This window comes from Streptomyces sp. NPDC051662 (genome assembly GCF_040681655.1).
Lineage (GTDB): Bacteria > Actinomycetota > Actinomycetes > Streptomycetales > Streptomycetaceae > Streptomyces.
In genome coordinates, this window is sequence record NZ_JBFAZD010000026.1 from 57672 (window position 1) to 115342 (window position 57671).

Annotated in this window: 48 protein-coding genes and 1 pseudogene (1 of these 49 only partly in view); 18 read left to right on the plus strand and 31 right to left on the minus strand. The window is 70.6% G+C overall.

From position 1 onward, the window contains the following. Window positions 1-111: 111 nt before the first annotated feature. From AB0M67_RS32455 to AB0M67_RS32475, 5 genes are all read right to left on the minus strand, one after another. Window positions 112-2082, minus strand: coding sequence for an ATP-dependent DNA helicase (locus AB0M67_RS32455; RefSeq protein ID WP_365751139.1), 1971 nt, complete (start codon window positions 2080-2082; stop codon window positions 112-114). 38 nt (window positions 2083-2120) lie between these two features. Then, window positions 2121-3977: an IucA/IucC family siderophore biosynthesis protein gene (locus tag AB0M67_RS32460; RefSeq protein WP_365751181.1), complete on the minus strand. Its 1857-nt coding sequence runs from the start codon at window positions 3975-3977 to the stop codon at window positions 2121-2123. A gap of 143 nt (window positions 3978-4120) precedes the next feature. Further along, entirely contained in the window at window positions 4121-4858 is a 738-nt protein-coding gene (locus AB0M67_RS32465; protein WP_365751140.1) for a GNAT family N-acetyltransferase, read from the minus strand. Between the two features lie 41 nt (window positions 4859-4899). After that, window positions 4900-6813, minus strand: coding sequence for an IucA/IucC family protein (locus AB0M67_RS32470; protein ID WP_365751141.1), 1914 nt, complete (start codon window positions 6811-6813; stop codon window positions 4900-4902). Between the two features lie 37 nt (window positions 6814-6850). After that, entirely contained in the window at window positions 6851-8209 is a 1359-nt protein-coding gene (locus AB0M67_RS32475; protein ID WP_365751142.1) for a diaminobutyrate--2-oxoglutarate transaminase family protein, read from the minus strand. A 380-nt stretch (window positions 8210-8589) separates the two neighbouring features. Between AB0M67_RS32475 and AB0M67_RS32480 the strand changes: the two genes are divergently transcribed. Next, window positions 8590-9816 carry a hypothetical protein gene (locus AB0M67_RS32480; RefSeq protein ID WP_365751143.1) on the plus strand — a complete coding sequence of 409 codons (1227 nt, stop codon included), beginning with the start codon at window positions 8590-8592 and terminating at the stop codon, window positions 9814-9816. A 120-nt stretch (window positions 9817-9936) separates the two neighbouring features. Here the strand turns inward: AB0M67_RS32480 and hflX are convergent, their stop codons facing one another. The 6 genes from hflX to miaA all read right to left on the minus strand — a co-directional run bounded on the left by hflX (window position 9937) and on the right by miaA (window position 17966). Beyond that, window positions 9937-11427 carry a GTPase HflX gene (hflX, locus tag AB0M67_RS32485; RefSeq protein ID WP_365751144.1) on the minus strand — a complete coding sequence of 497 codons (1491 nt, stop codon included), beginning with the start codon at window positions 11425-11427 and terminating at the stop codon, window positions 9937-9939. A gap of 112 nt (window positions 11428-11539) precedes the next feature. After that, window positions 11540-13075: a M1 family metallopeptidase gene (locus tag AB0M67_RS32490; RefSeq protein WP_365751145.1), complete on the minus strand. Its 1536-nt coding sequence runs from the start codon at window positions 13073-13075 to the stop codon at window positions 11540-11542. Window positions 13076-13210: 135 nt separating this feature from the next. Beyond that, window positions 13211-15361 carry an HD domain-containing protein gene (locus tag AB0M67_RS32495; RefSeq protein WP_365751146.1) on the minus strand — a complete coding sequence of 717 codons (2151 nt, stop codon included), beginning with the start codon at window positions 15359-15361 and terminating at the stop codon, window positions 13211-13213. 136 nt (window positions 15362-15497) lie between these two features. After that, window positions 15498-16430, minus strand: a complete 933-nt coding sequence (gene dapF / locus AB0M67_RS32500; protein WP_365751147.1) for a diaminopimelate epimerase — start codon at window positions 16428-16430, stop codon at window positions 15498-15500. A 34-nt stretch (window positions 16431-16464) separates the two neighbouring features. Next, window positions 16465-16902 (minus strand): hypothetical protein, encoded by a 438-nt coding sequence (locus AB0M67_RS32505; RefSeq protein WP_249953114.1) that lies wholly within the window; start codon window positions 16900-16902, stop codon window positions 16465-16467. Window positions 16903-17027: 125 nt separating this feature from the next. Beyond that, window positions 17028-17966 (minus strand): tRNA (adenosine(37)-N6)-dimethylallyltransferase MiaA, encoded by a 939-nt coding sequence (miaA, locus tag AB0M67_RS32510; RefSeq protein WP_365751148.1) that lies wholly within the window; start codon window positions 17964-17966, stop codon window positions 17028-17030. Between the two features lie 263 nt (window positions 17967-18229). Here miaA and AB0M67_RS32515 point away from each other — a divergent pair, with 263 nt between their 5' ends. Both AB0M67_RS32515 and AB0M67_RS32520 read left to right on the plus strand, forming a co-directional pair. Next, complete coding sequence (locus AB0M67_RS32515) at window positions 18230-18421, plus strand: gliding motility protein (RefSeq protein ID WP_365751149.1); 192 nt, start codon at window positions 18230-18232, stop codon at window positions 18419-18421. Window positions 18422-18462: 41 nt separating this feature from the next. Beyond that, a complete protein-coding gene (locus tag AB0M67_RS32520) occupies window positions 18463-18708 on the plus strand; it encodes an antitoxin (RefSeq protein ID WP_365751150.1) in 246 nt (81 codons plus the stop codon). A gap of 117 nt (window positions 18709-18825) precedes the next feature. Here AB0M67_RS32520 and AB0M67_RS32525 read toward each other — a convergent pair whose 3' ends face one another. Then, window positions 18826-19560: a class III extradiol dioxygenase subunit B-like domain-containing protein gene (locus AB0M67_RS32525; protein ID WP_365751151.1), complete on the minus strand. Its 735-nt coding sequence runs from the start codon at window positions 19558-19560 to the stop codon at window positions 18826-18828. A 75-nt stretch (window positions 19561-19635) separates the two neighbouring features. Continuing rightward, window positions 19636-21123, minus strand: a complete 1488-nt coding sequence (miaB, locus tag AB0M67_RS32530; protein WP_365751152.1) for a tRNA (N6-isopentenyl adenosine(37)-C2)-methylthiotransferase MiaB — start codon at window positions 21121-21123, stop codon at window positions 19636-19638. A gap of 181 nt (window positions 21124-21304) precedes the next feature. Here miaB and AB0M67_RS32535 point away from each other — a divergent pair, with 181 nt between their 5' ends. Next, window positions 21305-22306, plus strand: a complete 1002-nt coding sequence (locus tag AB0M67_RS32535; protein ID WP_365751153.1) for a TAXI family TRAP transporter solute-binding subunit — start codon at window positions 21305-21307, stop codon at window positions 22304-22306. A 36-nt stretch (window positions 22307-22342) separates the two neighbouring features. Here AB0M67_RS32535 and AB0M67_RS32540 read toward each other — a convergent pair whose 3' ends face one another. Next, window positions 22343-23734, minus strand: a complete 1392-nt coding sequence (locus AB0M67_RS32540; RefSeq protein WP_365751154.1) for a HAMP domain-containing sensor histidine kinase — start codon at window positions 23732-23734, stop codon at window positions 22343-22345. A 6-nt stretch (window positions 23735-23740) separates the two neighbouring features. Then, window positions 23741-24454, minus strand: a complete 714-nt coding sequence (locus tag AB0M67_RS32545) for a response regulator transcription factor (RefSeq protein WP_365751155.1) — start codon at window positions 24452-24454, stop codon at window positions 23741-23743. Window positions 24455-24758: 304 nt separating this feature from the next. Between AB0M67_RS32545 and AB0M67_RS32550 the strand changes: the two genes are divergently transcribed. The 8 genes from AB0M67_RS32550 (at window position 24759) to AB0M67_RS32585 (ending at window position 31189) form a co-directional block, all read left to right on the plus strand. Further along, window positions 24759-25544 carry an amino acid ABC transporter ATP-binding protein gene (locus AB0M67_RS32550; RefSeq protein WP_365751156.1) on the plus strand — a complete coding sequence of 262 codons (786 nt, stop codon included), beginning with the start codon at window positions 24759-24761 and terminating at the stop codon, window positions 25542-25544. Between the two features lie 135 nt (window positions 25545-25679). Further along, the gene (locus tag AB0M67_RS32555; RefSeq protein WP_365751157.1) at window positions 25680-26516 is read left to right on the plus strand and encodes a glutamate ABC transporter substrate-binding protein; all 837 of its coding nucleotides are present in this window, start codon (window positions 25680-25682) and stop codon (window positions 26514-26516) included. A 75-nt stretch (window positions 26517-26591) separates the two neighbouring features. Beyond that, on the plus strand, window positions 26592-27266 hold the full coding sequence (locus AB0M67_RS32560) for an amino acid ABC transporter permease (protein WP_365751158.1): 675 nt from the start codon (window positions 26592-26594) through the stop codon (window positions 27264-27266). Further along, window positions 27263-28174 (plus strand): amino acid ABC transporter permease, encoded by a 912-nt coding sequence (locus tag AB0M67_RS32565; RefSeq protein WP_365751159.1) that lies wholly within the window; start codon window positions 27263-27265, stop codon window positions 28172-28174. The genes AB0M67_RS32560 and AB0M67_RS32565 overlap by 4 nt, the downstream gene beginning before the upstream one ends. Window positions 28175-28348: 174 nt before the next feature. Next, window positions 28349-29941 (plus strand): FAD-dependent monooxygenase, encoded by a 1593-nt coding sequence (locus AB0M67_RS32570; RefSeq protein WP_365751160.1) that lies wholly within the window; start codon window positions 28349-28351, stop codon window positions 29939-29941. Between the two features lie 69 nt (window positions 29942-30010). Beyond that, window positions 30011-30082: a putative leader peptide gene (locus tag AB0M67_RS32575; protein ID WP_310851512.1), complete on the plus strand. Its 72-nt coding sequence runs from the start codon at window positions 30011-30013 to the stop codon at window positions 30080-30082. Between the two features lie 76 nt (window positions 30083-30158). Continuing rightward, on the plus strand, window positions 30159-30728 hold the full coding sequence (locus tag AB0M67_RS32580) for a cysteine dioxygenase (RefSeq protein ID WP_365751161.1): 570 nt from the start codon (window positions 30159-30161) through the stop codon (window positions 30726-30728). Then, window positions 30725-31189 (plus strand): rhodanese-like domain-containing protein, encoded by a 465-nt coding sequence (locus tag AB0M67_RS32585; RefSeq protein WP_365751162.1) that lies wholly within the window; start codon window positions 30725-30727, stop codon window positions 31187-31189. The genes AB0M67_RS32580 and AB0M67_RS32585 overlap by 4 nt, the downstream gene beginning before the upstream one ends. A 14-nt stretch (window positions 31190-31203) precedes the next feature. Here AB0M67_RS32585 and recX read toward each other — a convergent pair. Together recX and recA are read right to left on the minus strand one after the other, a co-directional pair. Next, window positions 31204-31887: pseudogene (gene recX / locus AB0M67_RS32590) on the minus strand (recombination regulator RecX); the annotation flags it as partial. Continuing rightward, window positions 31794-32921 carry a recombinase RecA gene (gene recA / locus AB0M67_RS32595; RefSeq protein WP_365751163.1) on the minus strand — a complete coding sequence of 376 codons (1128 nt, stop codon included), beginning with the start codon at window positions 32919-32921 and terminating at the stop codon, window positions 31794-31796. The gene recA and the pseudogene recX, both read right to left, overlap by 94 nt. A 597-nt stretch (window positions 32922-33518) precedes the next feature. On the opposite strand from recA, the gene AB0M67_RS32600 reads away from it, so the two are divergent. The 3 genes from AB0M67_RS32600 (at window position 33519) to AB0M67_RS32610 (ending at window position 36335) form a co-directional block, all read left to right on the plus strand. After that, on the plus strand, window positions 33519-35309 hold the full coding sequence (locus AB0M67_RS32600; protein WP_365751164.1) for a VCBS repeat-containing protein: 1791 nt from the start codon (window positions 33519-33521) through the stop codon (window positions 35307-35309). A 223-nt stretch (window positions 35310-35532) separates the two neighbouring features. Next, entirely contained in the window at window positions 35533-35715 is a 183-nt protein-coding gene (locus AB0M67_RS32605; RefSeq protein WP_365751165.1) for a cytochrome ubiquinol oxidase subunit I, read from the plus strand. Continuing rightward, window positions 35712-36335 carry a cytochrome ubiquinol oxidase subunit I gene (locus AB0M67_RS32610; protein ID WP_365751166.1) on the plus strand — a complete coding sequence of 208 codons (624 nt, stop codon included), beginning with the start codon at window positions 35712-35714 and terminating at the stop codon, window positions 36333-36335. The genes AB0M67_RS32605 and AB0M67_RS32610 overlap by 4 nt, the downstream gene beginning before the upstream one ends. Window positions 36336-36443: 108 nt before the next feature. On the opposite strand, the gene AB0M67_RS32615 is transcribed toward AB0M67_RS32610, so the two are convergent. Both AB0M67_RS32615 and AB0M67_RS32620 read right to left on the minus strand, forming a co-directional pair. After that, entirely contained in the window at window positions 36444-37646 is a 1203-nt protein-coding gene (locus tag AB0M67_RS32615) for an AI-2E family transporter (RefSeq protein ID WP_365751167.1), read from the minus strand. Between the two features lie 375 nt (window positions 37647-38021). Beyond that, window positions 38022-38216 carry a DUF3046 domain-containing protein gene (locus AB0M67_RS32620; RefSeq protein WP_030350089.1) on the minus strand — a complete coding sequence of 65 codons (195 nt, stop codon included), beginning with the start codon at window positions 38214-38216 and terminating at the stop codon, window positions 38022-38024. A 79-nt stretch (window positions 38217-38295) separates the two neighbouring features. Between AB0M67_RS32620 and AB0M67_RS32625 the strand changes: the two genes are divergently transcribed. Further along, entirely contained in the window at window positions 38296-39291 is a 996-nt protein-coding gene (locus tag AB0M67_RS32625; RefSeq protein WP_365751168.1) for a hypothetical protein, read from the plus strand. A 77-nt stretch (window positions 39292-39368) separates the two neighbouring features. Here AB0M67_RS32625 and AB0M67_RS32630 read toward each other — a convergent pair whose 3' ends face one another. From AB0M67_RS32630 to AB0M67_RS32640, 3 genes are all read right to left on the minus strand, one after another. Next, window positions 39369-39677: an AzlD domain-containing protein gene (locus tag AB0M67_RS32630; protein WP_365751169.1), complete on the minus strand. Its 309-nt coding sequence runs from the start codon at window positions 39675-39677 to the stop codon at window positions 39369-39371. Continuing rightward, entirely contained in the window at window positions 39674-40333 is a 660-nt protein-coding gene (locus AB0M67_RS32635; protein ID WP_365751182.1) for an AzlC family ABC transporter permease, read from the minus strand. The genes AB0M67_RS32630 and AB0M67_RS32635 overlap by 4 nt, the downstream gene beginning before the upstream one ends. Before the next feature lie 296 nt (window positions 40334-40629). Beyond that, entirely contained in the window at window positions 40630-41463 is an 834-nt protein-coding gene (locus tag AB0M67_RS32640; RefSeq protein ID WP_365751170.1) for an AraC family transcriptional regulator, read from the minus strand. A gap of 121 nt (window positions 41464-41584) precedes the next feature. Between AB0M67_RS32640 and AB0M67_RS32645 the strand changes: the two genes are divergently transcribed. Continuing rightward, window positions 41585-46231, plus strand: coding sequence for an ATP-dependent helicase (locus AB0M67_RS32645; protein ID WP_365751171.1), 4647 nt, complete (start codon window positions 41585-41587; stop codon window positions 46229-46231). Window positions 46232-46249: 18 nt separating this feature from the next. After that, window positions 46250-47008 carry a DNA-formamidopyrimidine glycosylase family protein gene (locus AB0M67_RS32650; RefSeq protein ID WP_365751172.1) on the plus strand — a complete coding sequence of 253 codons (759 nt, stop codon included), beginning with the start codon at window positions 46250-46252 and terminating at the stop codon, window positions 47006-47008. A gap of 136 nt (window positions 47009-47144) precedes the next feature. On the opposite strand, the gene AB0M67_RS32655 is transcribed toward AB0M67_RS32650, so the two are convergent. From AB0M67_RS32655 to AB0M67_RS32695, 9 genes are all read right to left on the minus strand, one after another. After that, window positions 47145-47333, minus strand: coding sequence for a hypothetical protein (locus AB0M67_RS32655; protein WP_365751173.1), 189 nt, complete (start codon window positions 47331-47333; stop codon window positions 47145-47147). A gap of 353 nt (window positions 47334-47686) precedes the next feature. Beyond that, a complete protein-coding gene (locus AB0M67_RS32660; protein ID WP_030350081.1) occupies window positions 47687-48070 on the minus strand; it encodes a helix-turn-helix transcriptional regulator in 384 nt (127 codons plus the stop codon). Window positions 48071-48179: 109 nt separating this feature from the next. Beyond that, window positions 48180-48671 (minus strand): nicotinamide-nucleotide amidohydrolase family protein, encoded by a 492-nt coding sequence (locus AB0M67_RS32665; protein WP_365751183.1) that lies wholly within the window; start codon window positions 48669-48671, stop codon window positions 48180-48182. A gap of 89 nt (window positions 48672-48760) precedes the next feature. Further along, window positions 48761-49453 (minus strand): CDP-diacylglycerol--glycerol-3-phosphate 3-phosphatidyltransferase, encoded by a 693-nt coding sequence (pgsA, locus tag AB0M67_RS32670; protein ID WP_365751174.1) that lies wholly within the window; start codon window positions 49451-49453, stop codon window positions 48761-48763. Further along, entirely contained in the window at window positions 49450-50967 is a 1518-nt protein-coding gene (gene rimO / locus AB0M67_RS32675) for a 30S ribosomal protein S12 methylthiotransferase RimO (protein ID WP_365751175.1), read from the minus strand. Before rimO ends, pgsA begins: the two co-directional genes overlap by 4 nt. A 49-nt stretch (window positions 50968-51016) precedes the next feature. Then, window positions 51017-51853 (minus strand): helix-turn-helix domain-containing protein, encoded by an 837-nt coding sequence (locus AB0M67_RS32680; RefSeq protein WP_365751184.1) that lies wholly within the window; start codon window positions 51851-51853, stop codon window positions 51017-51019. Between the two features lie 275 nt (window positions 51854-52128). Further along, window positions 52129-54969, minus strand: a complete 2841-nt coding sequence (locus AB0M67_RS32685; protein ID WP_365751176.1) for a DNA translocase FtsK — start codon at window positions 54967-54969, stop codon at window positions 52129-52131. A gap of 243 nt (window positions 54970-55212) precedes the next feature. Next, the gene (locus AB0M67_RS32690) at window positions 55213-55881 is read right to left on the minus strand and encodes a response regulator (protein WP_030350075.1); all 669 of its coding nucleotides are present in this window, start codon (window positions 55879-55881) and stop codon (window positions 55213-55215) included. A 277-nt stretch (window positions 55882-56158) separates the two neighbouring features. Continuing rightward, window positions 56159-57671 carry the 3' end of a HAMP domain-containing protein gene (locus tag AB0M67_RS32695; RefSeq protein WP_365751177.1) on the minus strand. Its footprint extends 4034 nt past the window's final position, so only the last 1513 of its 5547 coding nucleotides appear in the window; its start codon lies off the right edge, out of view; the stop codon is at window positions 56159-56161.

A 57671-nucleotide genomic window follows, 5' to 3' on the forward strand; every position in this document is an offset into this window, starting at 1 on the left:
CCGGGCCCCGGAACCCCTGCGCCGGTTCCGGGGCCCTGCTTTATGCCTGCTCAAGGGCCTGCCCCCAGGGCGTGCCTCCAGTGCCTGTCTCCGAGCGCTACGGGACAGCTCTCAGCGTCCATCGGCCTGGGCGACCGCGTCGATCGCCGCGAGGGAGCGCCGTACCTGATTACGGTCCGTGGTGTACCAGAAGTCGGGCAGTGACGCACGGAGAAAACTGCCGTACCGGGCGTTGGCCAGCCTCGGGTCCAGTACGGCCACGACGCCGCGGTCCCCGCTCGCCCGCACCAGACGTCCGGCACCCTGGGCCATCAGCAGGGCGGCATGCGTCGCCGCCACGGCCATGAACCCATTGCCGCCGGCCTCCTCGACCGCCTTCTGGCGCGCGCTCATCAGTGGATCGTCGGGGCGGGGGAAGGGAATTCGGTCCATCACCACGAGCTGGGAGCTGGGGCCCGGCACATCGACGCCCTGCCACAGCGAGAGCGTGCCGAACAGGCAGGTCTTCGGGTCGGCGGCGAACGCCTTGATCAGCTCGCCGAGCGTCTCCTCGCCCTGGAGCAGGATCGGAACGTCGAGCCTGCCCCGCAGCTCCTCGGCGGCCGCCTGGGCGGCCCGCATCGAGGAGAAGAGCCCGAGCGTCCGGCCGCCCGCCGCCTCCACCAGCTCCGCCAGCTCATCCATCATGTCGCCGCGCGAGCCCTCCCGGCCCGGTGTGGCCAGATGGCGCGCGACATAGAGGATGCCCTGCTTGGGGTAGTCGAAGGGCGAGCCGACATCGATGCCCTTCCACTGCGGGACCTCATCACCCTCGGTGCCTTCCGGTGCCAGGCCCAGCGAGGCGCCCACACCGTTGAAGTCGCCGCCGAGCTTCAGTGTCGCGGAGGTGAGCACGACCGAGCGGTCGGTGAACAGCTTCTCCCGCAGCAGTCCCGACACGGAGAGCGGGGCGACGCGGAGGGACGCGCCGAACCGGTCGTGCCGTTCGTACCAGACGACATCCCACTCGGAACCGTTGGCGATCCGCTCGGCCACGCTGTGGACGGACTCGACGGAGGCGAGCGCCTGCTTCCGTACGACATCCTCGTCCTGGACGGACTTGTCGCGGGTCGAGCCGAGCGCAGAGATGACCGTACGGGCGGCGTCGCGCAGCGCCATCAGGGCGTAGCCGAGGTCCTCGGGGATCTCTTCGAGCCGCCCGGGGAGGGCCAGCTCCATCAGCCGCTCGAAGGTCTCGGCCGCCGTCTGGAGGGCGTCCGCGGCCTTCTCGTTCACCAGCTTCGCCGAGCGGCGCACGGCGCGGTGGACCTGCCCCGGGGTCAGCTCGCCGGTGGCGACTCCGGTGACCCGGGACACCAGCTCATGGGCCTCGTCGACGATCAGCACCTCGTGCTGCGGAAGCACCGGGGCGCCCTCGATCGCGTCGATCGCCAGGAGCGCGTGGTTGGTGACGACGACCTCGGCGAGCTTGGCGCGCTCCCGCGCCAGCTCGGCGAAGCACTCCGCGCCATAGGCGCACTTCGTCGCGCCCAGGCACTCCCGCGACGAGACGGAGACCTGGGACCAGGCGCGGTCGGAGACACCGGGCGTCAGATCGTCGCGGTCACCCGTCTCCGTATCGTCCGCCCAGTCCCGCATCCGCAGCAGGTCCTGGCCCAGCTTGCTGGTGGGCGCTGCCGCCTCGAACTGGTCGAAGAGGCCGTCCTCCTCGTCCTGCGGCATCCCCTCGTGCAGCCGGTGCAGACAGAGATAGTTGGAGCGGCCCTTGAGCATGGCGAACTCGGGCCGCCGCCGCAGCAGGGGATGCAGCGCGTCGACCGTACGCGGCAGGTCCCGCTCCACGAGCTGGCGCTGCAATGCCAGGGTGGCCGTGGCCACCACGACCCGCTCCCCGTGGGCCAGGGCCGGCACCAGATAACCCAGTGATTTACCGGTGCCGGTGCCCGCCTGGACGAGCAGATGGGACGTGGTGTCGATGGCTTCGGCGACGGCCTCGGCCATGGTGACCTGGCCTGGCCGTTCCACGCCGCCGACGGAGCTGACGGCGGCGTGGAGGAGCTCGGGGAGTGATGGCTTCGTCATAGCCCGACCACCCTACGGGGCGCCGCTGACAACGGAGGTCACTCGCCCGGCGGCCGGACGGCGAGCGGGTTGGGAACCGTACCGTGCACGGCGGCGTGCGGCCGGTGGGAGCGGTCCCGGTAGCCGTCGAGATGCAGCCGGTTCCGGTTGAGGCAGAGACGCTCGATACGGGGCGTGAGCAGGTCGAATATCTCGAACCGCTCCTTCAGCTCCGGGAACCGGCCCTGGTAGCGCAGGATCTCCGCCCGTACGAGGGACCAGAACTCGTCCTCGGACACGCCCAGTTGGTCCTGGCACAGCGGCGCGAGAAAGCGGAACACACCGACGAAGAGCCCTGAATGGATGAACTGGGTGAGGAAGGAGGGCTCTTCCGTCAGAAGAACGCTCTTCACGTCCTCGGACATCGACTCATGTTCGGGCAACGGCCGCGCGCTGATGTTCACATCGTCGACGAAGTCCTTGATCGCGAGCCGTACCGGCACGTCCTGGGTGTCGAAGACGACGATGGCGTTCTCGCCGTGCGGGGAGAAGACCGTCCCGTAGCGGTAGAGGAAGTGCAGCAGGGGTGGAAGCAGCGCGGCGAAGAGCCGCTGGAGCCAGTCGGCGGGCGTGAGTCCCGAACGCGCGACGAGTTCGGCGGTGAACGCTCGGCCGTGCGGATCCGTATGGATGAGCGAGGCGAGCGTACGGGCACGCTCACCGGGTGTCAGACGGGCCTGGAGGGGCTCGCGCCAGATCGCGCCGAGCAGCTCCTTGTACTGGTAAGGAACCTCGGGAAGATGGTCGTAGAGGGGGTGTTCAACCGTTACGGAGGCGACTTCACCGAGCAGGATGACCCCGCAGTCGTCGCGGAGGAAGGCGTCCGCGTCGCGCACCCCGTGCATCCACGCGGTGACGGCGGGGGCGGCGAGCGTGCGTTCCGTGGGAAGACCGCGCCAGACAAGGGTGTTGAGGATGGACAGCGGCAGTTTGACCGTGTGCCGCTCGGGCCGGCCGAGATTGAGGAAGGTACGGATGGACTGTTGCGGCAGCCGGAGGTCCCCGTCGGTGGGGAGCGGCACGATCGCCCCCTTGGCTATGGCGGGGGCGTAGAGCTGGAGCAGCACTTCGTCCCACTGCCAGGGGTGCACGGGGAGGTAGAGATAGCCGGCGGGGTCGAGTCCGCGGTCGCGGAGTACGGAGTCGAAGCGCTCGCGGACGGTGTCGTCGAGTTCGCCGGCGTAGAGCAGATCGGGCGTTTCCAGCGAGCCGACTCCGCGGTAGGTGGCGAGTGAGGTGCTGGCCGCGATCCAGGGCAGCTCGGTCGGTGTGCGGGCCTCGGGCGCCCAGCGGTCGGCATCGGTGGCGGAGAAGCCGCCCCGGCCCTTGTTGAGGACGATCCAGGGGTGGCCGGTCTGGTGTCCTTCGAGTTCGGCGTAGCCGAGGTCGGCGAGACGTCCCACGCCGAGTGCGGTGTGCTCAAGCTTGGCGTCGGCCGCGATCGTGGTGGTGAGTTCACGCACGAGATGGCCGAGGGTGGCGCCGTCGAGGGCGAGCAGCCGGCGCGCCAGCAGCAGAAAGCGCAGAGGATCGGTGAAGCGCCGGCCGTCAAGGGCGAGGGAGCCCGGATCGACGCGCCAGCTGCCGTAGGCACCGCGGGTGGCGCGGAAGGTGAGCGTCTCCCCCTCGTCGAGGGTAAGGGCGTACGGGAGACCGTCCGCGGCGGTGTGCCGGCCCTCGGCGGCTCCGTCGGCCGACGGAGCGGGCGTGGGCTCGATGATCTCCTCGTACGCGAATTCACCGATCAGCTTGGCGAGAAGACGGGCGGCGGCCCGCTCCCAGGTCAGCGGGTTCAGCTCGGGTGGCGAGAACAGCCCGGCCGGCTCGGTGGAACCGGTGGAGTCGCCGGGGGATATGGAGCCGGTGGGGCCGGTGGGGCCGGCGGAGTCATGGGTCGCAGGGGACGTCGGCACGTGGACTCCTCGGGGAGGGAACCGATGGGATCGAGCGGATCGAGCGGGGGTGGGCATCGCGCGGGGTGGCCAGGGGAGCAGATCATTCACAGCAGGTCGCGCAGAGCGCGTTCGCGGACCATGAGAGCGGCTCGTTTGTCGGGCAGGTCGACTTCCGCGGAGAACCGGAAGCCGGCGCTGAGGAAGGCGGCGACGGAGGGCGTGTTACGGAGGTCGGGCTCGGCGATGACGCGCCCGCAGCGCGGACGGTGGTCGAGGACGAGATCGGAGACCGCTCTGAGGAGGGTCGTGCCGACTCCGCGCCCACGGTTGGCCACGCCGCCCACCAGGAGATGGATCCCGGTGTCGTGCGGGCGCGCGGGGTAGTGGCGCGCGAGCGGGTCGAGGTCCGCTCGGTAGATCTCCCAGTAGCTCATCGGGACTCCGTCGAGCACGCCGAGACAGGGGGCGCTGCGGCCGTCGCCTTCGAGCTGTGGGCGCAGATGGTCGGCGGTGACCTCGTCCGGCCCCGCCAGCTCCCAGAAGGCGGCGACGGCAGGATCGTTCATCCAGCGGCTGATCAGCGCCAGATCGCGGGCGACGCGTACCGGCACGAGCTGGAAGACGCCCGCGGAGGTGGTGACGGGCCCCCATCCGGCGGGGGCGTCGAGCAGATCACCGGCCGGGAGGTCGTCGTGCGAGGGGGTCAGGGCCACCGGATCGCCCTCCCCGAACAGCGCGACCAGTTCGTCGGACAACCGCATGTCGACGGTGTCATCGGGGCCCCCGCCGGTATGCGGGGCGGGGCCGGCATCGGTGTCGGTGCCGGCATCGGTGGGAGGCACAGTGGCGCTCTCCTCTCGGCAGTGCGGACGGTTCGGGTTCTTCAACGGCGAAGGGGGTTGGCGATGGTGACGTAGACGGACTGGGTGTCGACGGGCCCGACCAGCTCGTCGAGGCCGTGCAGCCGGGTGAGGAGGTTCGCCTTGCAGCGGAGGGTGGGGGCATCCAGCAGCAGTTCGGGCAGCGGTGAGCCGAGGCGCGCCGCTCCGGCGAGGAACTGGCGGAAGGCGGCGATCAGGACGCCTTCGTCGGCGAGGCCCTGCGCACCGAACGCCCCGATCAGACCGAGGACGTTGTTGATGCCGAGGTAGTAGGCGAAGCGTTCGTCGGTGACGTCGTCGGAGACGAAGGTGTCGCTGGCGGCGCCGATGCCGGGCAGCCGCTGCTCCAGCGAGGCGCGGTGGGACTCGCGGAAGTAGTAACCCTGGTTGTCGCGGTAGCGTCCGCCGACGGGCCAGCCCGCGGTGTCGAGGAGTACCAGCGTGTTCTGCTGGTGCGCCTCCAGGGCGATGCCCGCCGTACCGTCCAGCCAGAGCACCGGGCGTACGACCTGGTCCAGATAGCGCAGGAACCACTCGGCGGCCACGGCTCCGCCGGGGCGGCCGGTACGGTCGGCGAGCGTGGCGATGAGCTCGGCCAGCCGTGACCGCATGCCGGTACGGCCGGGACGCGGGCGCGCGGCGGTGAGTCCGGCGACGCAGACGGCGTCGTCCCCGGCGGTGAACGGGTTGTGGCGCACCATGACGTCGAGCCCGGTCACGGCTTCGCCGTCCTCGGTGTCCACGGCGAGCCAGGCGGGGTCGCGGACGATGTCGAAGCCGGGGTGGGCGGCCTGCCACTCCTTGGTGAGTCCCGCGCGCAGCAGCCGCTGGACCTCGACACCGCGGTGCAGTTCCTTGCGGAGGTTCTCGCGGCGGGAGTTGGTGATGCGGACCCCGAGGGAGAGCTTGAGCATGGCGGGTGCGCCGGGCCGGTAGACGGTACGGATCGAGGAGGTGGGGTGCCAGGGGGCGCCGTGGGGGCCCAGGTCATGGAGGAGACCGGCGTCGAGGAGGCGGGCCACGGCGGGGCGGTGTCGCACCTCACGTGCCTGCCAGGGGTGGAGGGGCAGGGCGACGGTGTGCTCGGGAAGGGTGACGTCGCCGAGGAGACGTGCCGTGAGCGCCTCGGCGGGCAGGACGCGGCCCTGCTCGGTCCAGGCGGAGTCGGTGGCGAGTACGGACCGGTCGACGGCCATCCAGTGCAGCGGGAACGAGCCGTGTGACTCCGGTGAGTAGAGCCGGGCTTCGGCCTCGGAGAGCCCTTCCCGGCTCTTGGGCGTGGGGTGCAGCGGATGGCCGAGAAGGAGCGACTGCTCGGCGGTGAGGAACAGGTCGGCGTCGGGGGCGGTTTCGGGGCGGCGCCGCCGGTCGGCGAGGAAGTCGGCCGTGTGCAGCAGGGAGTTGGCGACCCTGCCGACCAGCTCGCCGCCCTGGTAGCGGCCCGACTCGCGGCCGAGGAGAGCCGCGACGGTGACGGCCTCGGCGGCCGGGGCGTCCCGGGGGGCGCTCTCCAGGAACGGCATCCCGAAGCGGTGCCAGCCCGTCACCGACCAGTACCGGACGGGGACGAGCAGCGCGGTGCCACTGGCGTGAAGGGGGATCCGGAGGATCTGGCCCTCGGGGCGGGGCAGATCGTTCTCCCTGACCCAGCAGCGCAGCAGGTTCTCGACGGCCGCCGCGTCGGCCGCCTTCAGCGGGTCGGGATGGTCGAGCTGGTCGGCCACCGGGACACCGGCGAACGCGTCGGCACCGGTGGCGGGTTGGCCGTCGAAGCCGCCCGTCGGCTGCCGTGGCACCGTCGTCGGCTCGACGGTACCGGCGGTGTGGGACGCGTCCTGCCCCCGGTCGGGTCCTCCGGGGTGGGCGGTGGGGCGGCCGGTGGCCTCGGGCACATCTGGTGCGGGGGTGGAGTTCACGGCGGGGGCTTCCTTGTGAGGGTGTCCTGGGGCAGTTCTAGGGGCCGGTTTCTTTCCGGCGGAGTGCGGCGCGCTCGGCGGCGGCCAGGGCGTCGGCGAAGCGGTCGAGGACCGCGACGGCCTGCTCGTCGGTGAGCGTGAGCGGCGGAAGCAGCCGTACGACGGAGGCCCGGCGTCCGCCGAGTTCCACAATGAGGCCGCGGTTGAGACACTCCCGCTGGACGGCCGTGGCGAGGGCCGGATCCGACGGCGCCGGTTCGCCGGCTTCCGGGGCGACGAGTTCCACACCGATCATGAGACCACGGCCCCGTACGTCTCCGATACAGGGATGGTTGGCGGCCAGCCCCTGGAGCTGCCCCAGCATGCGCGCGCCGAGGATCGCGGCGCGGTCGGCGAGGTGGTTCTCCCGTACGTAGGCCAGGGTGGCCGCGCCCGCCGCCATCGCGAGCTGGTTGCCGCGGAAGGTGCCCGCGTGGGCGCCGGGCGGCCAGCAGTCGAGATCCGAGTGGTAGACGATCACGGCCAGGGGAAGGGAGCCGCCGATGGCCTTGGACATCACCATCACATCGGGGGTGATCCCGCTGTGTTCCACGGCCCAGAAGGTGCCGGTCCTGCCGACCCCGGTCTGTACCTCGTCGGCGATGAGCGGGATGGAGCGGTCGGTGGTGATCTCGCGCATCCTGCGCAGCCAGTTGTCGGGGGCGGGGATCACCCCGCCCTCGCCCTGCACCGGTTCGAGGATCATTCCGGCGGGGGCGGCCAGGCCGCCCTTGGGGTCGTCGAGGAGGTTCTCGGTCCAGCGCGCGGCGAGTTCGGCGCCGCGCTCCCCGCCGATGCCGAACGGGCAGCGGTACTCGTACGGATAGGGCAGCCGGGTCACCCGTACGTCCTCGGCTCCCCCGGAGGCGGCGAGCGCGCCGGCCGTCATCCCGTGGTACGCGCCGGTGAAGGCGAGGAGCCCGCCGCGGCCCGTGGCGGTACGGACGAGCTTGAGCGCGGCCTCGACGGCGTCGGTGCCCGCGGGGCCGCAGAACTGCACCCGGGCGTTCTCGGCGAACCGCGGTGGCAGCGTGGCGAACAGCTCGGTGGTGAAGGCGTCCTTGACGGGTGTGGCGAGGTCGAGGACATGGAGCGGCGCCCCCGAGTCGAGGACCTTCCTGATCGCTTCGAGAACGACCGGATGGTTGTGTCCCAGAGCCAGCGTGCCCGCGCCGGACAGGCAGTCCAAGTACCGCCGCCCGTCGGCGCCTTCGATGGTCAGTCCCCGTGCGCGCACGGGCACGATGGGCAGGGACCTCGCGTACGTGCGGGCCGCCGATTCCCGTAAGGACTGGCGCCGGAGGATGCCCTCGTGGGCGACGGTCGGTGCCGCTGGAGGGGGTTCGGTCACGGCCACGGCTGTCGGTCCTCCCGTTGTCACACGTCATGTCACAGTCAGTCGTCTGTCAGTACGGCCCTCGGCCGCCGAATGTTCGACGGTGGACGCCGACTTGAGACGGGGTGCCCTTGAGACCGGGCGCCCTTGAGCTTGAGACCGGGCGTCCTTGAGACGGAGCGCCCGCCCCTACGTACAAACGACGGAGAGTGCCCGGGATCACGGGCAGTCGAAAGATCCTTGGCCGCGGAACCGCGGCCCTGCCGCACACCGTCCCCATCGGCACCGGCATAGTGGGGGGCCGTTGTCCCGGCTCCGGCACCGCGCCCGGGCCGCGCCATCCGCTTCACCGTTCCGAATCGTCCTTCCGAATTGTCCGAAGTCCCAGGGGGATACACGCCATGCGACCCATTCGCCCCACGCTCGCCGCACGCCGTGGAAGGAGCACACGGCGCAGAACCTCCCCCGTCCTCGCCGCGGCCGCGATGGCCGCGGCGCTCGCGCTGACGGCCACGGCCTGCGGGCCGGAGGAGGACAACGCCACCGGTCAGGCGAGCGACGCCGCCACCGGCTCGTCCGACGGCAAGATCCGGATACCCGACGAGCTCAAGGACCGGCTCAAGGAGCGCGGGTTCGATCTGGACAAGTGGAAGAACGGCGAGTGGAAGAACTGGGACAAGGACACCTGGCTGCGTGAGGCCAAGGACTACATCAACCCGATCATCGAGGGCCTCTGGGACCCCGACCGGATGCGGGACGCGGAGAAGCCGCCGGAGAAGGCGGTCGAGGATCAGGACATCTCCGGCGACGCGGGCGTGACCGACCCGACTCCGGAGCCGGTCACCGCGCAGGCGGTGAACGCGCCGTACGGCGAGAACGCGGCCGAGGCGGGCAAGTTGTTCTTCGACGGCCCCGAGGGCTCGATGGTCTGCTCCGCGACCGTGGTCGAGGATCCGGCCAACCCCGGCAAGTCCAACCTGCTGTGGACCGCGGGCCACTGCGTGCACGCGGGCAAGACCGGCGGCTGGTACCGCAACCTCGCCTTCGTACCGTCGTACAACAACAGCGGACTCTCGACGGCCGAGCTGGAGACGGCTCCCAAGGAGCAGATCGCTCCGGAGGGCGTGTGGTGGGCCGACTGGGCGCAGACCTCCGACCAGTGGATCTCGCAGGGCGCCTCGACCGGCGGCCAGGGCGCGCCGTACGACTTCGCGGTCGTCCATGTCACCCCGGAGAAGGGCGGCACCGGCACGTCCCTTGAGGAGACGGTCGGTTCGGCGCTGCCCGTGGAGTTCAACGCTCCGGCCACCCCCCAGATCGACGCCATGACGGCGACCGGCTACCCGGCGGCGCCGCCGTTCGACGGCCAGAAGCTCTTCCAGTGCCAGGACAAGCCCGGCCGGCTGTCGATGACGGCCGACGACCCGACGATGTACCGGATCGGCTGCACCATGACCGGTGGTTCGTCCGGTGGCGGCTGGGTAGCGAACGGCGCGGACGGCAGGCCCGCCCTGGTGTCCAACACCTCCATCGGCCCGGTCACGGGCGGCTGGCTCGCCGGACCGCGTCTCGGTGATGTCGCCAAGGCCGTCTACGGCGAGGTCAGCGAGAAGTTCGCCGGTCAGTAACGCGCGGGACGACAGCTACCACCGCCGGCGCGGACGGCTGTCCCACGGCACGAAGGCCCGCCTCCTCCTCGCGGAGGCGGCGGGCCTTCGTCCTGTCCGGACTGCCGGGGCCTTACAAAGTCAGCGGGCCACCGGCACATACGGGCCGAGCGCCGCTGCCAGCTCCTCGTGGACACGCGCCTTGACCACCGTGCCCTCCGGGGTGTGTTCCTCGGAGAGCACCTCGCCCTCGGCGTGGATCCGGGAGACCAGCGCGCCCTCGGTGTACGGGAGAAGCGCCTCGACCTCGACCTCGGGCCGGGGCAGCTCCTCGTCGATGAGCGCGAGCAGCTCGCCGATCCCCTGGCCCGTACGCGCCGAGACGGCGATCGCGTACCGCTCCGCGCGCAGCAGCCGCTGGAGCACCAGCGGATCGGCCGCGTCGGCCTTGTTGATCACCACGATCTCGCGTACGTCCACCGCGCCCACATCGCGGATCACCTCGCGCACGGCGGCCAGCTGCTCCTCCGGCGCAGGGTGCGAACCGTCCACCACATGCACGATCAGATCGGAGTCGCCGACCTCTTCCATCGTGGAGCGGAACGCCTCGACGAGGTGGTGCGGCAGATGCCGGACGAAGCCGACCGTGTCGGCCAGGGTGTAGATCCGGCCGCTCGGGGTCTCGGCCCGGCGCACGGTCGGGTCGAGGGTGGCGAACAGCGCGTTCTCCACCAGCACGCCCGCGCCGGTGAGCCGGTTGAGCAGGGACGACTTGCCCGCGTTGGTGTATCCGGCGATCGCGACCGACGGCACCTTGTTGCGCCGCCGCTCCTGCCGCTTGATCTCGCGGCCGGTCTTCATGTCCGCGATCTCCCGGCGCATCTTCGCCATCTTCTCGCGGATACGCCGCCGGTCCGTCTCGATCTTGGTCTCACCGGGACCGCGGGTGGCCATACCGCCACCGCCGCCGCCACCCATCTGACGGGACAGCGACTGACCCCAGCCGCGCAGCCTCGGCAGCATGTACTGCATCTGCGCCAGCGCGACCTGAGCCTTGCCCTCACGGGACTTGGCGTGCTGGGCGAAGATGTCCAGGATCAGGGCCGTACGGTCGACGACCTTGACCTTGACGACATCTTCGAGATGGATCAGCTGGCCGGGGCTCAGCTCACCGTCGCAGACGACGGTGTCGGCGCCGCTCTCCAGCACGATGTCCCGCAGCTCCTGGGCCTTGCCGGAGCCGATGTACGTGGCCGGATCGGGCTTGTCACGGCGCTGGATCACGCCGTCGAGCACCAGCGCGCCCGCCGTCTCGGCGAGCGCCGCCAGCTCCGCGAGCGAGTTCTCGGCGTCCCGCACGGTCCCCGAGGTCCATACGCCGACCAGCACGACGCGCTCCAGGCGCAGCTGCCGGTACTCGACCTCGGTGACGTCTTCCAGCTCGGTGGAGAGGCCCACCACACGCCGTAGCGCGGCACGCTCGGAGCGGTCGAACTGATCGCCGTCCCGGTCTCCGTCGATCTCGTGGCTCCAGGCGACGTCCTCTTCCATCAGGGCATCGGCCCGAAGGCTTTCGGTGCGGTGGTCCGCGAAGCGCTGCGCGTCCTGGGAAGGAGAGGAAGAGGAGGTCATTGGATCCTTACGTCGAAAGATTTCTGATACGTCGGTCACAACGCGTGACGGCGGGAAATGATTCCCGGCCGCGGTGCCGACATATCGATGGTGGCACGGTTCGGCCCGGCCGTCACTCGGGTTTCACGCTCTGTTCCCGGACGGTGTCCCCGGTGCCGTGGGGCATCCTGTGCGGCGCGGCGTGCCGGTTCCGCGGGGCGTTGTGGTTCCCGGCCGGTGCCTCGGAGCGCCAGTCGGGGTGGCCGGGCATCGGCGGAGTCTTCTGCCGGTACAGCCACGCCTTGAAGAACGCGGAGAGATCACGCCCCGCGGTGGACGACGCCAGCTCGATGAAGTCCGTCGTGGTCGCCGTCCCGTCCCGGTGGATCCGTACCCAGTCCCGCTCCAGGCGCGCGAAGGCCGCCTCGCCGATCTCGTGCCGCAGCGCGTAGAGCACCAGGGCGCTGCCGTCGTACATCACCGGCCGGAACAGGCTGATCGGCTGCCCCTCCACCGGTGGCTTCGGGTCCGCCGGAGGGCCGCCCGCCGCCCGCCAGCCGTTGGACTGCCGGTACGCGTCCCGCATCCGGGTTTCCATCGACTTCCCGGCGTGCTCCTGCGCGTAGCGCATCTCGTACCAGGTGGCGTGCCCCTCGTTGAGCCAGAGGTCGGACCACCTGCGCGGGGAGACGCTGTCGCCGAACCACTGGTGGGCCAGTTCATGGACCATGACCGAGTCGACGTACCACGCCGGGTATCCGGGCTCGGTGAACAGGGCCCGCTCGAAGAGCGAGAGGGTCTGTGTCTCCAGTTCGAAGCCGGTGTCGGCGCTCGCGACCAGCACACCGTAGTTCTCGAAGGGGTACGGCCCGACCTGGCGCTCCATCCAGCCGATCTGGTCCGGTGTCTTCTTGAGCCAGGGCTCCAGCTTCTGGCGGTCCGCGGCCGGCACCACGTCCCGTACGGGCAGTCCGCCGGGACCCTGGCGGCGCACCACGGCCGAGTTGCCGATGGAGACCTGGGCCAGTTCGGTGGCCATGGGGTGGCGGGTGCGGTAGGTCCAGGTGGTGATCGCGCCCGCGCGTGCCCTGCCATCCATTACGCCGTTGGCCACGGCGGTCAGCCGCGCGGGCGCGGTGATCCGGAAGGTGAAGTAGGCCTTGTCGGCGGGGTGGTCGTTGCCGGGGAAGACGCGGTGCGCGGCGTCGGCCTGGTTGGTCATCGCGAGTCCGTCGGTGGTCCGTACCCAGCCGCCGCGGTCGCCCGTCGGATCGCTGGTGTGGCTGACGGTGATCCGCATCCGCGAGCCGTCCTCGATCGCGGCGGCCGGTGTGATCACCAGATCCTCGCCGGCTGTCGCGAAGCGCGCCGGCGCGCCGTTCACCTCGACCGAGCGGACCTTTCCATGGGTGAAGTCGAGGTTGATCCGTTCCAGCCGCTGGGTCGTCTGTGCGTCGATCTTGGTGATGGCGTCCAGCGGTTTGCGGTTGTCGCCGCCATAGGTGAAGTCGAGGTCGTAGCTGAGCACGTCGTAGCCGGGGTTGCCGAGCCGCGGGAAGAGCGGGTCGCCGATGCCGAGCGGCTCGGGGGCGGGCAGGGTCGCGGCGACGAGGGTGACCGAGGCGGCGGCCAGCAGGGCGGCGCGCAGTCGGCGGTTGGTGAGGAGCATGATCCACGGCTACCAGCGCCTCCCCGGCGCACCGCGACGGCGCGCTCCGCACCCACCCGAAAGGGGCAGGTCAGAGCGCGGACACGGGCCGGATGCCAGGCGGCGCGCGGTTGACGAAGCCGCCCGGCGGAGCGATCAGGCCGTCGCCGGATGCTGGGCGCGGCTGACGTCGTACACCCCCGGTACGTCACGCATCGCCCGCATCAGACCGGGCAGGCCCGCCGCGTCGGGCAGCTCCAGCGTGTACGTGTGCCGTACGCGCTGCTCGCTGGGCGGCTCCACCGTGGCCGCGACGATCGCTGCGCCCGCCGTGGCGATGGCTTCCGTGAGATCGGCGAGCAGCCTCGGCCGCCCGAAGGACTCGGCGTACAGCGTGACCCGGCACTCCGGGGCGTCTCCCCAGCTCACCGCGACGGGGGCGCGGTCGAGGGCCCGCATCCGTTCCACCGCCCGGCACTCCTGCCGGTGGACGGTGACCACACCGCCGCGGACCGCGAACCCGGTGACGGCGTCCGGCGGTACGGGCGTACAGCAGCCCGCCAGCCGGACCGTCGCGCCCGGCAGATCCACCACGGCGTTGGCGACGTCCCGCCGGCCCGTGCTGACGGCGAGGGCCGCGCGGGGCGTGGCGGCGGGGAGTCCGACCGTTTCCGGATGCGCCGCGAGCCATCCCGTGATCGCGATCCGCGCGGCGGCGGTACGGGCGTGGCTCAGCCACTCCGGGGAGGGCCCCGAGGCGGCGTCCCTGTCCAGCAGCAGCTGGACCGTGTCGCCGTCGCTCAGGACCGTGCTGAGCGTCGCCAGCCGGCCGTTGACGCGTGCCCCGAGACAGCCGTGCGCGGCCTCGCCGTACTGCGCGTACGCGGCGTCCACGCAGGTCGCCCCCGCCGGCAGTCCGAGCATGCCGCCCTCGGCGCGGAAGACGGTGATCTCCCGGTCCTGAGCGAGGTCCGCGCGGAGGGTCGTCCAGAAGGTGTCCGGGTCGGGCGCCGCCTGCTGCCACTCCAGGAGCCGGGAGAGCCAGCCGGGCCTGGTCGGGTCGGCCCGCTCGGAGTCCCCCGGATCCCCGGCGGACTCCGAGGCGGCACCGGCCGGGGCGGTGGTCCCGGCGGAGGACCCCGTACCGTCGTGCGCTCCCCCGCTCTCGACGGACACGTACGGATTACCGAGCGCGACCACCCCGGCCTCGGCGACCTTGTGCATCTGGTGCGTACGGATGAGGACTTCGGCGACCGCGCCGTCGGGGCCCGCGACCGCGGTGTGCAGGGACTGGTACAGGTTGAACTTGGGTGCGGCGATGAAGTCCTTGAACTCGGAGATGACCGGGGTGAAACAGGTGTGCAGCTCGCCCAGGACGGCGTAGCAGTCGGCGTCCTCACCGACGAGCACCAGCAGCCGGCCGAAGTCCGTGCCGCGCAGTTCGCCGCGTTTCAGCCCGGAGCGGTGTACGGAGACGAAGTGCCGCGGCCGTACGAGGACTTCAGCGGCGATACCCGCCTCGCGCAGCACCCTCCTGACATCCTCGGAGATCGCCGCGAGCGCGTCGCCCGCGGTGGCGTTGTCGGCGATCAGGGCACGGGTGTGCGCGTACTCCTCCGGATGGAGGATCGCGAAGACCAGGTCCTCCAGCTCGGTCTTGAGTGCCTGCACACCGAGGCGTTCGGCGAGCGGGATGAGGACGTCCCGGGTGACCTTGGCGATACGGGCCTGCTTCTCGGGGCGCATCACACCGAGCGTCCGCATGTTGTGCAGCCGGTCCGCGAGCTTGATCGACATCACTCGGACATCGTTGCCAGTGGCCACGAGCATCTTGCGGAAGGTCTCGGGCTCGGCGGCAGCGCCGTAGTCGACCTTCTCCAGTTTGGTGACCCCGTCGACGAGATAGCAGACCTCGTCACCGAACTCCGCGCGCACCTGGTCGAGCGTCACTTCGGTGTCCTCCACGGTGTCGTGGAGGAGAGAGGCCGTCAAGGTCGTGGTCTCCGCGCCCAGTTCGGCGAGGATCAGGGTCACGGCCAGCGGATGCGTGATGTACGGCTCGCCGCTCTTGCGGAACTGCCCGCGATGCGAGGCCTCGGCGAGCACATACGCCTTGTGCAGCACACCGAGGTCGGCGTCCGGATGGTGCGCGCGGTGGGCGTCCGCGACATGGCCCATGGCGTCGGGCAGCCTGTCCCTGGAGGTGGGACCGAGTAACGCGGCCCGGCCGATTCTGCGAAGGTCGATCCGGGGAAGGCCGCGTCTGCGACTCACCTGGGCACCAGGGTTGGTGGCCTCTGCACTCATGGGCACCTCCGGCAGCTTCGACCGGCGGTGAAGAGCAAGGGCGCCCTCCGGGCCGGTGCTTGATGCTATCGAGCCCACCACGTGGAGCAGTCCCGCTCTCGCCCGGCGTGAAACGGATCACCCATTCGAGCGAGCTTCAGAGCGTGCGTGCCGCGAAGGCCGTTTCGAGCCAGGCCGGATCGAGATACCCCTCCGCGACGATGACGGCGGGTCCGGTCATCTCGATCTCGCCGTCCGGGTGTTCCGTGATGACGAGGCGTCCGCCGGGCAGATCCACGGTGTAGGCGACGGGGGATCCGGTCACCGCGGGGTCGACGCCGTCCCTACGGGCCGCGGCGACGGCCACGGCGCAGGCGCCCGTACCGCAGGAGCGGGTCTCGCCCGAGCCGCGTTCATGGACGCGCATGGCGACATGGCGCGGACCGCGGTCGACGACGAATTCGACGTTCACGCCGTCCGGGTAGACGGACGCGGGGCTGACGGGCGGTTCGGAGAACAGATTCCCGGCGTGCGCCAGCTCCTCCACGAACGCGACGGCGTGCGGATTGCCCATGTTGACATTCCGGGCGGGCCACTCCCGGCCGTCGACGGCCACGGTCACCCCGTCGCCGGGGAGCACGGCACGTCCCATACGGACGGTGATGTCGCCGTCTTCGGCCCGGGTCGCCGAGCGGCCCGCGCTCTTGGCGAGGTGCACGCGCTTCACCCCGCCGCGCGTGGCCACCGCCAGATCGCCCGCCGTCACATGGCCGGCGCGCTGGAGGTAGCGCGCGAAGACCCGTACGCCGTTGCCGCACATCTCGGCGACGGAGCCGTCGGCGTTGCGGTAGTCCATGAACCACTCCGCCTCGCCGGCCATGGCGCGCGCCTCGGGGTGCGCGGCCGACCGTACGGCATGCAGCAGCCCGTCGCCGCCGATGCCGGCCCTGCGGTCGCACAGGGCGGCGACGGCGTGGGCGGGCAGGTCGATGGCATTGTCCGGGTCGGGGATGATCACGAAGTCGTTCTCGGTCCCGTGTCCCTTGAGGAAGGCGACCGGCGCGGTCTGGGAAGTGCTCACGGGGTCCATCGTACGAGCGGGGACCGACATCACCACCGCGCGGTCAGCGCAGCCGCGCGACCCGCCAGACGGCGAGGGCGACCAGGGCGGCGGCCACGGAGACGTACAGGGCGATGACCCGCCAGTCGGGGCGTTCGCCGGAGGCGCGGGTCGGCAGTCCCGGCCAGGTGTGGCCGACCCGGCGGGCGGCCATCATGGCCCAGCCCGCCGCACAGCAGCTGATCAGCAGCCCCAGCATGGCGACGACCGCACCGCCGTCCCCGGTGCCGAAGGCGAGGGGGAAGGCGAACATCAGCGAGCCGATCGCGGCGAGCCCCACGATCGGGGCGAGCTGCCAGATCCGCATCCGGCGCTGGGGACGCAGTTCGACCTCGACCTCGGGGGTCGTGGTCTCGTCTTCCGGTCCGTCGGGGCTCAGCCCCGGAGAGGCATCCGGGATGTCCGGTGCCGTGGGTTCTCTGTCGCGAGGGCCGGCCTCCATCGCCACGCGCCCTCCCCAATCGGACTTCACTGGTCGATCGATGCCCGATGGTCGATCGATGCTCGATGATGGCACGCCCGGAGGTACCGCAAGGGCGCACGGAGCGTCCCGATGCCATCACGTGATCAGGCTGTGACCGCTCGTTCGACCAACGCCAGCGCCCGGTGCGGCAGTTCCTCCCGGTGCTCCGATCCGCCTCCCAGCCAGTGGACCCGCGCGTCGCGGCGGAACCAGGAGTCCTGCCGGCGCGCGAAGCGTTTGGTGGCGCGTACGGTCTCGGCGCGCGCCTCGTCATCGGTGCACTCCCCCGCGAGCGCCGCGAGCACCTGCTGGTAGCCGAGGGCGCGTGAGGCGGTACGTCCCTGACGCAGACCCCGGGCCTCCAGCCGCCGCACCTCGTCCACCAGCCCCTCGTCCCACATCCGGTCCACGCGCCGCGTGATCCGCTCGTCCAGCTCGGGGCGGGCGACATCGACGCCGATCTGCACGGTGTCGTAGACCGAGTCATGGCCCGGCAGATTGGCGGTGAAGGGCTTGCCGGTGATCTCGATCACCTCCAGCGCCCGGACGATACGGCGGCCGTTGCTGGGCAGGATCGCGCGGCCCGCCTGGGGGTCCGCGGCGGACAGCCGCGCGTGCAGGGCGCCGGACCCGCGGAGGGTCAGCTCGCTCTCCAGCCGGGAGCGCACCTCGGGATCGGTGCCGGGGAATTCGAGGGCGTCGATGGCACCGCGTACGTACAGCCCCGAACCGCCCACCAGGACGGGGGTACGGCCCGCGGCGAGCAGCCGGTCGATCTCCGCCCTGGCGAGCCGCTGGTACTCGGCGACGCTGGCGGCCTCGGTGACCTCCCAGATGTCCAGGAGGTGATGCGGGATACCGGCACGCTCCTCGGTCGTCAGCTTGGCGGTCCCGATGTCCATCCCCCGGTAGAGCTGCATGGAGTCGGCGTTGACGACCTCACCGTCGAGTTGCCGGGCGAGATGAACGCCCAGATCGGACTTGCCGGCCGCGGTGGGACCGACGACGGCGATGACCCGCGGTGCGGTAGCTGCGCTTCTCACCGCCCCAGTCTCGCAAACACACGGGCCGCTCCCCGAATGAGTTACGTGACGGCACGCGTTCGGCTTCGTTGCCTGTTGCGAGGTTCCGGCCGCCGGTTTTCTGGCCGGTGCCCCTGGGCGGCGCAATGGGACGCTCCGGGCGGCGCGGAATTTCGCCCTCACGAGTAATGTATGGAGAAGTTATGGGTGTTTTTTCACGGTTTCGCCGGAAGTCGGTAGCCGCGTCCGACGCGTCAATCACGGAGGCACCGGCTACCACTCCAATGGCCGATCCCGCCGAGGACAGCGTTGTCGTGGCGGCGGAGGCCGAATCCGGGAAGACCGGAACGGCGACGGCCGAGCCTGCGGAGAGTGCCGGGCCCGAGACGGCGGCGGCCGAGGGCGTGGAGATCCCGAAGCAGCAGTCGGCGGAGGCCGCGGCGGACAATGAGGCCGGGAAGAGCACCCGCAAGTAGGCTGCAAGTAGGCTGTTGTCTCCTCCGAGGGAAGGTGGCCCATGAGCTTCCTGGATTCATTGAAGGCCAAGATCGGCCCGGCCAAGAACAAGGTCGCTGACCTCGCGCAGCAGCACGGGGACAAGATCGAGCACGGGCTGGAGAAGGCCGCCCGCACGGTCGATCAGAAGACCAAGGGCAAGTACAGCGACAAGATCGACAGCGGGACGGGCAAAGCCAAGGACGCCCTGGGCAAGCTCGCTCACAAGGATGACGGCACTCCCCCGCCGCCACCGCCCGCTTCCTGATCCTCGGCGCACAGAGGCCGGGCACACCGGCCAGGACGGCCGCGAGGCGCTTCGCAGCGCTTCGCGGCCGTTGTTCTTCCCCCCAGGAACCACACCGGCTCGGAGACCTGGCCCGCGCTACGACCAGGCCGCGACGAGATAACCCACGCCGTAGGGCGCGTCCTCGTACAGCAGCTCGCCGTCCAGACCGGCCCCCTGGGCGGCGCCCGCGAGCACCTGCCAGGGCGCCCGGCCCGCCGCCTTGAGCGCGTACGCCAGCTCCGTGTCCAGTGCCGTCAGCGCCGCCACGTCCGCCGTACGCAGGGCCCGGGCCACCTCCTCGTCGAATCCGGCCGCCCGTTCGTCCAGATATCCCGGCGCCTTCAGCGAGCGGCACGCGCTGGCGTCGCCCATCACCAGCAGCGCCACCCGGCCGGCCCGTGCCGCGAGCTCCCGCCCCGTGCTGAGGCACTGCTCGGTGCCGAGAGGTTCCCCCACGCCCAGTCCGCTGACGGGGGCGGCGGCCCATTGGGCACGTTCGAGCAGCCAGGCGGCCACCGCCAGGGACGCGGGCAGCGCCCGTCCGGGGCCTTCTCCGGTCCCGGCCCGCGCCGTCGCCGTGCCCGCGCCGAGGACGACATCGACGTCCACGCCGAAGCCGCGGAAGGACCCGGCGCTCCCCGGCGGATGCTCCCCCCGGCGGTCGTACTCGGCGGGTCCGACGACGATCAGCCGGTCCGGCCCGGCGGTCGCCAGCACCCCGAGGGCATCGGCGCACGCCGCGCGCGCGGCATCGAGCTCGGGGGCCGCTCCGGCGGCCACGGCGGGTACGAGCAGGGGCGGACTGGGACACACGGCGGCGGCTACGAGCATGATCCGCAGCCTAGACGAGCGAGTTCCCGGCCCCGTCCGCGCGGAGGGCGGGTGCGTACGGAGGGCGGTGCCCCGTCACTCGACGGAGCAGCCGCCCGTCACGGCCGGCAGCGGGGCCGGCACCCCGACCGTGGGCAGACCCAGCAGCACACCCGTGGGCTTCGCGGCGTCGGTCGCGTTCCGCCGGTCCCAGGCGTCTCCGGCGCGGGTGCGGCGTACCGTCCGCGTCGGTCCCTCGGCGAGCAGATGGTGCGGGGCCGCGTAGGTGATCTCGACGGTGACCACATCGCCTGGACGCACCTCCTCGTCCGGCTTGGTGAAGTGGACGAGGCGGTTGTCGGGGGCGCGTCCGGAGAGCCGGTGGGTGGCACCGTCCTTGCGTCCCTCGCCCTCCGCGACCATGACCTCCAGCACCCTGCCGACCTGCGTCTTGTTCTCCTCCCAGGAGATCTCCTCCTGGAGGGCGGACAGCCGCATGTAGCGCTCCTGGACGACCGCCTTGGGGATCTGCCCCTCCATCTCCGCGGCCGGGGTACCGGGGCGCTTGGAGTACTGGAAGGTGAACGCCTGCGCGAAACGCGCCTCGCGCACGACCCGCATGGTCTGCTCGAAGTCCTCCTCGGTCTCGCCCGGGAAGCCCACGATGATGTCGGTCGAGATGGCGGCGTGCGGAATGGCGGCGCGCACCTTGTCGATGATGCCGAGATACCGCTCCTGGCGGTACGAGCGGCGCATCGCCTTCAGGATGGTGTCCGAGCCGGACTGAAGCGGCATATGGAGCTGTGGCATCACATTCGGCGTCTCGGCCATCGCCGCGATCACATCGTCCGTGAAGTCGCGCGGGTGCGGCGAGGTGAAGCGGACCCGCTCCAGGCCCTCGATCGCGCCACAGGCCCGCAGCAGCTTGGAGAACGCCTCGCGGTCACCGATATCGGATCCGTACGCGTTGACGTTCTGGCCCAGCAGCGTGATCTCGGAGACTCCTTCGGCGACCAGCGCCTCGATCTCGGCCAGGATGTCGCCGGGGCGGCGGTCCTTCTCCTTGCCGCGCAGCGCGGGGACGATGCAGAAGGTGCAGGTGTTGTTGCAGCCGACGGAGATGGAGACCCACGCGGCGTAGGCGGACTCGCGGCGGGTCGGCAGCGTGGAGGGGAATGCCTCCAGCGACTCCGCGATCTCGACCTGGGCCTCCTCCTGGACCCGCGCGCGCTCCAGCAGCACCGGCAGCTTGCCGATGTTGTGCGTGCCGAACACGACATCGACCCAGGGGGCGCGCGTCACGATCGTGTCGCGGTCCTTCTGCGCCAGACATCCGCCGACGGCGATCTGCATGCCCGGCCGCTTGGTCTTCATCGGCGCGAGCCGGCCGAGGTTGCCGTACAGCTTGTTGTCGGCGTTCTCCCGCACCGCGCAGGTGTTGAAGACAACGACATCGGCGTCGCCGTCGGCGCCCTCGGGCGCGCGGACGTATCCGGCGTCCTCCAGCAGGCCCGACAGCCGCTCGGAGTCGTGGACATTCATCTGGCACCCGTAGGTGCGTACCTCGTAAGTCTTCTCGCTCATCTCGCCCACCAGGGTACGGGGTCGGCCGGGACGACTGCCCGAGGATTCCCATGGAGTCCGAGCGTTCCCGTGGAGATGAGCCGGAGCGTTCCCGTGGAGACCGTCGCGGGCGGAGGACAGACCGTGGCGGGCACAAGACAAGGCCTGGCCATTACGGGGAGTGAGCTGACAGGATCGGGGCATGTTCGGCCTTACGTCCCGTATCGGCCGCGGTCGCGCTCTCCAGGGCGCCACCGCGGCGCTGGTGCTGCTCGGGCTGCTGCTGTGGTGGCTGCTCCCGATCGGGCCGTCCGCGCCGAGCGGCTCGGTCACGTTCAGCACGGGCGTGACGAGCGGGGTCTATCAACGGTACGGAATGCTCCTGAAGCAGGATCTCGCCCGCGATCTGCCGGAGGTGTCGATACAGCTCCGTACCAGCGAGGGCTCACAGCAGAACATCGCGCGGGTGGCGTCCGGCGAGGCCGATTTCACCATCGCCACCGCCGACGCCGTCGCCAAGTACCAGAGGGACGGCAAGCCGGGCGCGGACCGGCTGCGCGGCTGCGCGCGCCTGTACGACGACTATGTGCAGCTGGTCGCGGCGAAGGACGCGGACATCCGCTCCACCGCTGATCTGCGCGGCAAGAAGGTGGGGGTGGGTCAGGAGGGCTCGGGGGTCCGGCTGATAGCGGACCGGCTGCTGTCCGCCGCGGATCTCGACCCGCGGAAGGACGTCGTCCCGTTCTCGGTCGGGATCGACACGATGCCGGGCCTTCTCGAACGGGGCGAGCTGGACGCCTTCTTCTGGTCGGGCGGGCTGCCCACCGGGGCGGTCCAGGATCTGTCGGAGCGCTTCGACATACGGCTGGTGCCGCTGGAGTCCGCGCTCGTCGACCGGCTGCACTCCTCGGGCGAGGCCGCGTCCCGCTACTACCGCTCCGCGGTGATACCCGCCGACGCCTACGGCAAGGCGCAGAACGGCACGGCCGTACCGACGGTCGCGGTGGCGAATCTGCTGGTGACCACCGACCGGATGAGCGCCGGGCTGACGGAGGGCTTCACGCGCACGGTGATCGACAGCCGGGACCGGATAGGCGACGAGGTGCATCCCGCGCAGCTGGTCGATCTGCGGACCGCCATCTATACGGATCCGCTGCCGCTGCATGAGGGCGCCAAGCGGTACTACCGGTCGGAGAAGCCGTAGGGCGTGTCGTAGCCCGTCGGCCGGGCAAGCACTTGATCAGGCCGTCGGGGATGATCTCGGGACGCTCAGCGTGACCTGGAGTCCGCCCGGTTCGCCGTGCTCAAAGGAGATCGAGCCGCCGCCGGCCGCGAGCAGGGCCCGGCTGATCGACAGGCCGAGGCCCGATCCCTTGATGTTCTGGTGGCGGTTGCTGCGCCAGAAGCGGTCCCCGATCCTGGCCAGCTCGTCATCCGTGAGACCGGGACCGCCGTCATTGATGACGATCTTCGAGGTCATGCCGTCGCGGGCCACCATGACCGTGACCTCTGCGTCGGCCGGGGTGAACTTGAGCGCGTTGTCCATCACGGCGTCCAGGGCGCTGGAGAGTGCGATGGGATCGGCCCAGGCGGTGACCGCCGCGCGGTGCTCCGTGAGCCTGACGCCCTTCTCGTCGGCGAGGGCCCGCCAGGCGGCGACCCGCTCGGACGCCACCTCACCGATATCCGTGAGCCGCAGATCCGCGGCGGTGTGCTCGGCCAGTGCCAGGCCCAGCAGATCGTCGAGGACCTGTGCGAGGCGCTTGCCCTCCGTCCGTACGGAGGCGATCTCCTCGTTCCCCTCGGGCAGTTCGAGGCTGAGCAGTTCGATACGGAGCAGCAGGGCGGCGAGCGGATTGCGCAGCTGATGCGAGGCGTCCGCGACAAAGGCGCGCTGCTGCTCCAGCACATCCTCGACGTTGTCGGCCATCTCGTTGAAGGAGCTGGCCAGCCGGCGCAGCTCAGGGGGGCCACCCGCCGCCGCGACCCGGGAGTTCATCCGGCCGGTGGCGATGTCATGGGTGGCCGCGTCCAGTACCCGTACCGGACGCAGTACCCAGCCGGTCAGCCGGATCGCGGCCCCGACGGCGAGCAGCATGGCCGCCACCTCGCCCGCGGCGATGATCAGCCAGCCGTGGAGGATGCGCGAACGCATCTGGCCGGTCGGTGAGTCGGTCACGACCACGGCGACGACATCGCCGTCCCGTACGACCGGTGAGTCGACGATCAGCCGGCCGTTCTGCCAGGGCCAGACCTGCTCGGGATCGCCACTGCGCCGGCCGAGCAGCGCCTCCTCGAAGGACCGCCGGGCCGGGCCCTCCTCGGGGACGCTCCAGCCTTCGGGGGCGCGGGCCATGACGCCGTTGTCGCGGTAGAAGACACCGGCCCTGACCCCGTACACCTCGTAGTACCTGGTCAGTTCCGTCTCCAGCATCGTGCGCCGCTCCTGGGCGCCCGAGCGGCTCTCGGAGACGAACTGGGCCAGGGCCGCGACCCGCGCGGTGTCGTCGATCCGGTCGACGACGACGCGCTGCTGCTCGGCGGCGGCGAGGCTCACGGCGAGCGGGAAGCCCAGGGCGAGGAGCACGCCCGCCATGAGGATGATGAGCAGCGGAAGGAGTCGGGTGCGCACGGGGCGTTACGGCCCCTGGTGTGCGCCGGGGACGACCAGGCGGTAGCCGACGCCCCGGACCGTCTCGATCAGCGCCGGCATGCCGAGCTTGCCGCGCAGGGAGGCCACATGGACCTCCAGCGTGCGGCCCGTACCTTCCCAACTGGTGCGCCAGACCTCGCTGATGATCTGCTCGCGGCCGAACACCACACCGGGGCGCTGGGCGAGCAGGGCCAGCAGATCGAACTCCTTGCGGGTCAGCTGGACGGCCGTGCCGTCCACGCTCACGCGCCGGGTGGGCAGTTCGAGGCTGAGGCGCCCGAGCCGCTGGGCGCCCCCGGGGACCGGGGCCGGCTCGTCCCCGCTGACGGTGCGCCGGCTGACGGCATGGATACGGGCGAGCAGTTCGCCGGTGTCGTACGGCTTGACCACGTAGTCGTCGGCGCCGAGGTTGAGGCCATGGATGCGGGAGCGGACATCGGCCCGCGCGGTCACCATGATCACCGGGGTCGAGGTGATCCTGCGGATCTTGCCGCAGACCTGGTAGCCGTCCTGGTCGGGCAGTCCGAGGTCGAGCAGGACGACCGAGAAGGGCACCTTGCCCACATTGGCGGCGGGCAGCACGGCCTGGAGCGCCTCCTCACCGCTGCGGGCATGTACGACCTGGAATCCATGTTTGGCGAGCACGGCCGACAGGGCGGCGGCCACATGGTCGTCGTCCTCCACGAGCAGCAGTCTCACGGGCCCCCTTCACGGTCTCGGTTCGGTTCGGGTCGCGACGTCGGTCGCGCTGATCTCGTCGCGCCGTGTTCATGCGCTGTTAGTACGTACCAGGCATCCACGCCGATCGCGCACGGTCAGTCAAGGGTCTTCCCGTTACGCCAAGGTTTCCGTTACCCACCCGGTACTCCCTCCACCGTCCTCTTCACACGGAGTGTCCGGTTGCGGCCGGATCGTTATGCTCAATTTCCGCTCAGATGTAATGACGCTGATCGCAGTGCGTGACTAAGGTCCTCCCAACCGAGGAGGACGGAGCAAAAAGCCGATGAGCGGAGTGTCAGTGACCAAGGGCGCCGAGGACGCCGTGCCTGCGACGGGCGACCTGGTCGTACTGAGCAACGTGAACAAGCACTTCGGCGCGCTGCATGTGCTCCAGGACATCGACCTGACCATCGCCCGTGGCGAGGTCGTGGTCGTCATCGGGCCCTCCGGGTCCGGCAAGTCCACACTGTGCCGCACCATCAACCGCCTGGAGACGATCGATTCGGGCGCGATCACGATCGACGGCAAGCCGCTGCCGGAGGAGGGCAGGGAGCTCGCCCGGCTGCGCGCCGATGTCGGCATGGTCTTCCAGTCGTTCAACCTCTTCGCGCACAAGACGGTGCTGGAGAACGTCACGCTGGGCCAGATCAAGGTCCGCAAGACGGACAAGGCGAACGCCGAGGAGAAGGCACGCGCGCTGCTGGACCGCGTGGGCGTCGGCTCACAGGCCGACAAGTACCCGGCCCAGCTCTCGGGTGGCCAGCAGCAGCGTGTAGCCATCGCGCGGGCGCTGGCGATGGGCCCGAAGGTCATGCTCTTCGACGAGCCGACCTCCGCGCTCGACCCCGAGATGATCAATGAAGTACTTGAGGTCATGCAGCAGTTGGCGCGCGACGGAATGACGATGGTCGTCGTCACCCATGAGATGGGTTTCGCGCGCTCCGCGGCGAACCGGGTTGTCTTCATGGCGGACGGCCGGATCATCGAACAGGCCACGCCGGACGAGTTCTTCAGCAACCCACGCAGCGACCGCGCCAAGGACTTCCTGTCGAAGATCCTGCATCACTGATCGACGCTCTGGACACGGATCTCTCACAGAGATCTCTCACCGGACCGTTCACATGGCTCATCACTGCTCTTCTTACGGTTCCGCCGAGTGCGGTGGAACCGGTTCGTTCACGTCTCACCCGAGGGAAGTTCACGCATGAAGCTTCGCAAGGCAAGCGCCGCGGCCGCCGCCGTTGTCGTCCTCTCCCTGACCGCGACCGCCTGCGGCGGCGACAGCGGTGACAGCGCCGGCGGTGACGGCGGCGGCAAGATCACCATCGGTATCAAGTTCGACCAGCCGGGCCTCGGTCTGAAGAAGCCCGATGGTACGTTCGCGGGCTTCGACGTCGATGTCGCGACCTATGTCGCCAAGGAACTGGGCTTCGACGCCAAGGACATCGAGTGGAAGCAGGCTCCCAGCGCCGAGCGCGAGAACCTGATCTCCAACGGAGACGTGAAGTTCGTCGCCGCCAGCTACACGATCAACGACGAGCGCAAGAAGAAGGTCGACTTCGCCGGCCCGTACTTCCTCGCCCACCAGGACCTGCTGGTCCGCGCGGACGACTCCTCCATCACCAAGGCCGAGGACCTGAACTCCAAGAAGCTCTGTTCGGTCACCGGCTCCACCTCGGCGCAGAACATCGCGGACAAGCTCGCGCCGAAGGCGGACCTCCAGGAGTTCGGCGGCTACTCCGAGTGCCTGACCGGCCTGGAGAACAAGGCCGTTGACGCCCTGACCACGGACGACTCCATCCTCGCGGGCTATGCCTCGCAGCAGGAGCACCAGGGCAAGTTCAAGCTCGCGGGCCTCAAGCTCAGCGACGAGCCCTACGGCATCGGCCTCAAGAAGGGCGACACCGAGCTCCAGAAGAAGATCAACGACGCGCTGACCAAGATGGTCTCGGACGGTTCCTGGCAGAAGGCCGTGACCGCCAACTTCGGTCCGGCCAACTACAAGAACGAGCCCGCCCCGAAGATCGACGCGACGAGCTGAGAGAAGCAGTGACGCGCCGCCGGCCGGGCCGGCGGCGCGTACCGACCAGCAAACCAGGGGAGAGCGCGGGGCATCGTGTTCGACTTTCTTGATTCCGGGCAGTACGACCTGCTCGGCGCCTTCTGGGTGACGGTGCAGCTCACCCTCTATTCCGCGGTGGGTTCCCTGATATGGGGAACGCTGCTGGCCGGGATGCGTGTCAGTCCCGTACCACTCATGCGTACCTTCGGTACCGCATACGTCAATATCGTCCGTAACACCCCGCTGACCGTCGTTCTCGTCGGCTGTTCGCTGGGGCTCGGCCAGACGCTCCAGATCACGCTCGGCGGCGGGGACTTCAAGTCCATCGGCTTCCGGCTGGCCGTACTGGGCCTGGTCGCCTACACCGGCACCTTCGTCTGCGAGTCCCTCCGCTCCGGCATCAACACCGTGCCCGTCGGGCAGGCGGAGGCCGCCCGCGCGCTGGGGCTGAGCTTCTTCCAGGTGCTGACGCTGATCGTGCTGCCCCAGGCGTTCCGCTCCGTGGTGGCGCCGCTGGCCAACGTACTGATCGCGCTGACGAAGAACACGACGGTCGCCGCGGCCATCGGGGTCGCGGAAGCCTCGGCACTGATGAAGACCATGATCGAGAACGAGACCAGCGCGCTCTTCGCCGTCTTCGCGGTGATCGCTTTCGGCTTCATCGTTCTCACTCTCCCGACCGGCCTGATTCTGGGCTGGGTCAGCAAGCGCGTGGCGGTGAAGCGATGAGTGACACGTCCGTCCTGTACGACACCCCAGGTTCACGCGCCAAGCGGCGCAACGTCCTCTACACGATCGTGTTCCTGGTGCTCTTCGCGCTCGCCGCGTGGTGGGTACTGGCCACCATGGCCGAGAAGGAACAGCTCGCGTCCGAGAAGTGGAGCCCGTTCGTCACGGACTCCGCGGTCTGGACGACCTATCTGCTGCCCGGACTCGGGGAGACCCTCAAGTCCGCGGCCCTCTCCATCGTGATAGCCCTGCCGTTCGGCGCGCTGCTCGGCATCGGCAGGCTCTCCGACCACGCGTGGATACGGGTTCCGGTCGGCGTGGTCGTGGAGTTCTTCCGTGCCATCCCGGTCCTGATCATGATGGTGTTCGCCAGCGCGCTGTACGTGCAGTTCAGCGACGTCTCCTCGGACATCAGGCCGCTGTACGCGGTGGTGACGGGCCTGGTGCTCTACAACGCCTCGGTCATCGCCGAGATCGTCCGGGCCGGCATCCTCACGCTGCCGAGCGGCCAGACCGACGCCGCGAAGGCGATCGGGATGCGCAAGGGCCAGACCATGTCGTACGTCCTGCTGCCGCAGGCCGTGACCGCGATGCTGCCGGCCCTGGTCAGTCAACTCGTGGTGATCGTCAAGGACACCGCGCTGGGCGGCGCGATCCTGGGGCTGTCCGAGCTGCTCGCGCAGAACCGCGCGATCACCGCGAACTACGGCGCCAACACCATCGCCACGCTCACCGTCATCGCGCTCATCTTCATCGTGCTCAACTTCGTCCTCACCACCTTCGCCGGTTGGCTGGAGAAGCGGCTGCGCCGGGGCAAGAAGAGCACCGGCGCGGTTCTCGGAGCCGGAGAGCCGCATCATGCCTACGGCCCGGGGCACACCATGGACGGCGGCAACGCCTCCCTCTGAGGCGGGTTCCAGCTGACGGGGGTTCCTTCTGAGGCGGGCGGGACAGGAGGGTACGCGCCGCCCAGCCCGTCGCTTGACGCGGGCACCCCCAGTAGGTTGCATACGTTCTGTGATCACGCACCGGGCTCCTACCGCCCTTGACCGTATGACCGCACGGGCCGGAGGGGTCGCGCCGTGGACCCGGTGATCGTCGCCGGCGCGGGCCCCGTCGGTCTCGCGCTCTCTCTGGCCCTCGCCGCGCAGGGCGTCCCCTCCGTCCTCCTGGACGAGGGGACCGGTACGGACGAGCCGCGTCCGGCCCGTACCGCGATACTGCGGCCCGACACCGCCGCTCTGCTGGCCCGGCTGGGCTGCACCACCCTCGGTGATGAGGGCACGCACTGGGTCGGCTGGCGTCTGATGCGGCGCAAGCAGCTGATGCGGGAGCTGCCGCTCGGCGAGAACGGCGCCCCCGCGCCCCTGCACATCCCCCAGCACGCCCTCGCGCGCGGGCTGCGGAGCGCCCTCGCCGGCCAGGAGCTGGTGCGCGTGGTCACCGGCAACCGGCTCGACTCACTGGAGCAGGACGACCGCGGAGTCACCGTGCACGCCCAGGGTCCCGGGGCGACCTGGTGGCGCGGCAGCCATCTGGTGGGGTGCGACGGCGCCAGGTCCACGGTCCGCAAACTGCTCGGCATCCGCTTTCCCGGGCGTACGGCGGTGGAGCGGCACGCCGTCGCCGCGCTCCGCGCCGAACTGCCCTGGCCGGGCGAGGCACTGCTGCACCGGCAACCGCCCTGGTCCGGCGGGGGGGAGGAGGTGTCCGCCAGGCCGCTGGCGGACGGTGTGTGGCGGCTCGACTGGCTGCTGCCCTCCCGGGGCGACTTGGTCACGCCCGACGCGCTGGTGGCGCGGTTACGGGACACCCTGGCCGGCTGGTGCGGCGAGACACCGCCGTACGAACTGCTCGACACGGGCGTCTACACCCTGCACCACCGGCTGGCCAGGCGCTGGCGCGCCGGACGGGCCTTCCTCGCCGGGGACGCGGCCCATCTGCTGGGCGCGGTGGGCACCCAGGGGCTCGACGAAGGGCTGCGGGACGTCAGCAACCTCGCCTGGAAGATCGCCGAGGACTGGCACCACGGGGCGTCGGAGACCCTGCTGGACAGCTATCAGGCGGAGCGGCGCACGGCAGTCGCCGCCCGGCTGCGCGCGGCCGATCAGTCGCTGCCGATACTGCGGGGCGGCGGCGGGCTGCGTACGTATATGCCGGGCGCCACGCGCGGGCATGACACCCTGCTCGCCGACGGGCATCTGGGGCACGGACCACTGGGGGCACCGCCCGCCTATCCGCACTCCCCCCTCGCGCCTCCGCGCGCCGAGGCGCAGACGGCTGTCGGTACGCCCCCCGGCGCCCCCGTCGAGGACGTACGGGTGACCGCGCCCGACGGTACGACCGTACGGCTCATGGACCGGCTCGGCCGTGGCCTGCATCTGGTGGTGCTGGTCGCGCCCGGCACCGGGGTGTGGGACCGGCGGCACTGGCTGACGGCGGGCGTGATGCCACGGCTGGCCGCGGCGGTGACCGCCCTGCCGGTACGGGCCGAGCTGCTGGTCACGGAGGCCTACCCGGGGGCCTCCGCGCACAGCGTGCTGCTGGTGCGGCCGGACGGCCATCTGGTGGCGGCCTTCAGTGGAGTACGCCCCGCCGACCTCTACTCCGCGGCGGACGCGGCGCGCGGAGGCAGTCCTTCCGCCCCGTCGGAGGTGCGCGCGGACGCCCCCTGACCACACTGCGAACATCGATTGACCGCCGCGGGCTCGCATGGTGTACTCCGGAACGTGACCGACACCGATGTGCGCCTGTGGCGGAGAGTCCATATGGACTTGCTCCGCTACGCGGGCTGCGTGTGTCGCCCGTCCTGCTGATTCGCCCTCTCTCTTCACACGCTTGTCGCGCGGCGTCGCGGCGGCACCTCTTCGCGAACATCTCAGGACGGTCACCATGTCTCTACCCGTACGTACCTCCGCATCCGGCACCGGCACCGCCGCCGGTCGCGCCGCCGCGACGCCCCCGGCCGCCGGGCCCACCCCCGCCGAGTTGCTCGACTTCGTCCGCAGGAGCGCGGCCGACACCGATCTGGTCTCCTCGCTCCCGCTGGACCCGGAGGGCCGTACGTGGATCCGGCTCAACGGTCCCGCGGGCAGCGAGGCATGGCTGATCGGCTGGCCGCCCGGTACGGGAACCGGCTGGCACGACCATGGCGGCTCGCACGGCGCGTTCGCCACCGCGTCGGGCACCCTCAAGGAGGACTCGCTCGCGGCCCGGCTGCCCACCGAGGGGTGGAAGACCCTGGAACTGGCCGAAGGCGTCGACCGCGAGCGGCAGTTGACGGCCGGGGAGGGCCGGGCGTTCGGCAGGCACCATGTGCATGAGGTACGGAACGAGTCCGGTGCCGAGCACGCCGTCTCCGTACACGCCTACTATCCGCCGCTACCGCTGATGCGGCGCTACAGCCGAACCGGCGCCGTGCTCCGCCTTGAGCAGGTCGAGCGTCCCGAGGAGTGGCAGTGACGGACCAGGCCATATCCGAGGGCGCGGGTGTCGAGTCGGCGGGGATCGAGCCGGTGGGAATCGATGAGCTGCTGGAACGGGTCCGTGAGGACCTGGACCGAATAGAACCGAGGGAAGCGGCCGAGGCCGCCGCGGATGGCGCGCTGCTGGTGGACATCCGGTACGCGGCGCTGCGCGAGCGCGATGGGCTGATCCCGGGTGCGCTGGTCGTCGAGCGCAATGAGCTGGAGTGGCGGCTCGACCCCCAGGGCAGCCATCGCGCGCGGGAGGCCACGAGCCACGATCTGCGGGTGGTGGTGATCTGTAACGAGGGGTACGCGTCGAGTCTCGCGGCGGTGTCCCTGCGGCAGCTGGGGCTGCACCGCGCGACCGACCTCGTCGGCGGATTCCAGGCGTGGAAGGCCGAGGGCCTGCCGGTTGTCGCGGCGCAGGCCAACACGGAAGACGCGGACGCGGCGTAGGCGTCTAAAGCCGACTAGTAGAGGCCCTCGTCCAGTCCCTCGGTGTCCTCCCCCTCCTCCTCCAGCGCTTGGCGGACCACCCGGAGCGCCATGCCCTCCGGATAGCCCTTGCGAGCCAGCATGCCCGCGAGCCTGCGCAGCCTTCTGTCGCGTTCCATCCCGCGGGTGGCGCGGAGCTTGCGGGCGACCAACTCTCGGGCGGTCGCCTCCTCCTGGTCGGAGTCCAACTGCCCGACCGCCTCGTCGATCAGGGTGGCGTCCACCCCTTTCGTACGCAGCTCACGGGCGAGCGCACGCCGGGCCAGGCCCCGGCCGTGATGCCGGGACTCCACCCAGGCGTCCGCGAACGCCGCGTCGTCGATCAGCCCCACGTCCTCGAAGCGGGAGAGCACCTCCCGCGCCACGTCCTCGGGGATCTCCCGCTTGGCCAGCGCGTCCGCCAGCTGTTTGCGGGTACGAGGGGTTCCGGTGAGCAGGCGCAGACAGATCGCCCGCGCCCGCTCCGCCGGATCCTGGGGCGACAGCTCCTGCCCGGCCCTCGACGGGTCGGAGCTGTCGCCCGGCCTTTCCGTCCGCCACCGCTTCTCATAAGGCATGGGACGAACTAACTCTTGGCCGTGGCCGCCTTGGCCGACTTGGCTTTGGAGGCGGGAGCGGGCACGGACTTGGCCGGGTCCTCCGCGGGCGCCGGAGCGCCCGCCGCGTCCGCCGCGGGCTCGGCCGTCGCCGCGTCCGGCCGCACACCGACGCCCAGCTTCTCCAGGATCTTCTTCTCGATCTCATTGGCGAGATCGGGGTTGTCCTTGAGGAAGTTGCGCGCGTTCTCCTTGCCCTGGCCGAGCTGGTCGCCCTCGTACGTGTACCAGGCGCCTGCCTTCCGTACGAAGCCGTGCTCCACGCCCATGTCGATCAGACCGCCCTCGCGGCTGATGCCCTGGCCGTAGAGGATGTCGAACTCCGCCTGCTTGAAGGGCGGCGCGACCTTGTTCTTGACGACCTTGACGCGGGTGCGGTTGCCGACGGCGTCGGTGCCGTCCTTCAGGGTCTCGATACGACGGATGTCGAGCCGCACCGAGGCGTAGAACTTGAGCGCGCGGCCACCCGTCGTGGTCTCCGGCGAACCGAACATCACGCCGATCTTCTCGCGGAGCTGGTTGATGAAGATCGCGGTGGTCTTGGACTGGTTGAGCGCACTGGTGATCTTCCGGAGGGCCTGGCTCATCAGCCGTGCCTGGAGACCGACGTGCGAGTCGCCCATCTCGCCCTCGATCTCCGCGCGCGGCACCAGAGCGGCGACGGAGTCGATGACGATGAGGTCGAGCGCGCCGGAGCGGACCAGCATGTCCACGATTTCGAGCGCCTGCTCGCCGTTGTCCGGCTGGGACAGGATCAGATTGTCGATGTCGACGCCGAGCTTCTTCGCGTACTCGGGGTCGAGGGCGTGCTCGGCGTCCACGAAGGCCACCGCGCCGCCGGCCCGCTGCGCGTTCGCCACCGCGTGCAGCGTCAGGGTCGTCTTTCCGGAGGACTCGGGCCCGTACACCTCCACCACGCGGCCACGCGGCAGGCCGCCGACGCCGAGCGCGACGTCGAGCGCGGTCGACCCGGTGGGGATGACCTCGATGGGTTCGTTCGGCCGCTCACCGAGGCGCATCACCGCGCCCTTCCCGAATTGCCGTTCAATTTGTGCGAGAGCGGCGTCGAGCGCCTTCTCGCGGTCGGTTCCTGCCATGGGTTCCACCCGATTTGCTTGAGTCGATCGCTTCACGTCAAAGACGCTATCCCCTGCCACTGACAACGCGTCCCGACGCCCTCCCGGACCTGTGGAAAACTCCGTCGGCCAAGCTCTCCGGACACCCCCACCGCACCACATCGCCGGCCGGTTCCGGGAGGCACCGGCAGTCATCCATGAGAATGGATGTTCGATTTTACTGTCAAGCGCACCACACGCCTCATCCGTCAATCACGCGACCGGGCCCGCCGAGACCACCGCCCGGACCCCGGCCCCACATGGCGATTCACCCGTTTCACCACCTTCGTTAACAAAAAATCCACCGGGACTTCACAACTGACTTGCCGACAGAACCCCTAGACGGATACACCTACTTCACGACCTGGGGAGGGCGTCATCACTGTGGGGGGAGTTCCATCACCGTGGGGGGGCAGTTCTTTCACGTGCGGGCAGTTCCCGTCGTGCCACGCGCCGACGGCGCTCCAACGACGACTCCAGTGGTGCGACACCACATGACGCCCCGCGACCCGCGCACCGCCGTGTCCGGCGTGTGCCGCCGCTGATCCCCGGGCTTCTTCACACCTCACTGGAGGCAGCATGTCCATCCACGCAAGACCCGGGGCCGAGTGGCCCCGCAGGATCGCCCGCTCGGCCGTGCTCGGCTGCGCCGGGCTGCTGGTGAGCGGATCGCTGATGGTCACCACGGCGTCGGCGGCCGATACGCCGGACGCCGGACCGCACGGAGCCGTCACCCTCCCCGTTCCGCAGTCCACCCGCCCCACCTTCAGCATCCCGGGCCGCGACACCGCGGACACCGCCAAGGGCCAGGACCGCCGTCTCGCCGCCGGCCGGGCCGCGGCGGACACCCCCGCGCAGCGCGCTGACATGGACGGTGACGGCTACGGCGATCTGATGTACCGCACCGACTACGGCGAGGTCTGGGCCGACTGGGGTTCCGACGGCGCGGCCGTGATCTCCGCGGACGACTCCCAGGTCAAGGATCTGCTGCTGCCAGGCGACCTCACCGGCGACGGCAAGGCCGACCTGCTCACCGTGACGCCCACCGGCTCCCTGCGGCTGCACAGCGGCGCGAACTCCACCCTCTACGGCGGGATGACCTCGTACACCACGCTCAGCACCGGCTGGCAGGCGTACGACAAACTGGTCGTCCCCGGCGATCTGACCGGTGACGGCGCGCCGGACCTGCTGGCCCGCGGCTCGTCGGGGCTGTTCCTCTTCCCCGGCACCGGCAAGGGGTTCAAGGCCGGGATCCAGGTGGGCGGCGCCGGCTGGAGCCAGTTCGACCAGTTGGTCGGCGTGGACGATGTCAACGGCGACGGCCTGGCCGATCTCGTCGCGCGCAACGCCACCGGGCTCTATGTCTACCCCGGCAACGGCAGCGCCACCGGCTACCCGTTCAAGGACCGGATCCAGATCGGCGGCGCCGGCTGGAACCAGTACAACCAGTTGGTCGGCGGCACGGACTACAGCGGGAACGGCACCCCCGACCTGGTGGCCCGCTCGTACGACGGCACCCTCTACTTCTACGAGGGCAACGGCGACGGCACGTTCGGCGCCCGGGAGCAGATCGGCACGGGCTGGGGTTTGGTGACCCAGTTCGCGGGCACGGGCAATCGGCCGCACTTCGGCAAGGCCGGCGTCTTCGCCCGTACCTCCGGCGGCACGCTCTACTACTACGGCACCACCGGCACCGGCCGGCTCACCTCGAAGTATCTGATCGGTGACGGCTGGGACCGCTCGCTGACGCGGCTGACCCACGCGGTGTCACTGCGCGCGAACGGCAGTTCGGACCTGATCGAGCACGGCGTCTACGACGGTCATCTGTACAACGCCGGCTCCTATGCCTCGTCCGACCCCGAGATCGCGGGCGGCTCCAAGTCGTACAACCTGGTCATCGGCCCCGGGGATCTCAACGGCGACGGCAAGAGCGACCTGCTTGCCCGCAGTTCCACCGCCCTCTACTTCTACGCGGGCAGCGGTACGGGCATGTCGTTGAAGGGCCGCGTCCAGATCGGTGGCAGCGGCTGGTCGCAGTTCAACAAGATCGTCGGCGCGGGTGACTTCACCGGCGACGGTCGCGCCGATCTCCTCGCGCGCAGCTCCAGCGGCCTGTATCTGTACGCGGGTACCGGCAAGGCCGGTTCACCGTTCGGTGCGAAGGCACAGGTCGGCGGCGCGGGCTGGAGCCAGTACAAGAACATCGCGGCCCCGGGTGACCTCAACGGCGACGGCGTCGCCGACCTGCTGGCCTCGAACTCGGCGGGTGAGCTGTACTTCTACGCGGGCACCGGCAAGGCGTCCGCGCCCCTGAAGGCCCGGGTGAAGATCGGCAACGGCGGCTGGAACCAGTACACCGACCTGCTCTGAGCCGGCCGAACCCCTCGGGCGCCGCGAAGCCCGTCGGGCGCCGCGAAACGCCTCAGACGTCGCGTAACCCGTCACGGGCCGCGAACCGTCCGGGTCCTCGCGGTTGCGCCCGCGGTCGCTCACTCCGGGTGCCTCAGCCGGTGCACCACACCGGCTGAGGCACCCGGCCGCGCCTGTCCAGACGCGGGCCGCGTGCGGCGGGCATCCGGTGCACGCGCGGATTGTGCGTTTCTGGGGTCAGTTGTACGTCATCAACTACGCGGTCGGGATCGTCACCGGCATTGTGATGGAGTTCCAGTTCGGACTGAGCTGGAGCGGGCTGACCCACGGCGTGGGCAATGTCCTCGGCGCCTCGCTCGCCGTCGAGACGATCGTCTGGCGTCGCTCGCCGAGCCGCAACCCATGAAGTCGGCCGTGTTCCAGCAGAAGACAGCCGAAATCGCCCGGCTCCAGACGGACTTGGTGGCGCGGTTCGGGCCAGGTGACTATGTGCCCTCGGCGGCGTGGACGCGCGGCGGCGCGTTGGTGATGCTGATCGCCCTCGCGCTGATGATGTACCTCTGCGTGGCCGGTGCGGTGCTCGGCTGCTTCCGGAAAGTGGTCTTCCGCTTCCGGCTCCGGCATCTGGTGCTGATGGCGTCCGTACCGCTGCCCTATCTCGCGATGATCAGCGGCTGGGTCTTCCGGGAGGCGGGCCGGCAGCCCTGGGTGGTGTACGGGGTGCTGCGGACGCGGGACGCGGTATCGGAGCTGTCACCCACCGCGATGCGCACCTCGCTGATCGCCTTCACCACGCTCTTCGTCCTGCTGGCCGTCGTCAACGCGCGGCTGCTCTGGCGCCATGCCCGGCTCGGTCCCGTGGAGTCAGGACTCGGCCATGACGAACGCGCCGTACGTGACGACCGTACGGACGACCGGACGGGCGGCGGCGTCGGCCCGACCGATGGCCGGACGGACGGGGACGATCCCGGCCCGGCGGACCCGACCGGGCGACCCTCGCGCCGCTCGTGCCCGTGGTGCTGGTGATCACCCCGCTGCTGGTCGCCGTGCAGGCGTGGCTGTGGTGGGTCTTCCGGCACCGTGTGACCGGGCCGTCCTATCTCTGACCCCTCTGACTGACCCCTTCGGCGTTTCCTACGGCTGCGGCGGTCGCCCGTCGTCCACTCGCGTCTTCGAGTCCGTGCCCGGGTCCATGGTCCCCTCTGTGCCCGGGTTCGTGTCCGTGCGGGTGTTCGTGTGCAGCACACGGCGTATCTGGCGCAGCAGCGGCACGCCGTCGCGCGTTCTACGGCCGTGCACGCGCGGATCGTCCATCACGTCGTACCGCTTCACATACGCCCCGAGGAATGCCTGGAGCGTGGCGACCGCCGGAATCGCGATCAGGGCGCCGACCGCGCCCAGCAGCGCCGTACCCGCGATGACCGACCCGAAGGCCACGGCCGGGTGGATGTCGACGGTCTTGGCGGTCAGCTTGGGCTGGAGCATGTAGTTCTCGAACTGCTGGTAGATCACCACGAACCCGAGCACCCAGACCGCGTACCAGGGGTCCACGGTGAAGGCGATCAGCATCGGCAGCGCGCCCGCCAGATAGGTACCGATCGTCGGGATGAACTGCGAGACGAGCCCCACCCAGATCGCCAGCGCCGGTGCGTACGGCACCCCCAGGATCTCCAGCAGGACGTAATGCGCGGCACCGGAGATGAGGGCCATCAGCCCGCGTGAGTAGAGATAGCCGCCCGTCTTGACGACGGCGATCTCCCAGGCGCGCAGCACTTCGGCCTGCCGGGCCGGCGGGAGTACGGAGCAGAGCGCGCGCCGCAGCCGGGGTCCGTCGGCCGCGAAGTAGAACGAGAACAGGAAGACCGTCAGCAGCCGGAACAGCCCGCCCAGCACGGTGGTGGAGATGTCCAGGACACCCGTCGCGCTGTTCTGCACATAGCGCTGGAGCCAGTCGGAGTGCAGCAGGCTGTCCTGGACGGCGACCCTGGACAGCTCGGTGTGGAAGGTGTCGTTGATCCAGTTGATCACCGAGTCGAGGTACTGCGGGAAGGATTCGACCATCTCGATGATCTGGCTCGCCAGCATGGAGCCGAGCATCACCATGAAGCCGACACAGACGATCAGGACCACGAAGAAGACCAGGAAAGTGGCGAGTCCACGCCGCATCCCACGATCCGCCATCCGGCTCACGGCGGGCTCAACCGCCAGTGCCAGGAAGAACGCGATCAGCATATTGATCAGCAGGCCGATGAGCTGGTGGAACGCCCAGCTGCCGAGCTGGAAGCAGGCTATGAGCGCCAGCGCCAGGATCATGGCACGCGGCAGCCAGCGGGGCATCTGGCGCCGCTCACCGTCACTGCCCGCAGGGGACACCGAAGTGCCCGAGGCGCTCGTGGAAGAGCCCGCGGGAGCCGTCGGTGAAGGAGCCGCCGCAGGAGCCGTCGAAGACGCCTCGGGAGGCGTGCCCGGTGCGGGATCCGGCGGAGGGATCGGCGGTCGGAGGTCCGGTGCGGAGTTGTCGGTCGGTGCCACTGAGCAAGTGTCGCCTACCGCTGTGACAACCTGCCCCACGGTCGGACGAAATCACATCGGCTTCGCATCACATCGGCTTGGCATCACATCGGCTTGGCATCACATCGGCTTCGCATCACATCGCCTCCAAGGACGCCGTACCGCTCGCCCCTGACCCTGGAGTGGTGCCGAGCCCGCGGGTCAGCGCTTCTCGGGTGGAATCCCCATGGCGACGCAGACCCCGCGCCAGACGTCCTTCGCCTCCCAGCCCGCTTCCAGTGCCTCGTGGACCGTACGCCCGCCCAGCTCCGCCATCACATGGTCGCGGGCGAAGGAGTCGGCGTAGGCCGCGCCGAAGTGGTCCGCCATGCGCTCCCAGAAAATCGTCAACCGCATGCCACCAGTATCCCGCCCCTGAGAGTGCAGCCCGGCCGGTCCCCCTTGCTCGGTACCGGTTCCGCTCTACGGTCGGAACATGGCCGGCACCGCAGCATCCTCCGAGTCCTCAGGGTCCTCCGGGTCCTCCCCGTCCTCCCCGTCCTCGGTGTCTCTCCCGTCGCCCCTCTCCCGGGCCGAGCACTTCATCTGGCTCACGGCCCGGGTACTCGAACAGCGGCGTTTCGCCTATCACTTCCTGGACAGAGGGACCGGTCGGGGCCACGGCGCCGAGGCCGTCGAGGCGGCCCTCACCGCGTACCGCGAGGAGGACGGCGGGTACGGTCACGGGCTCGAACCCGATCTCCGCGGCCCGGTGAGCCAGCCGCTGCACACGGCACACGCGCTGCGCGTACTCGACTCCATCGGCCGCTGCGACGGGCTGCGGGTCGAGCGGATCTGCCGCTATCTCACGGCGGTCTCCACGGCCGAGGGCGCGCTGCCCGCCGTCCACCCGTCCCTGCGCGGCTATCCGTACGCGCCCTGCCTCCCGGTCGTCGACGATCCGCCGGGCGACCTGCTGGCGACGGGCCCGGTGGTCGGGCTGCTCCACCGCAACGAGGTCTGGCACGCCTGGCTCTTCCGCGCCACCGACTTCTGCTGGGCGGCCGTCGAAGGGCTGGAGGAGTCACATCCGTACGAGATCGAGGCGGCGGTGGCCTTCCTGGACGGCGTCCCCGACCGGGCGCGGGCCGAGGCGGCGGCGGACCGCCTCGGCCGGCTCGTACGGGCGCGCGGGCTGGTGGTACTGAATCCGTCGCGCCGCGCGGAGTACCCCGTACCACCGGCGTACGCGCCGGGCGAGCACCACTTCCCGTACGACTACGCGCGCGTGCCCGAGTCACTGGCCCGCGCCTGGTTCACGGACGAGGAGATGGAACGATCGCTCGACCATCTGGCCGGTCTTCAGCGGGCGGACGGCGGCTGGCCGGTCGCCCGGCGCGCGTGGACACCGGGGACGGCGCTGGAGACTCGGCCGATCGTGACCATCGAGGCGCTGCGGACACTGCGCGCCCACGGCCGTGCCATCGGTTGACGCCATCAGGACCTGACAAGCGTCAGGGCCTGTCCGGCGGATCCTCACGGGACAAGGCCCAAACCGTCGAGCCCGCTTCAACCGCCGAGCGCCCGCACCCCCGCCGTAACGACCACAGCCGCCCCCACGACCACCAGGAACGGGGCGCGCAGCACCAACGCGAGAGCCGCCGCGGCGAGCCCCGCGCCCCGGGCGTCCAGCACGAGTGCGCCGTTCGCGCTGAAGGTCTGCTGTGCGGTCAGCGCGGCGAGCAGGGCCACGGGCAGCAGGGCCGACAGCCGCTGGACGAGGGGGCGCTCCAGCGCGCCCGCTGGCACGAGCAGGCCCAGAAGTTTGACGAGGTAGCAGCCGACGGCGGTCGCGCCGATCGCGATCCAGATGTTCAACGGTCCGTTCCCTTCCGACGAGCGCCGAATCCGCGGCCTTGGAGCCAGAGGACGGCGGGTGCGGCCAGCGCCGCGACGAGCACCGGGACACCGGCGGGCAGTACGGGCAGGAAACCGAGCCCCAGGACCACGGCGATCCCCGCGACCGCCCGCTCGGTGGCCGTACGCAGCATCGGTGCGAGCAGGGCGAGGAAGACGGCGGGTCCCGCCGCGTCGAGTCCCCAGGCGTCGGTGTCGCCAAGGGCTTCGGCACCCAGGGCCCCGCCCAGGGTGGTGAGGTTCCACAGGACGTAGAGCGTGAGCCCGGTGACGGTGAAGCCGATGCGGGCACTGCGCCGGGTGGGCTGGGCGAGCGCGACGGCGGTGGTCTCGTCGATCACCCACTGGGCGGCGAACGGGCGTACCGGCCCGGGCAGCCGCAGCAGCTGGGAGAGCCTGAGCCCGTAGAAGGCGTTGCGCACGCCGAGGAAGAACGCGCCCGCGGCGGCGGTGAGCGGATTGCCGCCCGCCGCGAGCGCGCCGACCAGTGCGAACTGCGAGGCGCCGGTGAAGACCAGCAGGCTGAGCGCACAGGTCTGGAGAACGGTGAGCCCCGCGCCCGCCGCGGTGACGCCGAAGGCGAAGCCGGAGAGCCCGACGGCGATGCCGACGCCCAGGGCGTCGCGTACGACGGCCGAGTCGGACTTGGGCTCGGGCTCGGGCTTGGGAAGGGGAGCGGGGACGGGGACGGGAGCGGAGTCGGGCTCCGGGGCGCTCCGGGCGGGACCGTGCGCCGGTATGTCCGCGGACGCGGACGCTGTCTGTTCTGCCACGTCAGGGACGTTACGCGGGGTGCGCGGACCGGGTCTTGTACGTTCTTGCGCCCCGCGCCCCGCGCCCCCGACCCCCCGCCCCACGCCTCGCGACCCCCGACCCGCGGCCCCGCAACCCGCGACCCCGCGACAAGGCAGGCTCAGCCCCCGGAGGCCGCCGTCCGCTCCTTACGGTAGGCACCGGGCGGCACCCCGACGATCCGGGTGAAATGACGGTTCAGATGGGGCTGGTCGGAGAACCCGACGGCCACGGCCACCTCGGCCGGTGTCGTACCGCCGTCCAGCAGGTGCCGGGCCCGGCGCACCCGAGCGTCCGTGAGCCAGGTGTGCGGCGGCAGCCCGTAGGTGCTCCTGAAGGCCCGCAGCAGCGCGAAGGGGCTGGTGCCGAGGTCCGCCGCGAGCCGTTCCAGGGACGGCGGGTCCGCCATCCGCTCCTCCAGCACGGCACGCGCGCGTGCCGCGATCCGCGCCCCGGCGCCCCTCACCTGGCGCCGCCGGAGCGGCCCGCCGTTCAGCCGCAGCAGCCGGGTCACCGCGACCCTCAGCAGCGTGTCGGCGGCGAGCGCGTTGCCCTCGTCGGCCGCGCGCAGCACTTGGTGGACGAGGCGCGTGGTGTACGGATCGTCCACCACGGGGGCGACGAAGCCGGGCGTACCGCGGATCGTCGTGGTCTCCGCGGCGATGGAGGCGATGACGTCGACGGCCGGGTAGACGGCCCCGTATCGCCAGCCCTCGGGGCCCTGGGCATGGCCGGTGTGCGGGGTCTCGGGGTTGATCAGCGCGAGCGAGCCGGGACCGGCGTACTGAACGCCGCCTCCGTGGTGGAAGACGTCGACGCCGTCCGTGATCGCGGCGATGACGAAGGTCTCGTGGGTGTGCCGCAGAAACGTCTTGTCTATGTAGCGGGCACGCAGCAGATCGACGCCCGGCAGCTCGGAATAGCGCCAGTGCCGTGCCTGCTCCCGCCGTGCCATGGGTCCATTCTGCGCCGCCGGTCCCGGGTCCGCGCCGCGGGTCCCCGGTCCGCGCCGCCGGTCCCGGGGGCGTTTGCCGAGGTCCGGGCGATTGTCAGTGGCGGGGTGCACGATGGGGGGCATGGCACGCTCCGCGCTCGACTCCTTCTCTCCCGCGACCCGAGGCTGGTTCACGGGGGCTTTCTCCGCGCCCACCGCGGCGCAGGAGGGGGCCTGGCGTGCCATCCAGGAGGGCTCGGACGTGCTGGTCGTGGCCCCGACCGGCTCGGGCAAGACGCTGGCCGCCTTCCTCGCCGCCCTTGACCAGCTGGCTTCGCAGCCGCCGCCCGCCGAGGCGAGGAAGCGCTGCCGGGTGCTGTATGTATCACCGCTCAAGGCGCTGGCCGTCGACGTGGAGCGCAATCTGCGCAGTCCGCTCACGGGAATCCGGCAGGAGTCCGTGCGGCGCGGGCTGCCGGAGCCGGAGGTCCGGGTCGGTATCCGCTCCGGTGACACCCCGGCCGCCGAGCGCCGCTCAATCGCCACGAAGCCGCCGGACATCCTGATCACCACCCCCGAGTCGCTGTTCCTGATGCTCACGTCCTCGGCGCGGGACGCGCTCGCCGGGATCGAGACGGTGATCCTGGACGAGGTGCACGCCGTCGCGGGGACGAAGCGGGGCGCTCATCTCGCCCTCTCCCTGGAGCGGCTCGACGAGCTGCTGCCGCGCCCCGCCCGCCGGATCGGTCTGTCGGCGACGGTGCGTCCGGTGGAGGAGGTCGCGCGCTATCTGTCGCCGCAGCGCAGGGTGGAGATCGTCCAGCCGCGCTCCGGCAAGGAGTTCGACCTCTCCGTGGTCGTGCCGGTAGAGGATCTGGGCGAGCTGGGCGGCTCCCCCGCGTCGGAGACGGACAGCGCGGACAAGCCGTCGATCTGGCCGCATGTGGAGGAGCGGATCGCCGATCTCGTCCAAGCGCATACCTCCACGATCGTCTTCGCCAATTCCCGGCGGCTGGCGGAGCGGTTGTGCAACCGGTTGAACGAGATCGCGTACGAGCGGGCCATGGGCTCGGTCCCGGACGCGTCCGGGACCGCCCGGGCGATGCCCGAGGACCACGCACCGGCTGAGCTGATGGGCCAGTCCGGCGCGGCCAGGGGAGCGCCGGCCCTACTGGCCCGCGCGCACCACGGCTCGGTCTCCAAGGAGCAGCGTGCCCAGGTCGAGGAGGACCTCAAGGCGGGGCGGCTGCCCGCTGTCGTGGCCACGTCCAGTCTGGAGCTGGGCATCGACATGGGTGCGGTGGATCTGGTGATCCAGGTCGAGTCGCCGCCCTCGGTCGCCTCGGGTCTCCAGCGGGTCGGCCGGGCGGGACACCAGGTGGGCGCGGTCTCCACGGGAGTCGTCTTCCCCAAGTACCGCGGCGATCTCGTCCAGGCCGCCGTGGTCACCGAGCGGATGCGCACCGGCGCCATCGAGGCCCTGCGCATCCCCGCGAATCCCCTCGACGTGCTGGCCCAGCAGCTGGTCGCCATGGTCGCCCTGGACACCAGACAGGCCGACGATCTGCTCGCCCTGACCCGCCGCGCCGCGCCGTTCGCCTCGCTGCCCGAGTCGGCGTTCACGGCCGTGCTGGACATGCTCGCCGGGCGCTATCCCTCCGACGCCTTCGCGGAGCTGCGTCCGCGCGTGGTGTGGGACCGCGTGGCCGGTACGGTCACGGGCCGCCCGGGCGCGCAGCGGCTCGCCGTCACCTCCGGTGGCACGATCCCCGACCGGGGGCTCTTCGGTGTCTTCCTCGCCGGAGCCGATCCGAAGAAGGGCGGCGGCAGGGTCGGCGAGCTGGACGAGGAGATGGTGTACGAGTCCCGGGTGGGTGATGTCTTCACCCTGGGCACGACCTCCTGGCGGATCGAGGACATCACCCGTGACCGGGTCCTGGTCACCCCGGCCCCCGGCACCCCGGGCCGGCTGCCTTTCTGGAAGGGCGACCAGCTGGGCCGTCCGCTGGAGCTGGGCCGCGCGGTGGGCGCGTTTCTGCGCGAGGTGGGCGCCCTCTCCGAGGAGGACGCCAGACTGCGGCTGCTGACCGCGGGCCTCGACGCCTGGGCCGCCGGCAATGTGCTGTCGTATCTGGACGAACAGCGCCGCGCCTGCGGTCATGTCCCCGATGACCGGACGATCCTCGTCGAGCGGTTCCGCGACGAGCTGGGCGACTGGCGTGTGGTGATCCACTCCCCGTTCGGCGCCCAGGTGCACGCGCCGTGGGCGCTGGCCCTCGGCGCCCGGCTCTCCGAGCGGTACGGCATGGACGCGCAGGTCATGCACGCCGACGACGGCATCGTGCTGCGGCTCCCCGACGCCGATCTGATGGGCCTGGACCTCCTCGATGAGGAACCGGACCGTCTCAGCACGGCGTTCGACAGCGAACAGGCGCCCATCGGAGCCGCGGACGTCGCCTTCGACGGCGGCGAGATCCGCGGGATCGTCACCGACCAGGTGGGCGGCTCCGCGCTGTTCGCCTCCCGGTTCCGGGAATGCGCCGCGCGGGCGCTGCTGCTCCCCCGCCGGAGCCCGGGCAAACGCACCCCGCTGTGGCAGCAGCGCCAGCGCGCCTCCCAGCTCCTCCAAGTGGCGAGCGAGTTCGGCTCGTTCCCGATCGTGCTGGAGGCGGTCCGGGAATGCCTCCAGGATGTCTTCGACGTCCCCGGTCTCACGGAACTGATGGGCGACATCGAGTCCCGGCGGGTCCGGCTGATCGAGGTCACCACCCCCGAACCCTCCCCCTTCGCCCGCTCGCTGCTCTTCGGCTATGTCGCGCAGTTCCTGTACGAGGGCGACTCACCCCTCGCGGAGCGGCGGGCCGCCGCGCTGTCCCTGGACTCCCGGCTGCTGGCCGAGCTGCTGGGCCAGGCCGAGCTGCGTGAGCTGCTCGACCCGGAAGTCCTCACCGAGCTGGAACGGGAGCTCCAGTGGCTCACCGAGGACCGCCGCGTCAAGGACCTGGAAGGGGTCGCCGATCTGCTGCGGGTCCTCGGCCCGCTCACCGACGCGGAGTTGGCCGAGCGCGGCGCGCGGCCCTCCTGGGCGGAGGATCTCGCGACCGCCCGCCGCGCCATCAGGGTGAGGATCGGCGGAGCCGATCACTGGGCGGCGGTCGAGGACGCGGGCCGCCTGCGGGACGCCCTGGGCACGGCGCTCCCGGTCGGTGTCCCCGAGGCCTTCACGGAGCCGGTGAAGGACCCCCTGGGCGATCTCCTCGCCCGCTACGCCCGTACGCACGGCCCGTTCACCTCGAACGCGGCGGCCGAGCGGTTCGGTCTCGGCCCGGCGGTCACGGACGGCGCGCTCCAGCGGCTCGCCGCGAGCTCCCGGGTCGTGCAGGGCGAGTTCCACCCTTCCGGAATCGGCCAGGAGTGGTGCGACGCCACGGTCCTGCGCCGGCTGCGCCGCCGCTCGCTCGCGGCGCTGCGCCAGGAGCTGGAGCCGGTGGCGCCGGCCGCTCTCGCCGCCTTCCTCCCGCAGTGGCAGCATCTGCACGGCCACAACCTGCGGGGTATCGACGGACTCGCCCGTGCCGTGGAGCAGTTGCAGGGTGCTCCCGTTCCGGCGTCGGCGCTGGAGAAGCTGATTCTGCCGTCCCGGGTCTCCGGCTACACACCCGCGCTCCTGGACGAACTGACCACCACGGGCGAGGTCCTGTGGGCCGGAGCGGGCGCCCTGCCCGGCAAGGACGGCTGGGTCTCGCTCTATCTCGCCGACGCCGCACCGCTGTTGCTCCCGCCCCCGCACCCCTTGGAGCTGACCGCCCTCCATGAATCGGTGCTGGCCACGCTCTCGGGCGGCTACGGCCTGTTCTTCCGGCAGATCACCGACCAGGTCCGGGCCACCACCCACCCGGATGTGACCGATCCTCAACTGGCCGACGCCGTATGGGATCTCGCCTGGTCGGGCCGGCTCACCAACGACACCCTGGCGCCGCTGCGCTCGCTGCTCGGCTCGGGCCGTACGGCGGGCTCCACGGCGCACCGCGCCCGGCGCCCGGTGCCGCGGGGGCGGTACGGCACGCTCACGGCCGCGGCCCGCCCCGCCTCCCGTACGGGCCCGCCCACCGTCAGTGGCCGCTGGTCGCTGCTGCCCGCCCAGGAGCCGGAGCCCACGCACCGCGCCCACGCGCTCGCCCGTACCCTCCTCGACCGCCACGGGGTGGTGACCCGGGGCGCGGTCGCGGCCGAGGGGGTCGCCGGCGGCTTCTCGGCGGTGTACCGCGTCCTGTCCGCCTTCGAGGACAGCGGCCAGGCCCGTCGGGGCTATGTCGTGGAGGGCCTGGGCGCGGCCCAGTTCACGATGGACGGCGCCGTCGACCGGCTGCGCGCGGCGGCGACGGCCCGTGACCGCGCCGACGCACACCCCTCGCCCCGCGCGGTGGTGCTGGCCGCCGCCGACCCCGCCAACGCCTATGGGGCCGCGCTTCCCTGGCCGGATCCCCCGGACGGCGCGGGCCACAAACCGGGCCGCAAGGCCGGCTCCCTCGTGGTTCTCGTGGACGGCGAGCTGACCCTCTACATGGAGCGCGGCGGCAAGACACTGCTGGCCTGGCCCACCGATCCGGAAGACCCCTCGCTCCGGGCCGCCGCGGAAGCCCTGGCGAGCGCGGCCCGCGCGGGGGCTCTCGGTACGGTCACGGTGGAGCGTACGAACGGCACTCCTGCCCTGACATCCCCCCTCGGGCGCGCCCTGGAGTCCGCCGGCTTCCACGCCACCCCCCGGGGCCTGCGCCTGCGGGCCTGAGCATGCGAGCCTGAAACCATGCCCGAGGGAGACACCGTCTGGCAGGCCGCCCAGCGCCTGCACACCGCGCTCGCGGGGCACCGGCTGATCCGCTCGGACCTGCGGGTACCCCGGTTCGCGACCGCCGATCTCACCGGCCGGACCGTCCTCGACGTCACACCGCGCGGCAAGCATCTGCTCACCCGTATCGAGGGCGGCCTCACCCTCCACTCACATCTGCGCATGGACGGTTCCTGGAAGGTCTACGCCCCGGGTGAGCGCTGGACCGGCGGTGCGGCGCACCAGATCCGGGCCATCCTCGGCACCTCCGAGCGCACGGCCGTGGGCTATCGCCTCCCCGTCCTCGAACTGCTCCGCACCGGCGACGAGGAGCGGGTGGTGGGCCATCTCGGCCCCGATCTGCTCGGTCCGGACTGGGACGCGGCCAGGGCCCTGCGCAACCTGCTGTCCCACCCCGCGCGCCCCGTCGGGGAGGCACTGCTCGATCAGCGCAACCTCGCCGGAGTCGGCAATATCTTCAAGTCCGAGACGTGCTTCCTCGTTCGCGCGAACCCCTGGCTGCCGATCGGCGAACTCCCCTCGCCCGAACGCCTGGTGACCGCGGCGAAGAAGCTGCTCGAAGCGAACCGGAACCGTCCGGGCGGCTCTCGGCGGCTGTATGTCTACGGCCGCGCGGGCCGCCCCTGCCCCCGCTGCGGCACCTCGATCCGTACGGCCGAACAGGACGGCCGGCCCACCTACTGGTGCCCGCTCTGCCAGTCGGCCGCCACCAGTTGACGGTTGACGTAGCAGCTGTCGCACACGTTCAAGCAGACGTTCAAGCACGCGTTGACGTACACAGTGACGTACGCCCCGACGCCTGCGGGTAGTTGGCATGCTCCCGCACGAGTCGGCGCCGTCAGCTGACGGCGCCTCACAGCCTGGGGCGACGCTGTCGCGCCGACGCGACATGCACCGGCAGCAGGCTCAGCCCCCAGCCGCCCGCCGCCACCGCCCCTTCCACCAGTCCGGTGTCCTCGGGCACCAGCACGATGCGCAGTACGGCCCACCACCACACCACGCCCAGAGCGAGCGCCGGCAGAAGGATCCATCGCCTTGCCATGGCTGCCTCCTCCGGCCGACCCTAGCCACGCACGATCACCCGCCGGGAGGGCGCATCGGGTGCACTACCCGGCGTGCGCGCGTACCCCCGGTCGCGCCCCTGCCGCAGCGACAGCGCGGCAGGGGCGCGGCCGGCCCCTCGTCCTTCGACCGGAGCTCCGGGCCAGTCAGGCACTCTCCGCCCGGGACTTCCGGGCGCCTTCCCGTTTCCGGTCACAGTTCTTTGGATCACAGTTCGGTACGCACGCAAGTTCCACCATGACATAAATGCAACAAAACGGGCATTTGGGAAAGACGTGAGCCCCGGCCGGCATCACTGCCGACCGGGGCTCACGTCAAAGCCACAAAGCTTCGTCAGGCGGCGACGACATCCACCGCCTCCGCGGGCGCCTTGATCGTCACCCGCTCCGTCGGCACTCCGGCCACCGACGTCACAGAGACGGAATTGAGCATTGGACGTACTGCCGCGGGCACCGGCTCGTTCGCCGCCGCCGACGCGGCCAGCTCGGCCAACGACAGCTCGTCACTCACTTCACGCATGAGCTCTGACATCCGTACGTCAAGCGCGTCGCAGATCGCCGAGAGCAGTTCGGAGGAAGCCTCCTTCTGCCCCCGTTCCACCTCGGAGAGATAACCGAGCGAGACCCGGGCGGACGAGGAGACTTCGCGCAGAGTACGGCCCTGGCGCTGGCGCTGCCGACGCAGCACGTCACCAAGCAGGCGACGGAGCAGAATCATCGGTGGCTCCCTCCTCGGACCGCGTAGCCGCATCCTTCACGCCCCACCGTACCGCCTAGTGCCGCGGCCGTGCGGGGAGCGATGTCGTGTTCACTCAGGGCTGCAAACATCAATTCCCCCCGTTCTGTTCCGTATCCTGTGCCCGCCCGTTCCCGGAGAGTTCGCTGAGGAGCAGACCGAGCACGCTCCGTACACTCTCTTTACGGATGTCCGCCCGGCCGCCGTTCAACCGCGGTGCGGCCACTTTCCCCACACCTTCCGGTCCCACCACCGCCACGTACACGGTGCCGACGGGCTGCCCGTCCTGCGGATCGGGGCCCGCGACCCCGGTGGTCGCCGCTCCCCAGCCGGCCCCGAGAACCCGGCGCACCCCGGCCGCCATCTGGAGCGCCACCTCGGGGTCCACGGCGCCGCGCTCCTCCAGAAGGGTTCCGTCGACGCCCAGAACATCCCGTTTGAGGTCCGTCGCGTAGGCCGTGACGGACCCGCGGAAGGTCCGGGAGGCACCGGGGACCGCCGTGAGCTCCGCGGCCACCAGACCGCCGGTGAGGGATTCCGCGACGGCCAGCGTCCCGCCGCGCCCGGCCAGGATCTCCAGCACCCGGGCCGCCCGGTCAGCGGCCGAGCGCGTCTCCCCGCCACTGTCCGGCACCACGCCACTGTCCGGCACCGCCGAGTGCCGTACGGCACTCACCGCGTGGACTCCGCCGCCGCACGCTCCGCGGCAAGCCCCTGGCGCCGCAGAACGACCGCCTGCCGTACGTAGTCGAGTCCGGTGAGCACGGTCAGCGCGACGGCCACGGCCATCACCCAGAACCGCAGCGTGGCCAGCGGCCCGGTCAGCGCGAGTACGTACATCCCCACGGCCACGCCCTGCGCCAGCGTCTTCATCTTGCCGCCGCGGCTGGCCGGAATGACCCCGTGCCTGATCACCCAGAACCGCATGAGCGTGATCCCGAGTTCACGGAAAAGGATGACGCCCGTCACCCACCACGGCAGATCGCCGAGCGCGGAGAGACAGATCAGCGCCGCTCCCATGATCGCCTTGTCCGCTATCGGGTCGGCGATCTTCCCGAAGTCGGTGACCAGGTTGTACGCCCGCGCCAGATGCCCGTCGAAGACATCCGTGATCATGGCGACGGCGAAGGCGGCCCAGGCCCAGGCGCGCCAGACGGGGTCGAAACCGCCGTCCTGGAGCAGCAGCAGGACGAAGCCGGGGACAAGCACCAGCCGCATCATCGTGAGGATATTGGCGATGTTCCAGAGACTGGCCTGATTGACCGCCGCGGCCCCCAGCTTGCCGCCGGGCGCCTGTTTCGAGCCGTTGCCACCCGGCACCGGTGTCGCGCCGCCGCCCGCCGCGGACGCCGGGACTCCGGTCATCTGGCAGCCTCCTCGCCCGGCATCCGGGAGCCGTCCCCCGGAAGCTCGTGATACTCGGCCACGAGATCCACGCCCTCGGTACCGACCACCTTGGCCTCGACCATAAGTCCGGGGCGCAGACCCTCGCCGGAGGTGAAGATCACCTGGCCGTCGGTCTCCGGTGCCTGGTGCGCCGCGCGGCCGACCGCCGCCTCCCCGTTCCCGCCCTCCGGGTCGATCGACTCGACGAGCACCTCCAGGCTCTCGCCGAGCCGCTCCTCGGCCCGCTGGGAGGTCAGTTCCTCCGCCAGCCGGGACAGGTGCGCCAGCCGCTCGGCGATCACATCGCCGTCCAGCTTGTCGGCGTAGGTAGCGGCCTCCGTACCGTCCTCGTCCGAGTAACCGAAGACGCCGATGGCGTCGAGCCGCGCCCCGTTCAGAAAGCGCTCAAGCTCGGCGAAGTCCGCCTCCGTCTCGCCGGGGAAGCCGACGATGAAGTTGGAGCGCACACCGGCCTGCGGCGCCTTGCCTCTGATGGTCTCCAGCAGCTCCAGGAAGCGGTCGGTGTCCCCGAAGCGGCGCATCGCGCGCAGCACACCCGGAGCGGAGTGCTGGAAGGACAGATCGAAGTACGGCGCGACCTTGGGCGTCGAGGTCAGGACGTCGATCAGCCCCGGCCGCATCTCGGCGGGCTGGAGGTAGCTGACCCGCACCCGCTCGATCCCGTCGACGGCCGCCAGCTCCGGCAGGAGCGTCTCCAGCAGCCGGATGTCACCGAGATCCTTGCCGTACGAGGTGTTGTTCTCGGAGACGAGCATGACCTCCTTGACGCCCTGCTCGGCCAGCCAGCGCGTCTCGCCCAGCACATCGGAGGGGCGCCGGGAGATGAAGGAGCCGCGGAACGAGGGAATGGCGCAGAAGGAGCAGCGCCGGTCGCAGCCGGAGGCGAGCTTCACGGAGGCGACGGGGCTGCGGTCGAGCCGCCGCCGCAGGGGCGCGCGGGGCCCGGAGGCCGGAGCGACCCCTTCGGGAAGATCTTCGGGGGCCGGCGCCACCTCGGCCTGGGACTGCGCGTGGCCGGGCAGCGCCACGTCGGCGCCCTGGCGCTCGACCGGGCTGAGCGGCAGCAGCTTGCGCCGGTCACGGGGCGTGTGCGAGGCGTGGATGCCGCCGTTGAGGATGGTCTGGAGCCGGTCGGAGATATCGGCGTAGTCGTCGAATCCGAGCACACCGTCGGCCTCGGGAAGGGCTTCCGCCAGCTCCTTGCCGTACCGCTCGGCCATGCAGCCGACGGCCACGACGGCCTGGGTTCTGCCCTGATCCTTGAGATCGTTGGCTTCCAGCAGGGCGTCGACGGAATCCTTCTTCGCGGCTTCGACGAATCCACAGGTGTTGACGACGGCGACATCCGCCCCCGAGGCGTCCTCGACGAGCTCCCAGCCGTCCGCTGCCAAGCGGCCTGCGAGCTCCTCCGAGTCCACCTCGTTACGGGCGCAGCCAAGAGTGACAAGGGCGACGGTACGGCGTTCGGGCATGGGCTCAAGACTACTTTGTCCTGGCCCCGCCCCCGCCGTGCAGGGTTGCTCAGCCCGCCTCGGGGTCGCCCTGGGTGTACGAGAGTCGCTCAACCTGGCCCGGCTCGAACTCGTCCTCGACCTTCTTGCCGTTCACGAAGAGCTCGATCGCACCCGCGTTCCCGAGGATCAGGTCGATCTGCTCGTCGTCCTGGAAGGTCTTGGAGTCGCCCTTCTTCAGCGTTCCGTCGAACAGCAGCTTGCCGTTGGACGATTTGGCCGAGACCCAGCTCTTGTCGTCTATGGCCGACAGCTTCACCGTGACCTTGTCGAGCGGGGCGGCGGCGATGGCGCTGTCGGACGGCTCGGGCTTGGGGTCGGCCGACTTCGTGGGGCTCGGCTTGGTGCTCTTCGCGGGCTTCGCCCCTTCGGCGACCTGCTTGGTCTTCGCGCCGTCGTCCCCGCCGCCGAACGCCGTGAAGCCGACGAAGCCGACCACCGCCACGATCGCGGCGACCATGGCCGCGGTCCAGTTGGGACGGGGGCGCTCCGGCCGGATCCGCTCGGCCTCGAACAGTGGCGCCGCGGGCGTGGGCACCGGCCGCCCGCCGTGCTCGGAGTCGAACTGCTCGACCAGGGGCCCGGGATCGAGCCCGACCGCGCGAGCGATCATACGAATGTGGCCGCGGGCGTAGACATCGCCGCCGCAGCGCGAGAAATCGTCCTCCTCGATCGCGTGCACGATGGGGATGCGCACCCGCGTGGAGCCGCTGACCTCGTCGACGGTCAGATCCGCGGCGATACGGGCCCGCAGCAGCACCTGGCCGATCGAAGGCCGTTCCACCGCGGGGGAGTTGGTGTCGGAATCGGCGCCGTCGGGGACGTGGTCCTCGACCTGGCCGTCGATTTGGTCGTCGGGAGCGTTGCCGTCTGGGGAATCCGGGGACTTGCCGTCGGGGGATTTGCCGATGGACACGGGGGCGCCTTTCGAGCGTGTAGCCACCTGCTGGACGTTCAGTCTATGGGTGGTACGAAAGGGTGGGGCAACCGGGCGGACGCACTTTGTACGCCATCAGAATGGCCGGACGGCGTAGTGGAGGAACAAGACGCTCTTCCTCTCTCCAACTTGACGTATGCGCACGGGAAACGGTTGCCCTCGGATTGCCTCGGGATTCCTTTTCCCTACGCGGGAGACTCCCCGCGGATCACCGCGAGCACTCCATCGAGTTCGTCGGCCTTGACCAGGACGTCGCGGGCCTTGGAGCCTTCGCTCGGGCCGACGATGTTCCTCGATTCCATCAGGTCCATCAGCCGGCCGGCCTTGGCGAAGCCGACCCGCAGCTTCCGCTGAAGCATCGAGGTCGAACCGAATTGTGTGGAGACCACCAGTTCGGCCGCCTGGCAGAGAAGGTCGAGATCGTCGCCGATGTCCTCGTCGATCTCTTTCTTCTTCGCCGAGCCGACCACGACGTCGTCCCGGAAGACCGGTGCCATCTGATCCTTGCAGTGCTGGACGATCGCCGCGACCTCATCCTCGGTGACGAAGGCGCCCTGCATACGGGTCGGCTTGTTCGCTCCCATCGGAAGGAAGAGGCCGTCGCCCTTGCCGATCAGCTTCTCGGCGCCCGGCTGATCGAGGATGACCCGGCTGTCCGCCAGGGAGGACGTCGCGAACGCCAGCCGCGAGGGCACGTTCGCCTTGATCAGACCGGTGACGACATCGACCGACGGACGCTGGGTGGCCAGCACCAGATGGATCCCGGCGGCACGGGCCAACTGGGTGATACGGACGATCGAGTCCTCGACGTCACGCGGCGCGACCATCATCAGGTCCGCCAGCTCGTCCACGATCACCAGCAGATACGGATACGGCGACAGCTCACGCTCGCTGCCCTCCGGGGCCATGGCCTTGCCGTCGCGCACGGCCTTGTTGAAATCATCGATATGGCGGTACCCGTATGCCGCGAGGTCGTCGTAGCGCAGATCCATCTCCCGTACGACCCACTGAAGCGCCTCGGCGGCCCGCTTGGGGTTGGTGATGATCGGCGTGATCAGATGCGGGATGCCCTCGTACGCGGTCAGCTCGACCCGCTTGGGGTCGACAAGGACCATCCGCACGTCCTCCGGGGTCGCCCGGACCATCACCGACGTGATGAGGCAATTGATGCAGGACGACTTTCCGGAGCCGGTCGCGCCCGCGACCAGTACGTGCGGCATCTTCGCGAGGTTGGCCATCACGTAGCCGCCCTCAACGTCCTTGCCGAGCGCGACCAGCATCGGATGGTCGTCCTCGGCCGCGTCCGCGAGCCGTAGCACGTCACCGAGGTTGACCATCTCCCGGTCGGTGTTCGGGATCTCGATGCCGACCGCGGACTTGCCGGGGATCGGGGAGATGATCCGTACGTCGGGGCTGGCGACGGCGTACGCGATGTTCTTGGTGAGGGCGGTGATCCGCTCGACCTTCACGGCCGGGCCCAGCTCCACCTCGTACCGCGTGACCGTCGGGCCCCGGGTGAATCCGGTGACGGCCGCGTCGACCTTGAACTCCTTGAAGACATTGGTGAGCGAGGCGACGATGGCGTCATTGGCGGCGCTGCGCGTCTTGCCCGGGCCGCCGCGCTCCAGCAGGTCGAGCGAGGGCAGTGAGTAGGTGATGTCCCCGCGGAGTTGGAGCTGTTCGGCGCGCGGCGGCAGCGGCTTGTCCCGCGCGGGCGGCGGCTTGGTCAGATCCGCGACACCGGCCGTGCCCGCGGGCGCCCGCTCGGCCTCGCGCGCCGTAGGCAGGGGTACGGGGGGCTCCGCCGCGTCCTCGACCGGCGCTTCCTCGACCGGCTCCTCCAGAGGCTCCCGCCGCTCTCCGGGCCGCTGCCCCGGCTTGCGCGCCCGGTCCACGGAGACGCTCTGGGTGAGGTCCGCGACGATCGGCGAGGGCGGCATTCCGTTGAGGACGGCACCGTCGAGCGCTGCCGCGGCGGCCGCGGCCACATCCACGGCGTCCATGGGACGGTCCATGGACGGCTGTACGGAGGCCCTGCGCGGCCGGCGCCGCTTGGAGAGCGCCTCCACCTCGGCCCGGTCGGGGTCGTACTCCGCGGGGCCCCCGCCCCAGCGCGTGACCGGACGCCGCCCGCCGGAGGGCAGCGCCTCGCGCCACTGCTCGTCGTACCGCTCGTCGTCGTCGAACCGCTCGTCGTCGAACCGCTCCGGCTCAGGGTCGGGCTGGATGATCCCGAGCTTGGTGCCGAGCAGCCGCAGCCGCTGCGGGATGGCGGCGACGGGGGTGGCGGTGACGACCAGCAGGCCGAAGAGAGTGAGCAGCAGAAGCAGCGGTACGGCGAGAACCTCGCCCGTCGTGAAGATCAGTGGTGTGGAGGCGGCCCAGCCGATCAGTCCGCCGGCGTCCTGAATCGCTTCCGTGCCCTCGTCGCGCCCCGGGGCGCCGCACGCGACATGGACCAGCCCCAGCACGCCGATCACGAGCGCCGAGAGTCCGATGACGATCCGTCCGTTGGCCTCGGGCTTCTCGGGATAGAGGATCAGCCGGACGGCGATGGCGCCCAGCAGTATCGGCACCAGCAGATCGAGCCGGCCGAAGGCTCCGGTGATGAGCATCTCGACCAGATCGCCCACCGGTCCGCGCAGATTCGACCAGGTGCCCGCCGCGACGATGAGCGCGAGGCCGAGCAGCAACAGGGCCAGCCCGTCCTTGCGATGGGCCGGGTCGAGCCCCTTCGCTCCACGCCCTATGCCGCGGAACATCGCGCCGACGCCGTGCGCCGCTCCGAGCCAGACGGCGCGGACGAGCCGGTACACACCGCCGGTGGGGCTCGGTGCGGGTTTGGGTGCCGGCTTGGCGGCGGCCTTCTTCGCGGGAGCCTTCTTGACCGGTGCCTTCTTGGGCGCGGTCTTCTTCGCCGCGGTCTTCTTGGCGGGCGCCTTCGCGGCACCGGTCGTACGGCCGGCCCGCGGCTTTGCGGTGCCCGCCGTGCCCTGGGAACCCTTGCCGGACGTACGTGAGGCCATGGTGGTGAGGTTACCGGTGTGAACGGCCGGGGACACGTGTGCCCACCGCTTCACCCGTTCGTGTCGCTCACAACTCGGCAGGAAACTGACGCGGCTTCACCGGTCGCCGCGTCCCGCCACCCCTTCGGACACAGCGCCCGATTCGGACGTGCCCAGCTCGATTCGGCCAGCGCGAATCGACCGGTTCGGCCGGTTCGGTTGGTTCGGTTGGTTCGGTTGGTTCGGAACGTTTGGCCGGTTCGGTCAGTTCGGCGAGGGAAGCGGCGGCGAACCGCTGCCCGTCCCCGGCTCCAGCGCGTCGAGCGCCCGTCGCAGACCGGTGAGTTTGCGCTCCAGATGGGCGGCGGTGGCCACGGCGGAGGCGTCCGCCGAATCGTCGTCCAGCTGTTTGGAGAGCGCTTCGGCCTGCTCCTCAACTGCCGCGAGCCGCGCGGACAGTTCGGCCAGCAGCCCGGCCGGCTCCCTGACCTCGCCCGCCCCGGCGAGCTGGAGTCTGAGCAGCTCGGCCTGCTCCTTGAGCTGGCAGTTCTTCATATACAGCTCGACGAAGACCGAGACCTTGGCGCGCAGCACCCAGGGGTCGAACGGCTTCGAGATGTAGTCCACCGCACCCGCCGCGTATCCCCGGAAGGTGTGATGTGGGCCATGGTTGATGGCTGTCAGGAAGATGATCGGGATATCGCGCGTACGCTCCCGCCGCTTGATGTGCGCGGCGGTCTCGAATCCATCCATCCCCGGCATCTGGACATCCAGCAGAATGACCGCGAAGTCGTCCGTCAGCAGCGCTTTGAGCGCTTCCTCCCCTGACGATGCCCGCACCAGCGTCTGATCGAGCGCGGAGAGGATCGCCTCCAGCGCCAGCAGATTCTCCGGCCGGTCATCGACCAGGAGGATCTTGGCCTTCTGCACCATGGCCGCCCGCCCTCCTCGCCCCGGCATGGGACGCCCCCTGCTCGCGGAGCTCGGCGAAACACCGGGCGCCGCCCCAGGGGACGGCTCCCTTACGCCGTCCGTCCTTGTGCCGGTCATCGTAGCCGCACCCCGCCTGTCGCCACACCCTGTCACCGTTATGTCACTGTGCTCGAAGCGGAAACGCGGCGCGAGACCAGAAGGTTCCCCGAATCACGGCGACTCACACGCCATCGGGCATATTCCGTCAGCACATCACACTGATTCGGGCACCCATCAATCACTTGTCGCGCATCCACTGCTCCATCACCGACAGCAGATGATCGGGGTCGACCGGCTTGGTGACATAGTCGGACGCGCCGGAGTCAATGGCCTTCTCCCGGTCGCCCTTCATCGCCTTCGCGGTGAGGGCGATGATCGGCAACCCGGCGAACTGCGGCATCCTGCGGATCGCCGTCGTCGTCGCGTAACCGTCCATCTCCGGCATCATGATGTCCATCAGAACGACTGTCACATCGTCGTGCTGCTCCAGGACTTCGATGCCCTCACGGCCGTTCTCCGCGTACAGCACCGACAGCCCGTGCTGCTCCAGCACGCTGGTGAGGGCGAAGACATTGCGGATGTCGTCATCGACGATCAGCACCTTCTCGTTGTCGAACGAGAAGGTACGGCTCTCCCGCGGCGCCTCCTGACGGCCCGCGGCGGCCACACCCGAGCCCCAGGACTCCAGCCCGCGCGGCCCGCCCGCCGGGCCGTCCGAGGTGGCCGGAGCCCCGCCCTGTGGCTGGGAGCCACGCTCCCCGGCGCCCGCGCTCTTGCGACGACGCCGGAACAGGGCGGCGGGACCGGGCAGTTCCGCGGGCGCGGAGGCCCCCTCCAGCCGCCCCTGCGCCTGTCCCGGCGCCTCCGCCGCACCGTCGTCCGACGGCTGACGTCCCTGCGGATGGAGGCCCGCCGAGGTCAGCTGCTGCATCCCCGCGGGCGTCAGCTGCGGATAGCCCTGCGGAGGCAGCTCGCTGGGGTGGAGCGGCAGATAGAGCGTGAAGGTCGAGCCACGCCCCGGCTCGCTCGCGGCGTGGATCTCACCGCCGAGCAGCCGGGCGATCTCCCGGCTGATGGACAGTCCGAGACCCGTGCCGCCGTACTTCCGGCTGGTCGTACCGTCCGCCTGCTTGAACGCCTCGAAGATGACACGCATCTTGCTCGCCGCGATCCCGATCCCGGTGTCGGTGACCGAGAACGCGATCAGATCGCCGTCCGCGTCCCGCAGCGAACCCGCCTCCAGCAGCTGCTCCCTGATGGCGTCCGGCACATCCGTACCGGCCGGCCGGATCACCAGCTCCACCGCGCCGCTGTCGGTGAACTTCACCGCGTTGGAGAGCAGATTGCGCAGCACCTGGAGGAGCCGCTGTTCGTCCGTGTGCAGCGTCGCGGGCAGCTCGGGCGAGACCCGTACGGAGAAGTCGAGTCCCTTCTCCGCCGTGAGCGGCCGGAAGGTCGCCTCCACATAGTCGACCAGCTGGACCAGTGCGATACGGGTCGGGCTGACGTCCATCTTGCCCGCCTCGACCTTCGACAGATCGAGGATGTCGTTGATCAGCTGGAGCAGATCCGAGCCCGCGCCATGGATCGTCTCCGCGAACTCCACCTGCTTCGGCGAGAGGTTCGACTCGGCGTTGTCCGCGAGCAGCTTGGCGAGGATGAGCAGCGAGTTGAGCGGCGTACGCAGCTCGTGCGACATGTTCGCGAGGAACTCCGACTTGTACCGCATCGAGACGGCGAGCTGCTCGGCC

What these genes read in the sequence shown, in the direction of transcription:
- AB0M67_RS32455 (WP_365751139.1), bottom strand. Translation starts at nt 2,082, where the DNA reads ATGACGAAGCCATCACTCCCCGAGCTCCTCCACGCCGCCGTCAGCTCC.
- AB0M67_RS32480 (WP_365751143.1), top strand. Translation starts at nt 8,590, where the DNA reads ATGCGACCCATTCGCCCCACGCTCGCCGCACGCCGTGGAAGGAGCACA.
- hflX (WP_365751144.1), bottom strand. Translation starts at nt 11,427, where the DNA reads ATGACCTCCTCTTCCTCTCCTTCCCAGGACGCGCAGCGCTTCGCGGAC.
- AB0M67_RS32490 (WP_365751145.1), bottom strand. Translation starts at nt 13,075, where the DNA reads ATGCTCCTCACCAACCGCCGACTGCGCGCCGCCCTGCTGGCCGCCGCC.
- AB0M67_RS32495 (WP_365751146.1), bottom strand. Translation starts at nt 15,361, where the DNA reads ATGAGTGCAGAGGCCACCAACCCTGGTGCCCAGGTGAGTCGCAGACGC.
- dapF (WP_365751147.1), bottom strand. Translation starts at nt 16,430, where the DNA reads ATGGACCCCGTGAGCACTTCCCAGACCGCGCCGGTCGCCTTCCTCAAG.
- AB0M67_RS32505 (WP_249953114.1), bottom strand. Translation starts at nt 16,902, where the DNA reads ATGGAGGCCGGCCCTCGCGACAGAGAACCCACGGCACCGGACATCCCG.
- AB0M67_RS32515 (WP_365751149.1), top strand. Translation starts at nt 18,230, where the DNA reads ATGGCCGATCCCGCCGAGGACAGCGTTGTCGTGGCGGCGGAGGCCGAA.
- AB0M67_RS32520 (WP_365751150.1), top strand. Translation starts at nt 18,463, where the DNA reads ATGAGCTTCCTGGATTCATTGAAGGCCAAGATCGGCCCGGCCAAGAAC.
- AB0M67_RS32525 (WP_365751151.1), bottom strand. Translation starts at nt 19,560, where the DNA reads ATGCTCGTAGCCGCCGCCGTGTGTCCCAGTCCGCCCCTGCTCGTACCC.
- miaB (WP_365751152.1), bottom strand. Translation starts at nt 21,123, where the DNA reads ATGAGCGAGAAGACTTACGAGGTACGCACCTACGGGTGCCAGATGAAT.
- AB0M67_RS32535 (WP_365751153.1), top strand. Translation starts at nt 21,305, where the DNA reads ATGTTCGGCCTTACGTCCCGTATCGGCCGCGGTCGCGCTCTCCAGGGC.
- AB0M67_RS32550 (WP_365751156.1), top strand. Translation starts at nt 24,759, where the DNA reads ATGAGCGGAGTGTCAGTGACCAAGGGCGCCGAGGACGCCGTGCCTGCG.
- AB0M67_RS32555 (WP_365751157.1), top strand. Translation starts at nt 25,680, where the DNA reads ATGAAGCTTCGCAAGGCAAGCGCCGCGGCCGCCGCCGTTGTCGTCCTC.
- AB0M67_RS32565 (WP_365751159.1), top strand. Translation starts at nt 27,263, where the DNA reads ATGAGTGACACGTCCGTCCTGTACGACACCCCAGGTTCACGCGCCAAG.
- AB0M67_RS32580 (WP_365751161.1), top strand. Translation starts at nt 30,159, where the DNA reads ATGTCTCTACCCGTACGTACCTCCGCATCCGGCACCGGCACCGCCGCC.
- recA (WP_365751163.1), bottom strand. Translation starts at nt 32,921, where the DNA reads ATGGCAGGAACCGACCGCGAGAAGGCGCTCGACGCCGCTCTCGCACAA.
- AB0M67_RS32600 (WP_365751164.1), top strand. Translation starts at nt 33,519, where the DNA reads ATGTCCATCCACGCAAGACCCGGGGCCGAGTGGCCCCGCAGGATCGCC.
- AB0M67_RS32610 (WP_365751166.1), top strand. Translation starts at nt 35,712, where the DNA reads ATGAAGTCGGCCGTGTTCCAGCAGAAGACAGCCGAAATCGCCCGGCTC.
- AB0M67_RS32615 (WP_365751167.1), bottom strand. Translation starts at nt 37,646, where the DNA reads ATGCCCCGCTGGCTGCCGCGTGCCATGATCCTGGCGCTGGCGCTCATA.
- AB0M67_RS32620 (WP_030350089.1), bottom strand. Translation starts at nt 38,216, where the DNA reads ATGCGGTTGACGATTTTCTGGGAGCGCATGGCGGACCACTTCGGCGCG.
- AB0M67_RS32625 (WP_365751168.1), top strand. Translation starts at nt 38,296, where the DNA reads ATGGCCGGCACCGCAGCATCCTCCGAGTCCTCAGGGTCCTCCGGGTCC.
- AB0M67_RS32640 (WP_365751170.1), bottom strand. Translation starts at nt 41,463, where the DNA reads ATGGCACGGCGGGAGCAGGCACGGCACTGGCGCTATTCCGAGCTGCCG.
- AB0M67_RS32645 (WP_365751171.1), top strand. Translation starts at nt 41,585, where the DNA reads ATGGCACGCTCCGCGCTCGACTCCTTCTCTCCCGCGACCCGAGGCTGG.
- AB0M67_RS32650 (WP_365751172.1), top strand. Translation starts at nt 46,250, where the DNA reads ATGCCCGAGGGAGACACCGTCTGGCAGGCCGCCCAGCGCCTGCACACC.
- AB0M67_RS32655 (WP_365751173.1), bottom strand. Translation starts at nt 47,333, where the DNA reads ATGGCAAGGCGATGGATCCTTCTGCCGGCGCTCGCTCTGGGCGTGGTG.
- AB0M67_RS32660 (WP_030350081.1), bottom strand. Translation starts at nt 48,070, where the DNA reads ATGATTCTGCTCCGTCGCCTGCTTGGTGACGTGCTGCGTCGGCAGCGC.
- pgsA (WP_365751174.1), bottom strand. Translation starts at nt 49,453, where the DNA reads ATGACCGGAGTCCCGGCGTCCGCGGCGGGCGGCGGCGCGACACCGGTG.
- rimO (WP_365751175.1), bottom strand. Translation starts at nt 50,967, where the DNA reads ATGCCCGAACGCCGTACCGTCGCCCTTGTCACTCTTGGCTGCGCCCGT.
- AB0M67_RS32685 (WP_365751176.1), bottom strand. Translation starts at nt 54,969, where the DNA reads ATGGCCTCACGTACGTCCGGCAAGGGTTCCCAGGGCACGGCGGGCACC.
- AB0M67_RS32690 (WP_030350075.1), bottom strand. Translation starts at nt 55,881, where the DNA reads ATGGTGCAGAAGGCCAAGATCCTCCTGGTCGATGACCGGCCGGAGAAT.